Source organism: Streptomyces sp. NPDC030021 (assembly GCF_055574035.1).
On the sequence record NZ_JBVIAH010000034.1, the window covers coordinates 1 to 57,647 of the forward strand.

Below are 57,647 nucleotides of genomic sequence, written 5' to 3' on the forward strand. Positions count from 1 at the left end.
CTACCTCGACCAGCGCGAAATCCCCCGGCCAAAATCCTGGCGCACCCTGGGCACCTGACCTCGGCAACTCCAAGATCCCCGACAGAGTCAAGCTAAGGCTTGTCCCGTAACTGCTGGTCACAGGTGAGATGATCTTGGTGTGGCTGGTGTGATCACGGCGTCGGAGCCGTCTTGGATAGCCCCGTTCACGGGGCTGAGTCCGCGCTGTTTCGGGAAGCTGGTGACCGTGTTGCGGCGCGAGGGTGCCGACGCGGTCCGCAAGGGCCGGCCGTGGAGCCTTCCGCTGGAGGACCGTGCTCTGCTCGTGGCGGCGTACTCCCCCCGCCTGCTCGCCACCCTCGAAGCCGTCGTGCGGCACGGCTCCTTCAACGCCGCCGCACGCGAGCTCGGCTACAGCGCGCCCGCGGTCTCCCAGCAGATCGCCGAACTCGAACGCCGCGCGGGCCTGAGAGTGCTGGAGCGCCGGCCCGTGCGCGCCACACCGGCCGGCGAAGTCCTTCTCGACGCCGAGCAGGGCGTCCGCAACGCGTTGGCGACGGCATCGGTGGAACTCGACGCCATGCGCGCGGGTACGGCCGCACGGATCCGCCTCGGCGCCTTCGCCTCGGCCGCCACCAGCATCGTTCCGCAAGCGCTGGCCCAACTCCACGCGGCCTACCCCCACGTGCAGGTCAGCCTCAGCCAACTGGAACCCGAGGCCTGCTACAACCGGCTCAAGCGGGGGGACATGGACCTGGCCCTCAGCTACGACTACGACTTCATCCCCGTCCCGCCGCCCCGGATGCTGCGCCGGACGCTGGTCGCACGGGATCCGGTGGTGGCCGTGGTCCCGGCACACCACCGCCTGGCCGACAGGGAGGTCATCGACCTGGCCAGCCTCGCGTCCGAGACCTGGATCGCGGCTCCGGAGGCCGCACTGCGCCTGGAACTGCTTTCCCAGATGGCCAAGACGCCTGGCTTCCAGGCCCGCCTGCAATACGAGGGGGACGACTTCAACACCGTGCTCGGCTTCGTGGCCGCAGGCATGTGCGTGGCCGTCATGCCGCAACTCGCCCTGCCCCGCGCCAACACCCAGGTCGTGGCCCGCCCCCTGGCCGAGCCGCAGTTGACGCGCTTCATCTACGCCGTCCGCATCGACACCCGGCACGCCCCGCGCGCCGTCCTGGACCTGGAGCAGATGCTCGCCGCGCAAGCGCTGGCCGCGCTCGCATGAGGCTGCGGCGGGCGGCCACCGGAGGCGAACGGAGCGTGAACCCACGTGAAATGCGCCAAGTTGACGGCGGCCGCACGCGCGTAGACCGGGTGGTGACGCCAGGTCTCCCGGCTTGTCCGACTACCGGACGCGGTGGCTGAAAGTTAAACTAGTGTGTGGCGGGCGCCCTACGTTTGCGGCGGTTGACGTTCCAGCGAGAGGAAACCCCTCATGACCGCCGCCGACAGTGCGCCGCGAACGGCCCGCGTCCTCACCGGCTACCGCCCCGAGGACGGCTTCATGGCCGTGGAGCTGGACCCGCCTCCGGGCGAGTACGTATGGCACGACGAGCACGCCGAGCAGCAGGAGCAGCGCTACGGCCCGGGTGCGGGCTACCACCAGTGGCTGGCAGTGGACGCACGCGACGGCGCCGTATGGTTCGGCGACATCGACTGGCGGGCCCCGTCCGAAGACCTCGGCAGCCAGCTCCCCGGCCTCCCCCGCAGGGCACTCGGCGACGGGGCCGTCCCGGCCTCCGGAAGCATGGTGCAGCTGCTCGGCCACCTGACCCATGACGAACAGCGCGGCTGCTCCTGGCGCTTCTTCACCGCTGAGGAACTGCACGCGCTCGCCCTGCGCATACTCCCCGCCGTGCAGCGGCTCGTGGACTCCATCCACCGCATCGGACCGGACGACGAACTGGAGTGGTCGGCCGAGGCCGCCACCGCCTGGGACGACATCGAGCAGGCCGCGACACACACCTTCGACCCCTCCGGCGATCTCCGCTGGCCCAGGCTGCGCACGACACCGATCCCTGCCTGGCGTGTCGAGGTCGGCGCGTTCCTCGCCATGAACCCCGGTCTGTGCGATCCCTCCTGGGGCCTGGCCACGGACGCGGAACTCGATGCCTACGCCGACTACAGTCCCGAGAGCGGCTATGGCGGTGTACCGGGGCGGATGTGCCGCGCCGCCGACCGGCAGATCGAGGACGGTTTCACTTTCTACGGCCACCGTGCCGCCCTGTACGCCTACCGCGCGCAGGCGTGCGGCGACCGTGTTCCGACAGACGCCCGCGTCTGGCTGGAGACGACAGAGGCGGGTCGGGGCACCTGGGAGGCGGCCAAGCCCCCCGGGGCCACCCTCGCCGACGTCCCCGACTGCGTGCTGGCGGCCTTGGCCGAAGGGTTCCAGAACTCCGCGCACGAGGAGGGTCTGGTCCTGACGGGCCTGGACGCCCATCTGCGCCGGTTGCGCGCCGAGGAACGCTCCGCCGTCGACCAGCAGCTCGTCCGCGAAGCCGAGGAAGTCGAACGCCTCGAGAACATGGTCAAGGACTTCCGCGCGGCACGGAACCGCACCGTGACACGGATCCTGGCCTGGTCCGATGGGCGCAGCGACGGGGAAATCGCCCGCCTGGCGTCCATGCCCGACGACTACGTCAGCGACTGGCGGGCCCGCCTGACCGACGAACAGACGACGGCCACACCGGCAACCTGAAGCATGTGCGGCGAAGACAGGGCACCCGCTCCGCAGCCTCACCGCCCGGGCAGCCCGTCGAGCGCCACGGCCGTCCGTAGACCGAGGCGACGGCCCGAGGCCTTGAGCTGGTGCCGCCGGCCCGCTGCGAGTACCGCTGCGCGGGGTAGGCGGAGCCGGACCTGGCCGCTGTACCGGCGAGACGACCGGAGACGGTGATCGTCGACGGCCTCGGGACCAAACGCACCTGGCCTGCTGCGCCCCGAGCTCCGGACTCCGGCCGCTGCGATCCGAAGCCGCCATCCTCAGCCGGTGCCTACGACCGGACATCGTGAACCCTTGCGCAGGGTGCAGTGGGCGCACGCTCCCCGGCACCCAGCCCGGCGGTTCCAAGCCGCTCATCGAGCGCTAACAAGGGAAAGGCATCACGGCCAGGGACAGAGCGGCGAGCACGATGCCGGGGATGGACCGCTCGGCCTCTCCGGTGCCAGGGAGCGGCAGGACGGCGTCGACGGCGACGTACGTGGCGAGCGCGAAGAACGAGAAGACGATGATCCGTAGGATGGTCTTCTCCCGTGCCTCGCGGCGCGTGGTCGCGGCCGGAGAACTGCCAGGCGACCGCGGCGGCCGAGGAGACCTCGATGACCGAGTCCAGGCCGAAACCGATCAGCGCAGTGGAGGGGGCGATAGCCCCAGCGGTGATGGCGACGATCGCCTCGACAACGTTGTAGGTGATGGTGGCCGCGACCAGCAGCCGTATCCGCTTCGCGAGGGCGTGACGGCGAGCCGGTGCCGGGCCGATGGATATCTCCGCAGCCATCTCAACAGCAACCCTTCTCCTCGGCGTCCACTCACGCACGGTCGGCCTCGACGGCGACCACGGCGGTGCGCAAGTCGTCCAGGGCGTGGCCGAGGCGCTCGTCGGCGAGTTCGTAGCGGGTGCGGCGGCCGACCGGCCGTGACGACAAGACCGCAGTCGCGCAGGCCGGCCAGGTGGTTCGACAGCCGGGTCCGGGAGATGCGCGGCACGTGCCCATACGGCGTGCTGCTGACCACGCTGGCGCTGCTCGTATCGCCCCCCAAGATCCGGACCATTCGCGGGCCAGGAGGCGGGAACTTGGCCCAGCGTCCGCCATTTTGGCTGGTCAGCCGTGGTGCGGCGTCTGTACCACCAGCAGACGAAGAACTTATTAGTAAGTTACTCCCCCAAGAAGCTCGGCTTCTTCTAAGAAGTTGAGAACGGCGCCTGACCTGCACAAACGACCGGTCAGGCACCGCGCCCTCGTCTCGCAATAGCTACCGAAGCCGCGTGATTCCAGAGTTCATTTGCCTCCGGAATCCAACTTCGTAGAGAAGATCCGGGCCAGTCACGGACCAGCGCGATCGCCGGTCCACCGCGCATACCAGCAGACACTGGCCGTCTTCGGAGCCCGTAGCCACCGTCCACGCCGCCTGCGCAGTGAACGACCCACCCCAGACGTCGAGCAGAAGGCGTCAGCACCCGGAAACAGGCGGCGTTGAGCATGGCAGCCACTAGTCACCTGACCACACCGTGCCCCACATGGGACACGACCCCAAGATCAAGAACCCTTTCCGGAAACCACACCGGGGTAATGACAACCCTTCCGTCCGGCCCATCTCTCACAACATCGGCGCAGTTCAGCGCACTCTTCCCCTAAGGCTTGTCCCGTAACTGCTGGTCACAGGTGAGATGATCTTGGTGTGGCTGGTGTGATCACGGCGTCGGAGCCGTCTTGGATAGCCCCGTTCACGGGGCTGAGTCCGCGCTGTTTCGGGAAGCTGGTGACCGTGTTGCGGCGCGAGGGTGCCGACGCGGTCCGCAAGGGCCGGCCGTGGAGCCTTCCGCTGGAGGACCGTGCTCTGCTCGTGGCGGCGTACTGGCGCACGAACTTGACGATGCGCCAGCTCGCTCCGCTGTTCGGGGTCTCGAAGTCGGCCGCCGACCGCATCATCGACCACCTCGGGCCGATGCTCGCCCTGCAGCCCCGCAAGCGGTTCGCCAAGGACACCGTGCTGATCGTGGACGGCACCCTGGTGCCCACCCGCGACCACGCCGTGGCAGAGCAGTCCAAGAACTACCGCTATTCCACGAACCACCAGATCGTCATCGACGCCGACACCCGCCTGGTCGTCGTGGTCGGCCGGCCGCTTGCCGGAAACCGCAACGACTGCAAGGCCTGGGAGGAATCCGGCGCCAAAGCCGCCGTCGGCAGAACACTCACGATCGCCGACGGCGGCTATCCCGGCACCGGACTCGTCATGCCCCACCGCCGCCGCAAAGGCGAAGACCTGCCCGACTGGAAGCAGGCGCACAACAAGTCCCACAAGCAGGTCCGCGCCCGCATCGAGCACGTCTTCGCCCGCATGAAAACCTGGAAGATCCTCCGCGACTGCCGACTCAAAGGCGACGGAGTCCACCACGCCATGCTCGGCATCGCCCGCCTGCACAACCTCGCCCTCGCCGGATAGGCCAGCGGATCGCACCGCGACCGACCCTGCCCAGGGCGACTCAAAGATCATTTACGGGACAAGCCTTAGGCTTTAGGCGAGTTGGGGGCAGTTCTGGCGCAGGAATCGGAGGGCCGTCGTAGTCACCCCACCTGCCCGTGCGAGACCGCCCGATGGGAAGGGCCGACGCGCGTCAGCAGCGGAATAGCCGCGGGGGCCGACACGACCAGCACGAACGCCAGGATCGACAACGGGTAGAGCCTGATGACCAGGCCGATGAAGAGCAGGTCCAGCACCATGGCACGCACCTTCAGCTCAGTGCGACAGTTCCCGTTGCCGTATTACCCGGCTCCGTCTTATGCAACGAGGACTTCGTGTACCTGATCGCCCGCGGGCGTGGGATGGGCGAACGCGAACTGCGGCGGGCTCAGCGGAACGAGGAGGAGTTCCGCTCCTACGTACGGTCGAGCGCCGCATCCGGCAATCAGTCGGAGGAGCTTGCCCGGCTCGCCGAACTCAAGAACCGGCACGAGGTAGAGCGGGCCCAGGTCAAGCTCGGCACCGGCTACTGATGGCCCCCAACCGGCGCCCCTCCGGGAGCCGTAGTAGCGGAGGCAACCCGCCACAGGCCGACCGGAGCAATTGTCAAGACCTGTGGATGAGGCAGCTGTCTCGGTCCCGTGGGGTGGTGGGGCGGAGGGAAGATGACTTGAGTCTCCAGTAAGGGGAGACACAAGGGTGGGGGCATGGACGGCGACGGACTCTTCACGATCGGGGCTCTGGCCCGTAGGACCGGGCTGACGGTCAAGACCATACGGTTCTACTCCGACACCGGGATCGTGCCGTCGACCGGCCGAAGCCCGGCTGGCTACCGGCTCTACGACATCACCGCGCTTGCACGCCTGGATCTGGTGCGCACTCTTCGCGACCTGGGCCTGGAACTTGCCGTCATCCGGCAGGTGCTGGACCGGGAGATCTCGGTGCCCGAGGTCGCGGCGGCACACGCCGACGCACTGGAGGTGCAGATCCGCACCCTTCGACTGCGACGCGCGGTGCTGCGGGCGGTGGCCAAACGGGGCTCTACTCCCAAGGAGATGGACCTCATGCACAAGCTCGCGAAACTCTCCGACGACGAACGCCGACGCCTCGTCAACGACTTCATCGACGACACCTTCGGCGGTCTCGAAGCCAACCCCGACTTCGTGGCCCTGATGCGTTCGGCCATGCCCGAGCTGCCCGACGACCCCGAACCCGAGCAGGTCGACGCCTGGGTCGAGCTCGCCGAACTCACCCAGGACCCGGCCTTCCGCGCCTCCGTGCGACGGATGGCCGAGCACCAGGCGAACGAGCGTGCCCAGGGCGACACCACCGGCCTGCACCAGGAGCTCACCGAAGCCGTCCGCGACCGGGTCGGCGACGCCCTCGCCGCCGGCATCGCCCCGGCCTCCGCCGAGTCCGTGCCCGTCGTCCGTGACCTGACCGCGCGCTACGCCCGAGCCTTCAACCGTGCGGACGACGGCGAGCTGCGCGAGTGGTTGTTGACGCGCCTGGAGACCGCCAACGACCCGCGCGCGGAACGCTACTGGCACCTCCTTGCCGTGATCAACGCCTGGCCCCTCCCGCCGAGCCTTGCGCCCGTGTTCGCCTGGCTCATCGCGGCCCTGCGCGCCGGGACCAGCAGCAGCCCCACCACCGCGTAACCCCCTTGCCCGGCCCTCGCAGCCCCTGATCAGGCTGCGAGGGCCTCGGCACGCTCGACGAGCAGGCCGCGTTCGAAGCAGGCGCCGGCGCGGACGAGCGCGACCAGGTGGGCGCCGTTGACGGCACGCCAGCGGGCCTGGGCGGACTCGACCAGCTTGAACACCATCGCGAGTCCGGCGGCGCGGGACCCGGCGCCCTTGGTGACCTTGGTCCGAAGCCGCACGGTGGCGAAGGTCGACTCGATCGGGTTGGTCGTGCGCAGGTGGATCCAGTGCTCGGCGGGATAGTCGTAGAAGGCCAGCAGCTCGTCCTGGTCGCCAGTGACCTTGGTGACGGCCTTGGGGAACTTCGCCTGGTAGAGCTTGGTGAACACCTCGATGGCCTGCTCGGCGTGTTCGCGGTCCTCGGCGTTGTAGACGTCCTGCAGGGCCTTCTTCGCCGCGGGCTGTGCGGACTTCGGCATGGAGTCGAGGATGTTGGCGGTTTTGTGGACCCAGCACCTCTGTTCGCGAGTTTCGGGGAAGACCTCGCGCAGGGCCTTCCAGAACCCGAGAGCGCCGTCGCCGACGGCCAGGACCGGGGCGCGCATGCCCCGGCGTGCGCAGTCGCGCAGCAGGCCAGCCCACGCCTCGGCCGATTCGCGGTAGCCGTCGGCCATGGCCACCAGCTCCTTGGTGCCGTCCGCGCGCACCCCGAGCACGACCAGGACTGCGGCTTTGGCCTGGTCCAGGCGTATGCGCAGGTGGATACCGTCGACCCAGATGTAGACGTAGTCGGTCTGGGACAAATCGCGATCCTGGAAGGCGGCGTGGTCGTCCTGCCACTGGGCCGTCAGCCGGGTGACCGTGGCCGGGGACAGTCCGGCGGAACTGCCCAAGAACTGTTCCATCGCGGGCACGAAGTCGCCGGTCGACAGGCCGTGCAGGTAGAGCAGGGGCAGTACTTCGGCGATCCTCGGGGACTTGCGGCACCACGGCGGCAAGATCGCCGAGGAGAACCGGCGGCGCTCGCCCGTCGCCTCATCCACGCGCCTGTCGTTCACCCGCGGGGCCTGGACCTCCACCGATCCGGCCGAAGTGGTGACCTTCCGAGGCTGGTGGTGACCGTTACGGACGACCAGGCGGCGGCCGCGCTCATCGCGATCCCCGGTCAACTCGGCGATATAGGCGTCGACTTCCGCCTCAAGAGCCGCGGCGAGCATGCGCCGGGCTCCCTCACGGACGATGTCGTCGATCAAGGAGCCGTCTCGTGTGGAGGCGTCGTCATTCACTACGGTGAGCACGGGGCGTGCCTTCCCGACCGGCGCTCGCAACGCCGGCCTACTCGGTGACCATCACAGGATCAATCGGGAAGGTACGCCCTCCGCATGCCCTCCGAGGTTGATCCACAGGTACTGAGCATTGCTCGCCGACCGACCGACCGCAGGACGTGGACGAGTTCCTCCGCCTACTCAAGGACATCCCGTGACTGCTCCCACACCATCCCAGCGCTGCCGGGCACTGAGCCTGGTCCGCCCCAGCTAAAGGGATCACGTTGTCGATGACGCGCATTGCGCTAGAGCCATACTTCCTGCACCAGGACCAGGTTCAGTCCCTCCTCGGGGAGCAGCGGACGGAGTCCGCGCGGGCGCGTGCTGCCCGCAGGAGCGATCCCCAGGCAGCGTTGCCCTACGTGCTCGCCACAGAACTGGCCGAGGCGCTCTCCTCGCTGGGAATCGGCGAGCTGGCGAGGTGCGTCCTGGGGCAGGATCTGCGCACGGGGCAGATCGTCGGCGCTGAGCTGGAATTTGCGTTCCAGCGGGACCGGGACCACGCGGCCCCAGGCTTCGAGCCGGTCAGCTTCACGGCGGTGCTCGACGCGGGCAAGCCGGTGCACGTCACCGGCACATTCAACTCGGCAAGAACCGCCAGCTCGTCCGCGACCGGCAGCCTCGCCGGGAACAGGCGGGCCTACCTGATCGGAACGGTCACCAATCTCACCGACATCGCCGAATGGATGGACCACAAGAGCCTCGACATCACCTTCAAGATCTACCGCCACCTCATGCCAGGCTCCATCGGCAAAGCAGCCAAGATCCTCGACGTCGGCCTCGCCTCGTAAGACCGGTCAAAGTCCCCACCTGTCAGGCGCCTCTGCTGTCGCTTCCTATGACCTGTCAACAGGTTCCCTCGTCAGGCCCAGGAGGGCGTATCTGGCCGTGTCACGCGTGCTGTACGGCTCTGATCTGGATGTTCTCGGTGAGAGTGGCTGTTCGGTGGGCTCGGCAACGCTGTGGGCGGAGGATTCCTTATGGGTGAGAGCGGCAGCGGGCAGCCGCCGGGCGGCACCCCACGGCGCCCGCATGGTCACGCGTCCGGGAGCGCCGACGGCGCGTCGGACGATGACCGGACGGGGAGGGCCGCCACGCCCGGGAAGTCTGCTGCCGCCAAGGTGACGAGGCCCGGGCCGGTGGCACGGTTGCGTGCGCTCGTGAAGTCCGCAGGGTCTGCGGGGCCTCCCCCGGGGCCGGCGCGGCCGGAGTTCTGGCGCAGCCCTCTCCGCGGCTTGTGGCTGACCGCCGTGTTCGGGCTCGTCCTGCTGTTCGGGATCACGGTGCTGTTCGTGACGGGCCTGCTGTCGTACGCCGCTTACAACCCGGATCTGGCTGCGGTCAACGATCAGACTCCGGACAAGGGGTGGCTCGGCTTCTACCTGTTCTCCTGGCCGACGTCACCGTACTGGCTCTACCGGCTGACCCAGGGCGTCCACGTGACGCTCGGGGTCGTGCTGGTGCCCGTGCTGCTGGCGAAGCTGTGGTCGGTCATTCCAAAGCTGTTCGAGTGGCCCCCGATCCGCTCGGTGAGCCACGCCGTCGACCGCCTGTCCCTTCTCCTCCTGGTCGGCGGCGCCGGCTTCGAATTCGTCACCGGCATCCTCAACGTACAGCTCCACTACATCTTCCCCGGCTCCTTCTACACCCTGCACTTCTACGGAGCCTGGGTGTTCATCGGCGCCTTCGTCGTGCACGTGACGTTCCGGCTGCCCAGGGCGCTCCGCGCCGTCAGCCGCCGTCTCGGGGAGCCCGCGGCGGGTACCGAGGAGGCGGCGGGGCTGGTCGCGCCGCGGCCTGCGGCGCCGACCGTCTCGCGCCGGGGCGCCCTGGCCATGGTCGGGCTCGGGTCGGTGGCGCTGCTGGTGGTCACAGCGGGGCAGAGCATCGGCGGGTGGTGGCGGCAGACCGCGCTGCTGGCACCGCACGGCCGGGACCCCGGCTCGGGCCCGAACGGCTTCCAGATCAACAAGACCGCCGCCTCGGTCGGCATCCGGCCCAGCGACATCGGTCCCGCCTGGCGGCTGACCGTACGCGGCCCCGGACGGCAGGTCGATATCACCTACCGGCAGCTGGTGGCGATGACGCAGCACGAGGCTGCCCTGCCCATCGCCTGCGTGGAAGGCTGGTCCACCACCGACCAGCAGTGGAGCGGGGTCCGGCTCACCGAACTGGCCGCCCTCGTAGGGTTCGGCGTGCGCCCGCCCGAGGTACTGGTGGAGTCGGTACAGCGCGGCGGCTCCTTCCGTTCGGCCGTGCTGCGCGACAACCAGGTCCGCGACAGCCGCTCGCTCCTGGCCCTCCGGGTCAACGGGGCGCCGCTCTCGTCCGACCACGGCTATCCAGCGCGGATCATCGTCCCCGGGGCACCCGGAGTGCACAACACCAAATGGGTCACCCGCCTGACGTTCGGAGAGCCGGCATGAGCGCTCCGACGGCCTTCCGCCGCCGCTACGGCGCCTCCCCGCTGCACCTGCTCCTCGTCCTGGCCTCCTTCGCCCTCGCCCTCTACGCCGGACTGCGCCTGTTCGAGGGCGACACCGTCGGCGTGGCCATGTGGTTCGTCGGCGCGGCCCTCCTCCACGACCTCGTACTGCTCCCCCTGTACTCGCTCACCGATCGGGCGGCACAGGCCCTGTTCACCCGGGGCCCGGACGACGGCCGGTCCACGCCACCGGTGAGCGTCAACTACGTCCGCGTTCCCGGGTTCGTCTCCGGTGTCCTGCTGCTGGTCTGGTGGCCGCTGATCCTGGAACAGGTCGGGCACTACACCGCCGCGACCGCCCTCCCGGCGGACGGCTTCCTGGCCCGGTGGCTGCTGATCACCGCCGCGCTGTTCGCCGCCTCGGCCGTGGTCCTGATCGTACGGACATGGGGCCGGAGCCGGGCTCAGCGGCAGGCCCGCAGCGCGACGAAGTGACGGCCTCCAGTACTGGTCCACCGCTCGGCCTCGGTCCATCCCTCCGACGCTGCCTGGCGGTTCAGCGCCGCGGCGCCGACCACGGCCCATGGGAAGACGGTACTCACGGGCCATTGCCCGGCATGGATACGGACGCGGCGGCGCTCGTCCACATCAGTGGCGGCGACCTCCACCAGGAGGAGGCCTTCCCGGTGCACGAGGGCCCGGACGCGGCGGAGCAACCGTCGGGGGTCACCGCCGATGCCGATGTTCCCGTCGATCAGCAGCGCCGTCCCCCACCCGCCCTCGTCGGGGAGAGCATCGAAGACGGACCTGCTCATTGCGGACCCTCCCCGGCACACCGTCGTGATCACGGCGGAAGGACAGACGTCGATGCCGAGGACCTGGCGGCCCCGCCCCGTCAACGCCTCGACCAGCCGGCCGGCGCCACACCCGATGTCCAGCACCCGGCCGGTGCACCGGCGCAGAACCGTCCGGTCGGCCTCGTCCGCCCGGCCACACCACCGCTCCAGGTCCAGGGGGAAGTGCCAGCCCTCCGCATCGCGCAGTGACAGCGTGCGCTGCGGGGTGTGCATCGCCTGCGCGTAAGAGCTGCTGCTCCAGGCCCGGTGTTCATGAGCGGTCATCCCCCATGTCTCGCCGCACAACGCGCCCGCGGTGCGCTCCAGGCCGTTGATTCCCCCGGATGGGTCTTCAATATCGGTGCAGCCTCAACAGCCCGCCCCTGATGGGCGGATGATCGTGTGCGGTGACGACGGGCTGGCCCGTCGGCCGGCCTCCGAGCTGCGGGAGGTCTACAAGGAGCGGGTAACGCTGGTAGCGCCCGCCGCCCGCGACACTCAGCCGAGCGTCGGCCGCGCCCCTGGGGTACCGGGGCGCGGCCTGCCGGGGCGGGTCCCGCTGCCACGGGCACGGACCGCGGGCGGCGGGCCGCCGGCCGTGCGGGACTGCAGATCCTGGACGCGGCGGAGCCGGACGAGGAGGTACTGGCCGCTGTGGGGGTGGCCGGGGCCGCCGCGCTGGCACTCGTCTATGAGGACGACGACACCAACGTCCGGGCCGCCCTGGTTGCACGCCGGCTCAACCCGAGGCTGAGGCTGGTGATCCGGCTCTACAACCGCAAGCTCGGCCGGCACCTGAAGGAGCTCCTGGACCAGGCCGCGATGGTGGCGGAGCCGGGTATCGACCTGTGGGAGCTGGACTCCTCGACGACCGGGCTCTCGGACGCCGATACGGCCGCGGCCGCGCTGGCCGCCAGTGCCGTCGCGGGTACCGGCAGGGTGGTCCAGGCCGAGGGCCTCCTGCTGTGCGTGGTGGAGCGTACGCGGCGGGCATCGGCTGGGCGCACTCCCTGCTCGCCCTGACCAGCTCGGACACACCACCAACCTCGAGGCCGCCCTGTACGCCCGCACCGTCGAGCCGAATCTGCGGGCCGTGCTTCGCCTGTACGAGGACGACTTCGCGACCGCCGTCTACCGCACGCTGCGGGCCGCGCACCCGGCTGCCCTGACCCGCAGCCGCAGCGTGACGCACCTCGGCGCCCCCGCCTTCGCCGGGGCGATGATGGGCCGGCAGATCCTCGGCGTCATCCCGGTGGAGCGGCGGGTCCTGCTCTTCGCCGCCGTGGACGTGGCCGGCCACCCGCACCTGGAGGGCCGCACCATCGCGGAGTCGTTCCGCCCGGGCGCCTGGCGGGTCCTCGCCCTCGACACCGCCTCACCGGAGGACCGCCGACCCGACCTCGCCTCCGCTCCCGCCGAGGAGCCGCCGCGGCAGTCGGGCCTGGTCTGGGACCTGCACCCGGAATACGTACTCAGCCGGAGGACCGCGTGGTCCTGGCCGCCACGCGTCGCGGGCTGGCAGAACTCCTCGGACCCGGGTTCAAGGTCGCCCAGGCCATCGGCACCCAGCGGGCGAGCGGCAAGGCCACGTTCCAGGAGCTGTTCAACGCGAAGTTCTCCGAGGCGCTGAAGACCCTGGGCAGGCAGCTCGACGTCGCCGACCTCTCCCGACTTCGAGTACCGGGTCGGGCGGGTCCTGGCACGGTTCACAGGCGTGCGCGTCCGTCTCCAAGACGACGGCAGCACGCAGCAGATGCCGGATATCTCCCTTGAGTACGCAGACGGGCGAGTCGGCTTCGCTGAGGTGTGGATGGCCTTGGACACCAAGCACGCCGAAGTGGCAGGGGCCCTCAGCCGTGAACCTGATCTGTCCGCCTCCGGCCTGAGCCGTGAGTGGACCGTCCGTGTCAGCCGGGCTTCCGGCTCAAGAAGGACGGCCGGAGCCACCCGGCAATGGGATCCCGCGCTCCTGGCAGAATTCGAGGCCGCGGGCCAGGTGTACGAGTTCGTGCCGAGTCCCGACAATCTGGCGGTTCATCCCGGCCCCCCTGGCGGCTCGGACCGCTGCTCTGGGCATCCGCGGTCTGGCCTCGCGTCCCGCTCAGCAAGAAGGCGAAGGACGCGTCAGGGTCGTCTCGTGGGGGCAGGTGGTCTCGCGTTGATGATTGGGATGGCTTCCACACGTGGGTCGATACCGAGGTCAACGCGGACACCAGGCGCATGCGGGGCAATCGGGAGAAGCTCAGAAAAAGCGGATGGGGACGAGAGTCACGCCGTCATCGGCGTGACCATGACTGCTCCGTGGCTGGCCCATCGTGCGCCCGCGAGTGACAGCCGGCTTCCCTCGATGGCACCTCTGCTCCCGCAGGAGTTCACCCATATCTGGTTCATCGGGGACCGGATATCCGACCGTTGCCTGGCGTGGTACCCAGATCTGGGATGGTTCGATCCGACCAGGATCACCTGCCAATACGACGGGCACAGGCCGTCGATGGTGCGCCTCCTGGTCCTGCTGAGCGTTTCAGCCGAGCCCGGGTTCACCATCCAGTAGTGCGGCATCCGCCGTGCACCGGAAGGTACCGCTGTGGCGTGCTCGCAGAGCGGGAACCCGCTGGTTCGCCACGGCCACTGCCCGGGGGCGGGCGGCGTCTCCGGGAATCGCCGCGTCAGCAGCGAAGGAGACGTCAGGCCTCGCGGGCCGCCGCTCCGCTGCGGTGCGGCGCAAAGACGGAAAGCCTCCTCCCCGGCGTCCTCCATGGCCTGCAGAGCTGCCGGATCCGTAGTCGGCGGAAGCCGTGGAGCCAGGCGATGGTCCGCTCTACGACCCACCGGTAGACGCCGAGGCCGGAGCCGTGTGGGACTCCGCGGCGGGCGATCACGGGTTTGACTCCGGTCGCCCAGACCAGGCGGCGGTACTTGTCGTGGCCGCGGTCGGGCAGGAGGGTGTCGGGTCGTCTGCGGGGCCGGCCGACGGGGCCGGCGACCGGCGGGATCTTGTTCAGCAGCGGCATCAGCCGGGTGACGTCGTTGCGGTTCCCGCCGGTCAGCGGCACGGCCAGTGGGATGCCCTGGCCGTCGACGATGAGGGGGTATTGCTGCCTGGACGTGCTCGGTCGACCGGGCTGGGCCCGCTTTGGGGCCCCGTCGAGCGGCACTGACGTGGGAGGAGTCGATCACCGCCCGCGACCAGTCCAGCTTCTTCGCGACCCGCAGCCTCTTCAACAGCACGCCGGTATGCAGCACGAACAGGATCCCGCACAGGGCTTGGCGGTCCGGTTCGGAGGGTCGTTGGTCTGGTCGTGGGGAAACGTCAGTCACGGCCGTGGATCGTGTCGGATGAACTGTGGTCGCTCATCGAACCGTTGCTTGCGGATCCGGCGCCGAAGCAGGTGGAGGCCGCCCGCGGGTACCGAAAGTCACGTGATCAACAGCTTCTGTCAGGACCTCTGAGCCGGGGCGCCGGCCGATCCGGCCGGCGTGGGCCACGGTGCCGTTTCACCGCTGATCAGGACGGCCCGATCGTGTCGGCTGGAGCGCGTTGTCGAACACGTAGTCGGCAACGTTGGTGCCGATCTCCCTCCCGTCCTCGGCGTCCCAGCGGAAGTGCACGCCCAGCCAGAGTCGGCTGAACTCGCCCTCCTCGGCGACCTGGCTGAAGCTGTTCATCTGGCGGGACAGAACGAGTGTGTGCGGGTCCTCGGAGTGTGCGGTGAACGAGACCTCGTCACGGTCGAAGTAGTGCTGCATCGCGCCTGCCCACGCAGCGGTGAAGTTGGCGTGCCCAGAGGTCCAGGCGGGGAAGCACGGGGTCCACGGTGCCCCCGAGCGGTCCGCACTGAGGGGCTCCCAGGTTGCGTTCGCGCCGCCCGTCGCCCGGACCGCGGACACCGGGCGCCACTCGTTGATTGGGCTGTCCATCTTGCTGTCCCAGGCTGCGATCCCGGCATCCGCCAACGACAGCGCCGACAGCGCGAACAAGCGGGTGGTCTCGTACGTGTCGAGCTTGAACTTCTTGGCGACGGTCCCGGTCAGCTGGAGCAGTTGCCCCGGGGGGTGGTAGGTGCCGTTCAGGTCGTGGTCCCAGAACCAGCCGACGACGGTCTGATCGTAGGTGCGCTCGGTGGAGTCGACGGCACCGACCCGTCGCACCTCGTCGACCTGGCGCGCGTACTCCGGGCTGGCCAGCATTTCGTCGTAGGAAGTGAAGCCTCGCAGGGTGGGAGGCCGGAACTGCGAGCCGGAGCGGAGCACGAACGGTTTCACCTTGCCCCAGTTCGGGGTCACCGCGTCGCTCGGCTCCTTGCAGGCCCCTTCGTCAGCCGTCGCCTCTTCACCCGTCGGCCGCCAGGCTCCAGGGGTGGTGGTGTCGCCGTTGTAGACCTCCGGGTTGTCCGAACCGTCATCCGCCCGGGATTTGTTGATCTGCCGCACCACGCGGTCGACCACCAGGCGGTCGAGGGGCTCGTAGGCGTAGGGGGAGCGGCCGGTCCGGGCCTCGTACCGGGCGTCGATGTAGGCCTTGTCACCCGGGTACAGCTCGGAGATCATCCGGTACGCCGTACGGTCGATCAGCCGCTCCTCTTCGTCCCGACCCGGCTGCGACGATTCGCTGGCGTACTTCAGCGGCCGGTTGAGGTATGGCTGGTACTTCAAGGTTCCGTACGTGTTCTGATAGGCGCTCTCGGCGTTGTAGATCGCCGCGAAGACCATCGCACCGGACCTGGAGAGGTTGCCGGGCGAGGCGTCCGAGCCCCGCGCATTGCGGAAGGTCTGAAGCAGGACCTTGTTCCAGTACTGCGTCGGATCGCCCTTGTGCCCTGTCACAACGGCGGCCGGCGGCGCAGCGGCCGCCGCCGGACTCAGCCCGGCGAGCAGGGCTCCGGCCACGGCGACGGCCCGTAGCCGTCCCAGGTGTCGGCCGGCGCGGTACTTCAAGCGTGGGAGCACAGACTGCGTGGCGGACGTGCGGTCATCGTTGGGCCTGAGAGGCACGGGCATCCCTTTCGACGTTGCTGATCAACAGCGGCAGCGTAATGTCGGATATGTCGAGATCAAGGTCAACCACGCCGACCTATCGATGTTCTTGCATTTGTCGTGATTTGCATGTAAATGATCACCTGATCGCGATCGTCAAAGCCGAGCTGTGATGGTTCAGGCGTGAAGAGGTCTCACTGAACCTTTTTCATCCTGTGTTTTCGCAGATGAGGAGGGTATGGACCGCAACAACGATGCGGCTGGTGCGGTTGGCTGGGCAGCGGGTCCGGCGGAGGACGCGCCAGGTTTTCAGCAGTGCGAAGGCGCGTTCGCCCGGTGCTCGGAGTCGGACGTGGTCTCGGTTGTACTGCTGGTACTGCGGGGGCTGGATGCTGTGGCGGTAGTAGGGAGTGCGGACGGTGGCGCCGGCGCCTTGGTCGGTCCGGTCGGCCAGGATGAGGATCTGCCGGGTAAGGCAGACCTGGACGATGCCGCGGGCGCGGGCCGCGGTCAGGTCGTGGGTGCGTCCGGACAGTGCACGGGAGAACCACAGGGGTGTGCCGTCCGGCGTGCAATGACCTGCACGTTCATCCCGCGCTTCCTGTGCTTCATCGAGCAGTAGGGCTCATCCGCGGCGACCCGGTCGGCGGGGATCAGGGTCCCCTCAACGATGACGAAGTCGTCTTCACCCATGGCCACCAGCGCCTCGTGCGGACCGGGCGTCCATGCGGCCAGGACCTTGAGCGTTTCGTCGACGTACCGCCAGGCGGTAGCCGTGAAGACGCCGGAACCAGCCGGGCCTGCTTGCAACAACCCAGACGCCGCCACGGCGAGTTCAGCTCCTGCCGACGGGCATGGATCAGCCAGGAGACGTGTTCGACGAGCTCGTGCGGGACATCGAGCGTGGAAGAATACGGAACCAACAGGGTCCCTCGTCGCCGGCGTGATGAGCGGTATCACCACGCCAGCGACGAGGGGACCCTGCTGTGTCACCTCCACCCCGTCTGACCAGCCCCTTCACCCCTCCAGACCCACCGAACGGTGGATGTCTGACGCTGACTCCGCGGAGAGCATGCCCGACCGCTTGATCACCTCGATCGCCAAGCTGCTGGGAGTCTCTGCGGGTATGACCGCAGCAGCCAAAGACGCCGGAGCGCACCACAAGACCACCAGAACGAGCGGGCGACAGCGAGGACGGCGAACTTGCACTCCTCCTGACTGCTGGCTGGACACGAGACTCTAGATTGCCGGCCGCGTCGTGAACCGGGCCGGCAAACGGATACTGCCGCGAGGGCAAGACCGACGCCCGTGACGCCTTCGTGATCGCCGACGAGGTCGGCATGCGCAGGGACCGCAGGCTCATGCGGTCGGCCGATGAGGCCCTTTGGGCTGGAGATCCTCAACCATCCGCCGCACCGACCTCGTCCGCTACCGCCCCCGGACCCGGGCCATCGATCGCCTGCGCTCCGCACTGGCAGGAAAGTCTTGCGGCAATGGCGCCTGCCTGACTGAACCAACCATTTCAATGAGGTTTATAGGCGTCCCGCAACAGCGTGGCTACTCCATCAGGGCGGGTAGGTCGTGGCTGAGCCCCCTCGCCGGTCGGGAGGGGGCTCAGGCCTGTTCGTTCAGCAGGACGCGGGCGGGATGCTCTGCTCGTACTTGAAGACGTTGTGGGGGTCGTACTCCGCCTTGATCGTGCGCAGTCGGTCGAAGTTCGATCCCCAGTAGGCGGTCTCCCAGTCCTGCATGCCGATGTTCGCCACGTTGACGTAGGCACCGTCTACGTAGGGGCGCAGTGCCTGGCTGAATTCGGCGATCCAAGCCTGGGCCTGCGGGGTGAGCGGGTCGCAGACGCCCGGCTGGTCGGAGCGGGTCCCCCAGCCGGCGCCGGGCTCGGAGTAGAAGAGCGCGTCGCGGTGCGGGAACGCCGTGCCGCCGCGGGGGCTCTTCCTGACCGCCCCGCCGAACGCCTGCACAAAGAAGTTGCTGTCGTCTGTGGGCGCGTCCCGCATGAACGAGGAGATCACATCGATCGCCTTCCTCGGGAACGGCTTTCTGGCGAACTGCGAGAAGAACTTCCAGTTCGCGGGTTCGTCCGCGATCGGGATCTGGAAGCCCGCGTACACGTCGCCCCAGTTCCCTACCTGCACCGACACCTGGGGGCTGTCGACCGACAGGATCGGGGCCAGCAGCTTCTTCGCCTCCGCGGGTGTTCCTTCCGCGAGGACCCCAAACAGCAGGATCTGGTTCCGGTGAATTTCGAGCTGGGTGCCGAGGCGGTCGTCCGTGTACGGCGCAGTACGCTGATAGGCCTCGAAGATCCTGGACAGGTCGCCGATTCCGTCCCAAGTGGCCTGCAAATACGTGACGCTCCTCAGTGGGGCCACTTTGTAGGTGAGTGAGGTGACGATCCCGAAGTTGCCGTTCCCGGCTCCGCGCAGCGCCCAGAGCAGGTCCGGGTTGTTGTGCAGATCGGCCTTGACCACCTTGGCGCACTCAGCGCCTTCCGCAACGACGACCTCGGCACCGATCAGGCTGTCGCAGGCCATGCCGATCCAGCGGGTGAGGAAGCCGAGACCGCCGCCGAGTGTCGCCCCGGACAGGCCCACGCTGCCTTCGGTCCCGGTCGTCACCGCGAAGTTCTGCTCCGCGAGCGTGGTCACCGCTTCCAGCTGGTTGAGTCCGGCGCCGACCGTCGCGACACGGGCGGCGCTGTCGATGTCGACCGACTTCAGCTCGCTGATGTCGATCACGAGGCCGTTGTCGATGTTCGACCAGCCCTCAGTGTTGTGGCGGCCGCTGCGGACCCGTAGCGCGACGTCGTTCTGCCGTGCCCATGTAAGGGCATTGACCACGTCCTGCGTGTTCTGGGCGAAGACGATGACCAGCGGATAGCGAGAGATGAGCTGGTCCCAGCCGAGGCGGGCGTCCGTGTACCCGGCGTCGTCGGGGCGGACGATGCGGCCGGTCAGCTTCGCCGGCGGGCACTCCGCGTTCGGGGACGCCTCCTTCACGGCGCTCGCACCGTGGGCCTCGGTGGCCGCGAAGCCCTGCGCGACGACCGCACCGGCACCGGCGACCGCCGTCGCCTTGAGCACTTTACGACGGGAAAAGTCGTTCATGGTCCGTTTCCTCTCGGCCACCTGCGGGCGCGAATTATTCACTTGCGGGCGATTTGGGCGAAGTGGACAGTAGCAAGGATGACCGCGGTGGACTGCATCGACGCACTCGCAACCACGGCCGAAACGGCCCAACGGCCGTAGCCCAGGCACGAACCCGGTGTGCTTGGTTGGTGATACGACCACCCTGGCCGGCCAACCCACTTGCGTCTCGGCTGCCAGCCCCTTCAGGCAGCCGTGGGCGTTCGACCGAGACCCGGCGGCCCAGCAGGCTGGCCTCTCCAAGTGCCGGCCCGAAGCGGCCTGAGTCCGACGGTGCGGTGGATCGCCCCCGACAGCGGTGTCACCCACCGCGTCCGGCGCGGCCGTCCGAGCGCGAAAGCGGATGGTCAGTTGAGCGGGACGGTGGTGGCGGCACGGGCTCCGGGGGCGGTCGGGGTGGGGACCTCCTGGAGGCCCTTGTCGGCGGAGGAGGCGGGGGAGCCTGCGCCGACTGTCCTGGCCCTCACCGCCGACGGCACCGTGAAGGCATGGGGCAAGAACGCCGAGGGCCAGCTCGGCAACGACAGCACGGAGGACAGCGACAAGCCGGTCGACGTCGCCCACCTCGACGGCGTGGCGAAGGTGTTCGCCACCTCGGCTTCGGGCTTCGCCGTCCTCGGCGACGGCAGCGTGGCTGGCTGGGGCAAGAACGCCACCGGCCAGCTGGGCGACGGCACCGAGGCCAACCGCACCACCCCGGTACCCCTCGACCACCTCAGGGGCGTCCAGGACGTCGCCGGCGGCGCGGACTTCACCCTCGCCGCGCTCGACGACGGCTCGGTGATCGGCTGGGGCGCCAACGCCGCCGGCCAGCTCGGCGACGGCAGCACCACCGCTCCCACGCGGCCGACGACCGCCCTGCCGCCCGGCCGCCCGGCCGCCCGGCCGCAGCATCACCCACGTGACGGCGACCATCACGGGCAAGTCCGGCTTCGCGTACTGACGACGAACGCCACCCCGTAACGCCGGCCCGTGCGTGCCTCCGCACCCTGCGGTCACGCACGGGCCGCCTCTGACCTGCCCTGCGACGACCAGGGCAACCGCAAGGCCGCCTGACCACGGCCCCGCCCACAGCGGCCGCCCTCTCGCAGCCGCCCGGCTGCACGTGACCGGTGCCTCCGGTGCGCCTGACGTGTCCGCCCCGACGAGCCCGCAGGCTCCCTGCCACGAGCGGCGCCGAGCCATCCGCACACACACGCCAGGCCCGGTCCACATCCGGCCGCCGCACCTGTGGCGGCCGGTGGTGTGTCATTCGCAGGCGATACCGTCGTCGTCACGGTCGAGATGCGATCCGAAGCCGGGGTCACCCCGCCGGATCGGCGCTGCCCCGGCCTCTCGGACAGCGGTGCAGTTCCGGTACGAAACACCACCGCCACCTCCCCCGGAGCCGGAGCTGCCGGAACCAGCGCTGCTGGAACCGGATGAGGACCCGGCACCCGTCGGGGCACCAAGGCGATTGTCCTCGCCGTCGTCAGCCATCGGCGGACGCGGCGCCCGCGGCCGGTCAGCAGGCAGCGGCGGCCGCGCGGCGCCGGAAACCGACCCCGTCGCAGCCGGCGTGGGAGAGGCGACCGGCACCGGTGCGGACGGCGAAGCAGCCGCGGCGGCCGACGGAGCAGCAGCCGCCGGGGCCACCGGGGGCGCAGCGGTGACGGTGACCGTGACAACCGGCTGAGGCCGTGACTTCGCGTCGTCGTGAGCAGGCTTCGGGCCGGAACCTGCCGAGGCGACCAGGACCGCGAACCAGATCGAGGCCAGGACAACAGTCACCGCTCTGCCTGCCTTGTCCCAGCGAGCCATGAACGCCAGGGCGGCCCCGAGCGGGGGCACGACCAGTGTGGCCGCGACCACGGCGGGAACGGCCAGTGCCGGATGCCATCGGCGAACCACAGCCGGCTGAGGCCGACTGACATCAGGGGGTGGATACACGCGTCTCCAGAGGGGAACGAGAGGGCAGAGTCTGCGACTCGGAGGTGCGACAGACCCCCGACCGTCCGCTCGCGCCCGTCGAAGGTCCACGTGCAGGACGGTCAAGACGGCCCTGCACCGCATATCTGCGGCGCCGCGCACGGACACACCCCATCAACGCCCCTGCCCGCCCCCTGGTACCGGGCAGCCCCGACGCAGTACATCGCCCGTGAGAGCCATCACCGCGCACGCCGGGGCACGCACAGGAGACCGCGGTAGGGGGAGAGGGCGCGGCAGGGTCGGCGAAGCCGGGAAAGGGATCTCCACATCAGCCGACGACGGCCTCTGAGGGAGGAAGGGGTTCGCGGCGACGGCCGTCGCGGTGCCGGCACCTCCAGCGCGCCCAAGGCTGCAGCAGCCAGGCCGGCCCGGCGGCCGTGGCCAGTGACCGGCTCGACGCCGGACAGCTGGCCACGCTCGCCGAACTCGGCGTCGCCCAGGCCACCAGGTGATCTTCAAAGTGCGTGTCCTGCGTGTGGTGCGCAGGCCGGATGGGCACGATGGGAGACGGCCGCGCACCGCGGCCCGCGTGGCGTACCGATAGGGACACCGATGGCAACAGGCATTGTGAAGTGGTTCAACTCGGAGAAGGGGTTCGGGTTCATCCAGCAGGACGACGGCGGCCCGGACGTGTTCGTCCACTTCTCCGCCATCCAGACCACCGGCTTCAAGGAACTCGCCGAAGGCGCCAAGGTCGAGTACGACGTCACCCAGGGCCCCAAGGGACCGCAGGCCGAGCAAGTGGTACCGATCGGCTGACGGGCCCCGCACGCGCCCACCCATCACGGGAGCCTTCTGCCCGAGGTCCGGCAGGGGGCTCCCACGTGCTCGCACATCGCGCGGATCACCGAGGCGAGAGCCACTACGCCCCTCCCTGGTGAGCGGCTGACAGGGCGTCGCCTGCGGTGCGGTGTGCTCAGTCTGTGAGGAAGGCACTTCACGGCAAGCGCGGCAGACGAAAGAGACCTGATCGAATCAAGCCGGCATGGCTGGATAGCCGCAGAACTTGCAATGATTTCACCCGGGACTTCCGTCAGGACACGGGAGAAGGAACCCGACGCATAGGTCAGTTCTCGGGTGGCGCGGCGGTGAGGAGTTCGCGCTTCACGTGCTCGTAGTCGGCCAGGGCCTGCGAGTCGCCGTGGGCGTAGTCGGTCCAGAATCCGGGGCGCTGCCAGCGGGCATCCGCGAGGCGGGTGCGGCCGCCGTAGATGACCAGGGTCCAGCCGGGTGGTATCCGGGTGTCCACTGTCTCGAAGTCGGCAGGGTCCCAGAGCAGTCCGGGGTCGGGGGTGCCGCGGCCGAGCACACGGATCTGGCAATCGATGTCGTAGGTGACCATCTCCAGAACCGGGTAGATGCCGCCCACCCGGATCCCGTCGAACTCCATGACTGGCACGTCGGCCGCGGGGTGGATGATCCGCAGGCATCTGACTCTCATGGGAGAAGTCTCGCCCCATCCGATCCCCTGGTCGCTGTCAGGGTCGCCTCGAAGGAGCCCGCGTCCCCGAGCCCCTACTTGCCGGGCATCCGTGCCGAACGCGGCCCGGCGGCCGCCGCGAAGGTCGGAGCCGGCCAAGCGGCGCAAGGCAGCCGGAGCGGCTTCAAGCCCGCCACGCGCAGCCCGCCACCACCCCGGCGGCCAGGAGCGACCGGCCCCGGCTCGCGCTTGCAGGCCGGTGGCGTTCGCCGCCCAGATCGTCCTACGGGGTGGCGTTACGAGCGGCGGGGCTTGTTTCCCACCACGTGCGGTGAAGATTCACTCATGACGGACGATCAGGAGCGATTCACCCTGTGGACGCCTGCCCAGCCGATCCAACTCCCCGGTGCGGGCGGGATCGACTACTGCGTGGCCAACGACGGATCGCAGCGGCCCAAGGGCACCCGCCGACGCAGCCAGCGCGACAGCCGGTACGTGACCACATGCCAGGAGGGAGCCCTCGGGCAGGTGGACTGGATCGAGTCCCGGTCACCCGCGGTCACCACCACCGTTCGATCCCCGAAGAGCGGAACGCTGGACTCGCAGGGCGACAACGGCAACATCTCCAGCGTCGGCGCCGTCCTGACCGTGGAAGTGTCCTGGGGACAGGAATTCCAGGAAGCCACCGTCCGCTACGACGCCGAGTGCTGGTTCTGGGACGCCATCATGTGGCACCGCGAGGGACCAGACCTGGCCGAAGAGTTCAAACCGGTCATCGACGGGACGATCACCCTCACCCAGGGCCAGGACGTCCTGCAGAGTCACGTCTTCCACGCCGGCGTGGGATCCGTCTTCTACCTGTGCACCGTCACACGCACCTACACCAACCTGCAGCCCGGCACCTACCAGGTCGAAATCACCGGAACCAAGACCAAAGGCAGACGCACAACCGACGGCAAGAACCGCACCGGCAAGGACCGAGTCGTGCTTCAGAAGCACACCGCCACCTTCACCATCGGCTGACCCGGCCAAGCCCCACCCGAGATAGGGCGGCCCGCCCGCCCAGATGCCCGTGGGTAAGGCAGGCACTCCAGCACCCGAGCAGCTGACATCCAACCCCGGAAACCGGGCCTTCTCCGCTTCACCAGTGGACCCGCGCCCAGGACCGGGTTGACCCTGATGGCCACGATCGCCCGGTCCACGCGGTGCGTCTCGCTCGCCGTGAGCTGGGTGAGCGTGGGCTCCACCATGACGACGCGCGAGCGCCGCGCGGAGGGATCAGGCGACACGGGGCTACTCATCCGCGAGGAAGGGCGGATGCTGTGGTGCATGCCGTTACCTGTCCCGGGCGGTCAGGAGCAGGACCAAGGCCTGGGAGCGGGTGGTCCCGAGCGCGGTGGCCACCGCTTCGGCGGACATACCGTCGTCGCGCAGCGCGTCGGCGGCTTCCCGGCCCACCTGGGCGGCCATCCGCTCCAGCACACCGGCGGCGCGCAGCGCGGCCAACGGCGCGGCCGCGGCCGTGTCGGTCAGCTGCTCGGCCATCTCGACCAGGAGCGCGGCCAGCGGCTGGGGCAGCGGCACAGCAGCATCGCGGACAACGGACAGGTGCGCGGTCCAGTCCGCGAGCGGTCCCGAAAGATCGACATCCGCTGTGTACAGGGGCTGGTCGCCGATCGTCGCCCAGTCCAGGCGGTACTGGGCCGGGCTGCGCCATCCGCACGCGCACACCGCCCGGAGGGCCTCGGCGCGCGGGCGGCGGGCCCGGCCGTCGTAGGCCGACCAGTGCGTGGTCGACGGCACGTCCGAACCGCTCCCGACATCGAAGTACACCGGCCCCGGCTCGCTGCCGCCGACCAGAACACCCGCCGCGCCCGCGTGCGCGTCCCCGAAATCCACCATCACACCGCCCCTCTTCCACATCCCCTGCCGACAGGGCGGCCGGATCCCGTCCGCGACCCTGCCCCGTCCACGCACGCGCCCACACCCGGAAGGGCCCAACAACCCGTGCGGCTGGGTACCGGGCCCCGCCGCACGGCACTGCTGGAAGGCGAGCCACAGTTGCCATCTCCGGCGGAACGGGCGCGGCTGCGTGAGGCACGCAGGCCCGGCTCGCGGCCGCGTTGAAGACGCAGCAGACGGTGAAGAACCGGGAGAACGGCCGCCAGGCAATCCCGGGGACTCCCTCAGTATGAAAACCCCGACCAGCCAGCGGGGGCCGGACGGGGGGCATGCGGGGCGGAACAGCCAGGGCAGCCACTTCACAGCGGATCCCCCGACTCCAGCCGGACGATCCTCGCAGGCGGACACCCACCAGGCCTGCCGGACAAGCATTCCGGCGGATACCACGCGAGCGGACCTCTCCCGGGGTCGGTAATGAACGGGCTGCCTGGAGGGCTCGGTCGCAGAGGAGTCTTGATGACCGCTCTCACGGACACGAACCTGTCGCGCAGTTGGAAGCGCTCCACCCCGAGGCGCCAAGATCCGGACCATTCACGGACCAGCCACCGACCGGCAGACCCACTCATCACTGTTTCGGCTGGTCAGAGGCAGTGCGGCCCCTGTACCACCAGGAGACGAAGAACATGCTGGTGTCGTACTCGTCGAAGCGTCTCGGCTTCTCCTAGAGGCACGAGAAATGGCACCTGACCTGGGCTTTTGCCCATCAGGCGCCGTCAGCTCTACTCGCTCGAAGCGGGAATCGATTTGCTCCGTAACGAGATCCCGGCAGGCCGGAGGTCGTACGGACGCTTGGCCAGCCCCGTGGCGAGTTCCGTCCGGGCCAGGACGTACTTCCTTGCCCTCGACCAAGTGGTGCCGTACGCCCCAGCCTCCACGTAGTTGCCCGCCTGATTCCGGAACAGCCGCCCATCCGGGGCGACGCCGAAACGGTCGATGTACGCGCGAACCATGCTCACGAACTGGGGGGATGGGCACGGGGCGGGTCGCCGTGGCGGCACGGCGCTTGAGCGAGTGCACTTCGTGCACCTCGCCGTCGTCCGTCCATTCCTTCGCGCCGCAACTGCGGGCCGTTCCCGAAGACTTGTCGGAAGATCACAAGTTCCGCGATGGCCGGTCGGCTCCGGGCTACGCTCCCCGCTGCGGGTACCGCGCCACCTGCACCATACGGGCAACCACGCTGAACGCCCGGGCCTGCCATGAGATCGCCGTCCGCCTGCGGTTGCTCTCAGGGCAAACCAACCACCATGTCCAAGACCTCGCACAGATCGGCCGGCATTTGGAGGAAGCCGTCGCGGTCCTGCCGCCTATCACACCCCCGCACCGCACCCCGCTCACCGGCTGTTGGCACCACGCCCGTGGCCGCAGCACCTTCGGCCGCAACCGCGTCCACGCAACGACGATAGCCCCTGCCCCCGCCCCGCACTCCCTCTGATGGAAAGCCCTGCCCTGTTGACCCTGGCCGAACACCCGACCACCGCCCCGCCGCTCGCCACATACGGCGCCGTACTGGGCAGCCGACACGTTGTCCGCCTGCTCGGCGGCACTTTGATCGGGCGCCTGCCCAACTCCATGGTTCCGGTGGGGCTCGTCCTGTGGATCACCGGCGGCGGAGGGTCGCTGGCCTTCGCCGGAATGCTCGCCGCCCTCTACGGACTGGCGTCCGGGCTGTCCCAGCCGGTCAAAGGCAGGCTGATGGACCGCTACGGTCAAACCCGTGTGTCGACACCGGCGGTGCTGCTCAACGCCAGCTGCCTGGCAGCGCTCCCCTTGACCCGGGCGGGCGGGCACCCCGCGGCGGTGACCGCGGTGGTCGGGCTCGCGGGTCTGGTCACACCGCCGCTGGAGGCAGGGCTTCGGGCGCTTTGGCCGACAGTCCTGCCTGACTTCGGGCGGCGCCGAGTCGTCCAAGCCCTCGACACCGGCTCGCAGGGACTCCTTTACATCGCTGGCCCCCTGCTCGCCTCGTGGCTGGCGACCACGCACGGGCCCGACGCCGCCTTGGCCGCGACCGCCGCCCTCGGGCTGGCGGGCACGACGGTCGTCCTGACCGCCGCACCGTCGCAGACCTGGCGTCCTGCCGCCGGGGTGACGGAAAGAGGACGGCTGATGAGCGCCGGCCTGGTCCTGCTGCTCACCGCACTGGCGGGAACGGGGTTCGCGGTCGGAGCGATGAACGTGTGGGCCGCAGGCATGGCGGCCACCCATGGGCGGGCAATGCTCTGCGGACTGCTGCCTGCCGTGTTCTCCACCGGCAGCTTCCTGGGCAGCCTGATCTACGCCCGCCGGGCGTGGCCCGGCACGACCAATTCCCAGCTCATTACCACCAGCGCCCTGTTCCTCCTCGGCTGGGCGCCCCTGCTGACCCAGCCCGATCCCGGCACAGCCTTCGCCCTCACGGCGATCCCGGGGCTGTTCTTCACCTTGATCATCACCAACGGCTTCCACACCGTGGACGCTCTCGCCTCCGCCTCCCGCACCACCGAGGGGTACTCCTGGCTGATCCTTTCGGTCGGCACCGGGCAGGCGGCCGGAACCGCGCTCGCCGCAACCCTCGCCGCCCACCCCGATGTTCTCGCCGCGCTCCCCACCGGCGGCGCCGCCACCGCGCTGACCATCCTCATCCTCGCCCGCCGCAAGCTCGGCCCGGGCCGTCGCCTCGGCCGCCACCGGCGTCCCCGGCAACAAGGACATCCTCGCCGAATGCAGCCACCGACTCGATGGAGGGCGGCGGGCACGCGCTCGTTGCTCTTGGTGTCGACCGGCTGTGAAAGGGCGCTGCGCGCCTTGGCTGGTCACGCTCGGGGGAATCGGCATCGCCGCGGGCGAGCGCCGCTTGACCATCCGGCGGCCCGGTTACGGTACCGAGTCAATAGCGTTCGCCGGCCTCAGACGCCGCCTCCGGCCTCCAGGCCGTCGTGGAGATCGGCGACGGTGTCGGCGACCGCCCGGACCGTCTCGATGGTGACCAGCTCGTCGATTCCGCCTCGGCCCGATCCGCGATCCGTTGACGGGCATACCACGCGTGTCGAGCGCTTCCACGAGACGCCGCACGACGTGGTCGGGCATGTGGCGGTTCACGTCGTCGGCGAGTTCCACGAACCGGGAAGGGACTCCGAGCTCCTGCTGGACCTTCCACGAGACGAACAACGGGTCGACGGGCAGGCAGTGCCCACCGAATCCCGGCCCCGGTGTCCAGGACCGCGCGGAGCCGCGAGGAGGTCCTCGGCCGTAGGGCCGTCGCCCGGGGAGCGGCGGCTCTGCCGACGGCGAGCCGAGCACCGAGGCTGTTCATCAGGGCCAGGTATCGCGCTCGGCCACAGCACGCTGCGCGCAGCGCCGCGGAGTCGGTGCCGGGCCCCGCGGCGCTGCGGGCGGGGGTGGCGTACGAGCAGAAGTCATGGACGGGGTTTGTTGCTGTCCGCTGTTCAGGCAGCCGTGTTCGCCTCGGGAGGTGTTCCGGGTCCGTTGGCGATGACCATGCGGCGCGTGTGACGGGCCGGTCCTCCTGCCGCAGCGCGGTTCGGTATCCGCATCTACGCGTCGAGCTCCGGGAGACGCTCTTCAGGGGCGGCCGGGCGGCCTTCGGCCAGCCAGAACACGTAGTCGCGAAGGTACTCATCGAGGCCGTGGTCCAAGTGGGCGAGGTACGTCCGTGCTCCTTCGGCGGCGTCCCGGAACTCCTCATGCTCGGACGTGGCCCACTCGCCCCACCCTACGCACGCGGCCCACTCGCGGGCCCTGCCGCGCTCGCGCCACCAGTCCCGGACCAGCTCCGGGGTCCAGTGGCGGTCGCCGTCCCCGCCATACCCCCCGAAGGGGTCGCACTCCGCAGCGCAAGTCAACTCGTGTACCCCGGAAGCCCGGACGGGCTGACGGTAGACGAACTCGGTGCAGTACTCGTCTTCGTACGCGACGTGCCGGGGCGCGCACTGCCGCCCGGTGAGGCAGTTGTCGGTGCTGGCCGTGTAGAACGGGCCCGGGACGTTTCGCCAGTCCCGCTTCTGCCACCCGTCGGGTGCAGGCCCGGACCAGTCATGCCTCACAAGGTCGCCCCGCCACAGCGGATGGGGCTCGCCCGCCAAGGCGCGGACGGTCGGTATCGGATCCCAGTAGGTCATGATCCGCAGGATGCCAGAGGGCCTGGTGGCGACCGCCGCAAGCTCGTGGTCCCCGCGCACCTCGGCTACGGGGACCGTGGTGCTGGAACGGCGATCCGTCCCGGTAACCCTCGTCTTCGTCGTGGACCTCTTCGCGGTGAAGTAGCCCGGGGCGGGTGTGGGGGTACGTTCGGCCGTACGGGGTGCGTCCCTGGCCATCAGGGCCGCGACGGGGGCCGCACCCCGACACGGTCCTGTTGGGTTCACTCCTCGGGGCTGGTGAGCTTCTCGGCCTTGCGCGCTGCCGTCTCCGCCCGCGCCCGTGCCTTCGAAGCGGCCCGCCCGGCCTCCCGATGGCGGGCGGCGGCTTCCGCCATCGCCACACGGGCCTTGCTCCGCCGTTCCTTCGCCGCCGCCACTTCTTCCTCCGCCGCTGCCACGGCCGCGGCCGTGGAGTCCACCAGCTCCTGCCCGTCGGCGTACCCGGCTTCGAGCCGGTCGGCTTCGGCTCGTGCCTCGGCCGACTCCGCCCTGGCCGCCTCCACCCGCTCCCGGCGTACCCGCATCGCAGTCGCACCCGCATCCGTCTTCCGGGCAGGGGGCGGGGTCTGTTCCGTCGCGTCGCCGGTGGGCGCGGCTGGCGGCTTGCTGCTCGGCAGAGCCGCACCCGGCCGCGGTTCCAGGCCGGCGAACCCCAGGACCGCATCCGGCGCCTTCACCAAACGCCCCGCCGCCCAACGCGCCGCGACGTCCCCGTCGGCGAGGACCGCGTGGAGAATCTGCTCGACCTCGTGCAGCGCCGGCCCGCTCACCGTCTGCCCGGCCTCGGCCGCGAGAGTGCGAGCGGTGCGCGCGAGCCGGCCGATCACCACATGCTGATCATGCGAGAGCTTCCTCAGCTGCTCGGCATCCAGCGTCCGGTGCGCCGTACGAAGTGCCTGGCCCAGCTGGAGGAGCCCCTGTGTCTCATCAGGGCGGTGCCGTGCCAGCAGCCCCGCCGCCCACACCGCGACCGTCGGCCTCTTCAGCGCCGCGACCGCGGCGGCGAGTTCCGTGTCACCGGTCTTCCGCGCCCGCGCCACGTAGCCATTCCGGGCCGCCGTGAATTCCGCGGGCTGCAGTCCGTAAAGCTCCACCGTCACCGACTCCACGTCCATGCCGGGCAGTCTCCCGTGTCGTGCGCACGGTGGATGTCAGTGAATGTGCAGGGTTATGACAGTGGGATCGCAGTGTTGCTGTCTTGGATAGCGGTCTATTCCTCGTCCTCGGCTACCTGCGGCTGCGGGGATGCGGAATCGGGCAGCGGGACCGCAGCAGGTGGCAGGGCCGGGCCGGGCGGCATGCGATCCAAGACTTGCGCCAACCGTTCGAGCATTTCTTCCGGTTCGGCAAGATGGGTGGCCTCGACACTGACAGTAGCGCCGTCGGACCGAGTGATCTCTAGCTTCACATCGGACTTTCGTTGCCGAAGCCAGACGAGAAGGACACGGGCCAGAGGTGTCACCGCTGCGGTCGCTGTGGCAGCAAATACGGCTGCTTCGGTGAACACGATGCGCCGCGTCGGGACCTTGTGGGCGCGGTCCAGCGCCGAGATTGTCTCGGTTGCCTGGTGTTCCACGCCTGAGATGGTGAACTCGTTCATGCATTGCCGGAGGATGGATCTGATCTCTTTGACCACCTCAGCAGGCACCTTGCCGCGTGTCTGCTGAGCTACGTCTTGAGCGGCATCGGCATCCCCATTGTTGGGGACCAGTGGGGACAGAAGGGCCAAACCGCGGGGCGCTTCAGGAGACCCTGACCTGACCGCGAGATCGAGCAGTGACACCGCCTCCCGCAGGACACCTAGGTCAATATCGACGGGCGCACCGTCTGCGATCCACACCTCATGGCTCAGCTGGTCAAACAGCCTGCGCATCTTCCGGTCGGCCTCGTCCTCCGGATCCAACGAGTCCGCTGTCGATTCCAGCGAAGCCAGGACCTGCCGGACAAGGCTGACTTCGACCTGTACGGGCACTTGCTTCAGAGCATCCACGAGGTCGGGGCTGTCGCCGTACTGCTCCAAATCCTGCGCGACCGCATCCAACTCGTAGAGCAGCATTTCAAGCAGGGCGTCTGCCTGGTCGCCTGGTTGCTGCTTCATATGGCCTGCTATCGCGTACAAGTCGCTGAGCAGCATCTTGATGGCCAAAGTTCCCCCCTGGTACTCGGCCTGATGGTCTCCCGCGTGCGCCGTGATTATGCCCAGGCGAGGCAAGTTCGAACACGCATACCGGCCCTGCGCACGATCCCCGCGCCGAGGTCCGGGCCCTCCCCCGCACCAGTCGACGCCCTCACCGGACGGAAGGAGCCCACGCGTCCATACGCGGCCCGATCCAGCCCCGAGGCCCAGGTCCTCCTGCGCGTCTGGGGCGACGGTGGAATCGACCCCGGCCGCTTCCACGACGACGTGCTCTACAGCCTCCTGGCACTCTCCGTGTCGCCGCCGCCTACTGACAGGGACTCTGCGTCCCCACTGTCATAACCCTGCGCATCCCACTGACATCAACCCTGCGCACGACATCCCGCCCCAGCCATGGCCAGGCCCGCACCCCGAACAGGACCGCGCGTCGGCGTTCGACGCGGCATCTCGTTCCCGGAGGCGCCGTACCTCTGCTTCGCCTTCTGCCGGGCTGACTCCACGCCGGTCAAGCAGGGGATACACAGGGGGGCCCGCCGACCCCGTAGCGTCGAGGGTACTGCGGACGTTCACCAGAGGACGACGAGCCGCAGACGGTGCTCGACCTGACGGCAGTACGGGCCGGGCACCCCATGTGCAGCACTCCGTGCCCGGCCCGGGGCCCTGGAATAAGGTCCCCCGCTCTGGTCCAGGCCGATGGTCTCTCCGTCGGCAGACGCCTCCGTGCGTGCGCCGGTGCTCAGAGGGACTGGAGCCAGAACGACAGCCAGGTGACGAGGGCGGCGCCCGCAGCCCCGGCGGCTCCCAAAAGCGCTTGGTGCAGCAGCCGGCGCAGCAGTCGGCGCAGCCGCCTCGATCGATGTGGGCGAGGTCGGCGGCACGGCAGCGGGGGGTGGGCCTTGCGCTGCTCGATGACGTCCTGCGGTCTCATGTGCCTGTTTCTCCCATGGTCGAGGGTGGCGGGCGCCGCCCCCCTCATGGTGCGCGCACAGTGCCGCCAAACAGGGTCGTGTGGTGTTGCCATCGCGGATGGCAGCGCATGCCGAACTGCCGCCGGTGTTGCCGTTCGGGACGGCAACACCCGTTGCAGCGCTACCAGGCTCGGCAGCCCGGATACTGGACGTTCGGTCGTCCCCTTGGCATCTGCGGCGAGGTTGTTTCTCATGGAGCGCACGGCACAGGCGGCTCGCCTGTCACCCCTGAAAGAAGGCCTTTCGCCGCAGAAACGGGCCTTTGCCGAGGACCTCCGTGGCGTCTTCCTCGCCCTGGGCATCAGCGTCCGTCGCTACGCTGTCCGCCGGCACCTGGATCCGAGCACGGTGACCCGCTACCTCGCAGCGGAGCGCGTCCCCCCGTGGGACTTCGTTGCCACCGTCCTTGCGGACCTGCGTGAGGACGGGTCACCGATCACCTTCGAAGCCGAGAGCGGCCTGCGTGCTCTGCACCGCGAGGCGCTGAGCTCACACCGGGGCGACACCGAGAAGCAGGCCATCCAGGACCGGCTGGCCGAGGCGGACGAGGAGACCCGCCGTATCAAGACGCTCCAGCGGGCCTTGGAAGAAGCCCTGTCAGACCGCAACCGACAGCTCGCCGAGACGCACCGGCGGTGTCGTCAGTTGCATGTCGAACTGGAAGGGCAGCGGCTCGCCCATCGGGCCGACCTCGACATGTGGCAGGGCGAGATCCACGAACTCGAAACCGAGTGCGAGCGGCTCGAACAGGAAGTGCTGTACCTCCGGGAGGCGCTGGCCGTTGCCCGCGCGGAACTCATCGCGGCCGAGGATCAGTGCCACCACCTGGAGGCGCAACTGGAAGACGTCCAGGACCTTGGCAGCGAGCCGGCCGGCCGCATCGGCCCGGTCTCGCTGATGGCCGCGCTTGAGGAGACCGACCGCAGCGCTTCGGTGCCGGAACTGATCGCCGTCATCGGTGATCTGGAGTCCCGCACTCAGCGGGCAATGGCGAGCGAGTTGGTGGCCTCGGTCAGCCGTTCCCGGGAGGTCCAAGAGGTCACGGCGCTCCTGGCTGCGCTCAAGGAGGCCGGACTCCACGCGCACGCGGAGGCGGCCCTGCCGGCTCTGGTGATGACGCGCTCGGTCGAGGACACCTGTGCGCTGATGGTGCACCTGCACCGAGCGGGGCTGGAGGACCATCTCGTACAGCTGCTGCGCGCCTCGGTTCAGTTGCACACCCCGCGCGATGTCGCGGTACTCGTCCGCAGCCTGCACGGATGCGGCCTGCGGGAACAGGCCGAGACCTTACTCGGTGCCGTCGGCGCGACGCGACCGGTGCCGGACGTGATCGTGCTGCTCACCTGGCTGATCGGAACGGGTCTGGACACCGCAGTCGTGTCGGCGGTCGAGGCGGTGGCTGCCGAGCGAACCGTCGCCGACATCGTCGCCCTCAGCCGGGCTCTCACGGAGGCGGGCATGCACGCCGTCAAGGGCACGCTGCATGCGGGGGCGGCGAACTGTAGGTCGGCCTCCGACGTTGCCGAGCTGACCGAGGAGCTATCCCGCAGCGGCCTGCACGTGGATGCCGAGACGGTCTTCCGCGCCACCCAAAATCGGAAGGTCGAGCATCTTCTCGCCCTTATCTCGGCCTTGCAGGCCATGCACAAGCACGAGGCCGCGGCCGCCGTCGTCAACTACGCCATCGCTTCCCGCCCGACGGCTGACGCCTGTGTACTGATTACCGACTTGCATGCGACCGGCCGCCACCGGCAGGCCTCGGAGGCATTGGTCACCGCCCTCCGGACGATCCCACGGCGCGAACTGCCGAACCTGCTGGATGCGCTGGACCGGACGTATCCGGGAACGGAAGCTCTACTGGCGGGCATGGCCCGCTCCGTCGGACCCGAGGCGGCTGCCGCCGTGGTAATCGAGCTGGAGAAGAACGGACGGGCCGACAACGCGTGGACCGTCTACACCTGCTCCCTGGAGGACCGACCCACCGGTCACGTCGGGCAGTTCCTCCTCCAACTGCGCCACGCCGGATCGATGTTCACCGACAGCACCATGCTGGCGCGACAAGCCGAGGGCGGAGCGCCCGCGGCGACGGCTCCGCTGCTGCTCGCTCTTGCCGCAGCGGACCTGCAGCAGGAACTCGAACGGGCACTGGAGGTCCTGGTACTGCGGGACGCGGAGGAGATCGTGCTCCTTCTCCAGCAGCTGGCTCGGCTCGACAACGCAGCTCAACCCGCCCGCGCGGCGATAGGCAACCGGGTCGTCTGGGCGACCGCCAGGAGACGGTCCGCGACTCACCAGTCCAACCTGGTGGTGGCCTTGGAAGCCTCCGGACTGCAGACCAACGCCACCGAACTGGTCTCGGCGGCCACCGCATGCCAAGGGCGAAGATTCACCGAGGCTCTGAAAAAGGAGCGCACCAAGCACGAACAGAAGGTGTTCTCGCGGGCCTTCTGGCAGCCTCTGCAGCCGCCCCATGGCTAATCACAGCGTGTCCACTGGAGGGCGGGCACCGGTCGCACGGGGGAGCGTGCCGCTCCCGGCCACCGGGACGTGGGGTGCGCCGGGCAAGGGCGGCGCCCAGGCCGGCATCGTGCTCACCGCGCCGCAGTACGGGATCCCGCTGTTGTTCATCGAGGTCGACAACTGCCACGAGACCGCCGAGGAGATCGCGGCGAAGCTCGCGAAGTACCGCTCCGGCCGGCGCCTCAAGGACTGGATCACCGCCACCCGCACCGCGGACCTGCCCTGCTCCGCGAACGTGTACTCCTCACCGCGGCACAAGGCGGCCACCGCCACCAGGCGGCGATACCCTTGATAGAACTGCTTCATGAGTTCGAACGACGACCAGATCGCGCAGGTCGAGCACCACTTCGGAGTCCGCTTTCCCGAGGACTACCGGGACTTCCTGGGAACCACAGGGAGTCTGAGTCAGTTCATTCCTCCCACTGACGACTTCCTGGTGATTGACGCGCCGGCCGAGCTCATCGGCATCAATGAGGCTGGAGAGTTCCAGAAGCGCTTCCCCGGCGCCGTCGTCATCGGCGGGGACGGAAGCCGCGAACTGCTTGCCTATGACTTTCGTCAGGACACCCCGCCTCTGGTGACGCTCGATGTATCCGCGGAGAACTGGTCATCCGCCATCTACCAGGCACCGTCCCTCACCGCCCTGCTCAAGGAGTTCCCCCGAACCGGATGGAAGTGGGACGACACCGATTCCGCGCACTCCTGACCACCGCCCTTACGGAATGTGTGCCAGAACCGAGTCCTGAGAACGTCTGTTGGTCAGCGCTGGGATCGCCCGTTTCCACGTGAGCGCGATGTCGCCGAGTAGGGGAAACACCTCGGTGCTTGATTCGGGACCCTGGTCGTGCTCTGCAACGGCAGGCCCAGCGGACCGGCCAACCGGCCTCGGGCCGAGCGGCAGCCGACGCATCGTTCGCTCGGCGGCGTCGGTGGTACGAGACGGTGAGGATCGCCAGGAGCGGGCCCCAGGCGAGGCCCGCCGGATGCGGCCCGGCCGCCGCGCCCGGGGGGCAGTGCGCGACTCCCTGGCCGTCGGGGTGGCTGAAGCCGGTGGTCGGCGGTTGCTGGCAGACTTCTGCCTGCGGAGAGGCGCTCGCCGTCATCGCGCCGGTATGCGGGAGAACAGGGCGACATCGTGGAATCGGGACAACTTCCTCCTGGCCAGAAGCTGGCCAAGGGCTGGCCTGTGTCGCACTACGGGCCGGTGCCGAAGTTCCGGCCCGAGCGGTGGACCCTTCAGGTCTTCGGCGCCACCGCCTCCGGAGAGAAGTACAGCTGGACGTTCGACGAGGTGTCCGCCCTCCCCCGTATCACGGTCGTCACCGACATGCACTGCGCGTCCGGGCCCTCGACGGCCGATCACGAGTTCTACGGAGTGCCGGCCAAGACCTTGCTGGAGCTGGCGCCACCGGCGCCGCAGGTCACGCACGTCATGGCGTGGGCCGAGTACGGCTACAGCGCCAACCTGCGCCTGTCCGACTTCGCCTCGGACCGGACCCTGATGGCCATGCACCACAACGGGGAACCCCTGACCGTCGAGCACGGCTTTCCACTCCGCCTGGTCGTGCCGCACCTGTACGGCTACAAGGGACCGAAGTGGCTGCGCGGGATCGAGTACATGACCGCGGACCGGCGTGGGTTCTGGGAAGAGCGCGGCTACCACAACATCGCCGACCCTTGGAAAGAGCAGCGGCACTCCTACCAGGAAGACTCGCCCTAGAAGCACGAATCAGCGCGCGACGAAGGGGTCGTGGCCACCCGGGGGCTGCACAAGTCCTCCCCCGAGCCGGGACGTAGGGGTGGATCCCCGAGGCAGCAAGATCGCATACTCCGTCGACGGGAACTGTGGCGGCGTTGCCGGCAGTACCAAGCACCCGCTCCCGTGGGGAACACGTCTGCACTGCCGTAGCCGGCTGACAGGCCCGGGCCGGTGGCCCGCGGGCACGGGTGCCGGTCCTCAGCCCCGGCCGGCTGTCTGCCTACGCGTGTACCTGGACCATCCTTGCTGCTCACAGCTGGCGAGGGAGCGGTGTGCGGGCCGGTTTACACATCGCGACCGCAGGGCGTGATCGCCCGGTAATGCGGTCTTCCTACGGTCTTGGATGTGGGGATCTTCCCACTCCTGCCCACGCTCACCCGGCTTACGCGGGGCGAGGACTGTGGCCCTGGGGAAGGAGTCCCGGTGACGACGCCGGATGCGAAGGCGGAGAGCGTACGGACGGTCTGCTCGTACTGCGGCGTCGGTTGCGGCATGGTGTTCGACATCGGCCGGGACCCTGCCACCGGTCGGCGAACCGCCGAGAAGATCTCCGGGGACAAGCTCCACCCGACGAACTTCGGGCGGCTCTGCACGAAGGGCTCGACCAGCGCCGACATGATGGCCGCCACCGGGCGGGCCGCCACGGCGCTGGTCCGCACGGAACGCGGCGCCGAGCCCGAGGAAGCGCGCGTGGACGCGACGATCACGGCAGTCGCCGGACGACTGCGCGCCATCCTCGACGAACACGGCCCCGACGCGCTGTCCTTCTACGTCTCCGGACAGATGTCACTCGAAGCCCAGTACTTGGCCAACAAGCTCGCGAAGGGCTTCGTACGCACCAATCAGATCGAGTCCAACTCCCGTCTGTGCATGGCCAGTGCGGGCTCCGGATACAAGCTCTCGTTGGGTGCGGACGGGCCCCCCGGCTCCTATCAGGACTTCGACCGGGCCGATGCGTTCTTCGTCATCGGCGCGAACATGGCCGACTGCCACCCGATCCTGTTCCTGCGGATGATGGACCGGATCAAGGCGGCCGGGGCGAAACTGATCGTCGTCGACCCCCGGCGCAATTCCACCGCCGACAAGGCCGACCTGTTCCTGCAGATCAAGCCGGGCACGGACCTGGCCCTGCTGAACGGGCTCCTGCAGCTGCTGGTGGAGAACGGGCACACCGACGAGGCGTTCATCGCGGAGTTCACCGACGGCTGGGAGGACATGCCCGCCTTCCTGGCGGACTACCCGCCGGCGAAGGTCGCCGAGATCACCGGGATACCGGAAGCGGACATCCGGCAGGCCGCGCAGTGGATCGGCGAGGCCGGCGAGTGGATGAGCTGCTGGACGATGGGACTCAACCAGTCCACCCACGGCACCTGGAACACCAACGCCCTGGTCAACCTCCACCTCGCCACCGGGGCGATCTGCCGGCCCGGCTCCGGCCCGTTCTCGCTGACCGGCCAGCCCAACGCGATGGGCGGACGCGAAATGGGCTACATGGGCCCGGGTCTGCCCGGCCAGCGCTCCGTCCTCGTAGCCGAGGAGCGCGCGTTCATCGAGGACCTATGGGGCGTTGAAGCGGGCACGCTGCGCACCGAGGTGGGACGCGGGACCGTGGAGATGTTCGAGCAGATGGCCGCCGGGGACATCAAGGCCTGCTGGATCATCTGCACTAACCCGGTCGCCTCGGTCTCCAACCGCAAGACGGTCATCGCCGGCCTGGAGGCCGCGGAGCTCGTCATCACGCAGGACGTTTTCGCCGAGACCGAGACGACCGCCTACGCCGACGTCGTACTGCCCGCCACGCTGTGGGCGGAGTCCGACGGAATCATGATCAACTCTGAGCGGAACCTCACCCTCGTCCCAGGCGTCGTGGATCCGCCCGGGCAGGCGCTGCCCGACTGGCAGCTGATCGCCCGTGTCGCCTGCGAGATGGGTTTCGCCGAGGCCTTCACGTACGCCGGCGCCGAGGACGTCTTCGAGGAGCTGAAGCAGGCCTGGAACCCGAAGACGGGCTGGGACCTGCGCGGCGTCAGCTACCAGCGCCTGCGCCAGACCCCTGTCCAGTGGCCGACCCCGTCCCCGGAGGGCAGCGACCGCAACCCGATCCGCTACCTCAACGACGGCGTCAGCCAGACCCTGTTGGAACGCGAGGACGGCACCCGGCCCCGGTTGGCGTTCCCCACCGCCACCGGCCGCGCCCAGTTCTTCGGCCGCCCTCATCTGCCGGCTTCCGAGCTCCCCGACGACGACTATCCGTTCGTCCTGAACACCGGGCGTCTGCAACACCAGTGGCACACCCTGACCAAGACCGGCAAGGTTGCGAAGCTCAACAAGCTCAACCCCGGCCCGTTCGTCGAACTGCACCCCGACGACGCCGCCGCCATGAACGCCGGGGACGGGGACCACATCGAGGTCGCCTCCCGGCGCGGCCGCGCCGTCCTGCCCGCTGTCGTCACCGACCGCGTGCGCCCCGGGAACTGTTTCGCACCGTTCCACTGGAACGACCTGTTCGGGGAGTACCTCAGCGTCAACGCCGTCACCAACGACGCCGTCGACCCGATCTCGTTCCAGCCCGGGTTCAAGGCCTGCGCCGTGGCCTTGCGCGTGGTCGCCGCCCCGGAACCCGAGGAAAGCGCTGCCGTGTCCGCAGCCACTGCCACGGCCCCGTCCGTCCCGACGCAGCAACCACCTGGCCCGGCCTCCACGCCGCAGACCCGAGGCATGGACACGGCCGTGACCGCCCTCACCACCCTTTTCGGCCTGACCGACCTGGCCGGACCGGTGTTGGAGGAGCCGGAGCGCAGGTACCTCTCCGGATACCTGTCCGGCATCGCCGTGGCACCGCCCGGCGGCGTACCGGTACTGCCCGCCTCCGCCCCCTTCGCCCCGGCGACGGCGCTGTGGGTGGACGGCGTGCTGGCCGGCATGTTCTCCCGTACGGCCGCCCCCGCCGCTCCCGCCCTCGCACCGTCCGCCCCCGCCTCCCCCGGCCATGCCGTCGGCGCCGCCCCCGACGCAGTCAGGACCCGGCCGCTGATCGTGCTGTGGGCCTCACAGACCGGAAACGCCGAGGAGTTCGCCGCAACCGCAGCCACCCGCCTCACCGGGACCGGCCACACCCCGGCCCTGCTCGCCATGGCCGACGCCACCCCAGCGCAGCTCACCTCCGACACCGACCTGCTGATCGTCACCAGCACCTTCGGCGACGGCGACAGCCCCGACAACGGCGCCGGCTTCTGGCAAGCCCTCACCGCCCCCGACGCCGCCCGGCTGGACGGCCTGCGCTACTCCGTCCTGGCGTTCGGCGACTCCAGCTACGACGACTTCTGCGGCCACGGCCGCCGCCTGGACGAGCGCCTGACCGAACTCGGCGGCACCCGCCTGCACGCACGCACCGACTGTGAACCCGACTACGACGAGACCGCCGGACAGTGGCTCGACCAGATCTCCACCGCCCTCGCCACAGCAGCCGACCCGCAGCCCACCACCACCCCGGCACCCGCCGCGGTCGCCGCCGCAGGTGCAGCGGCACGCTCCGCAGCAGAGCCCGTCACCGTACCCGCCGCCACCCCGCCCACCGCATCCGGCGGCTACTCCAAGACCTCACCGTTCGCGACGCTCCTGATCGGGAACCGGCTGCTCAGCCTGCCCGGATCACAGAAGGAGGTGCGGCAGTTCGCCTTCGACACCCGTGGCGGGGAGCTCGCCTACGAGGCCGGAGACGCCCTCGGCGTATGGCCGGCCAACGGCTCCGCACTCGTCGCCGAATGGCTCGCCCTCACCGGCCTGGACCCCGACGAGGTCGTCGCCCTCCCCGACAGCGGCGACACCATCCCCCTCGGTGAAGCCCTGCGGACCCGCTTCGACATCGCCCGCATCACCCCGGACCTCCTCAGATTCGTCGCCTCACGCACGGGAGACCGGGACCTCCAACGACTGCTGCGCCCGGACAACAAGGGCGAGCTGGCGAAGTGGAGTTGGGGCCGGCAGGCCGCCGACGTCATCGGCGCCTTCCCCGTCCGGGCCTCGGCCGACGAGTGGACGGGAGTCCTCAAGCGGCTGCAGCCACGCCTGTACTCCATTTCCTCCAGTCCGCTCGCGCACCCGGGCGAGGTCCGACTGACCGTGTCCGTCGTCCGCTACACCAACGACCTGGGCCGGGACCGCAAGGGCGTCTGCTCCACCTACCTCGCGGACTGCGCCGACGACGGACCCGTCCAGGTGTTCGTCCAGCGCTCGCCCCACTTCCGCCCGCCGACCGGCTCCGCCACACCCATGATCATGGTCGGCCCGGGTACGGGAGTCGCACCGTTCATCGGGTTTCTGGAGGAGCGTCGGGCCAAGGGACACACCGCCCCCAACTGGCTGTTCTTCGGGGAACAGCGCGAAGCCACCGACTTCTGCCACCGCGAGGAACTGGAAGCATTCCTCGCCTCCGGCCACCTGGACCGCCTCGATGTCGCCTTCTCGCGCGATCAGCGCAACAAGATCTACGTTCAGGACCGCATGCGCGAGCACGGTCCCCGGCTGTGGCGGTGGCTGCAGGACGGCGCCCACTTCTACGTCTGCGGCGACGCCGGCCGCATGGCCAAGGACGTGGACCGGGCCCTGCATGAGATCGTCGCCGCGCACGGCGGTATGGACGCGGAATCGGCCGCCGCGTACGTACGGCAGATGGCCGGCGAAAGGCGCTACGTCCGCGACATCTACTGATCGGTCCGCAGCCGTGCAGCCGTGCAGCCGACGGACAGGCCACCGCCTGCGGCCGGACCGCGTTCGATGGATCGGACCGTATCTCCCTCGTCGGCAGGGCAGGTACTTCAGCTCTCACGGGGTCGCGCGCACGATGACGAGCGACCCTTCGTACGTCTCCTGCGTGCGCAGGTGGCCGAAGCGCTCGTCCCAGGCACCGGACTCCAGATCGCGGCGGAGCCTCTCGTAGAAACGCTCACGAGCGCCATCGTCGATGAAGCTCCATGTCGAACACGCCTGCCGGGCCGCGGGGACACGCCGGCATTCCCGGGAAAGGGGCAGCCTGCCCGTCAGGCAGCCGCTCGCGGAGACTGCCGCCCGGACGGGGCGGAGGCGGATGAGAGGCGGCCCGCGGAGCAAGCAGGGCGCTGGATCACCAGGTCCGATGCCCGCCGCATGGGGTGAAGGAGGTCCGGTCGTGGTCACCTCCGAGACACTGCGGGCCGCGCCCAGCCCGGTGAAAGTGGTTCCCTCCGAACCAGGCGGTCTGCTGGACGTTCTGAGCGTGGCCGCGGTGGCCCTGGACACCGACGGGCGGATCACGTTGTGGAGCCCCCAGGCACAGGACCTGTTCGGCTGGTCGGCCGAGGAGGCGCTCGGCAGCTACGCGGCGAAACTTCTGATCGCCGAAGAGTACGTCGACCTGATCCTCGAACTGTTCGCCAAGGTCATGGCCGGTGGCGGCGCCTGGGCGGGCGTCTTCCCCGTGCGGCGCAAGGACGGCTCCACACGGCTGGTGGAGTTCCGCAGCATGCGGCTGCAGGACGAGCACGGCGGCGTGTACGCCCTGGGGATCGCCTGCGACGAGGCCGTTCTACGGGGCGTGGAGCGGGACCTGGCGCAATCGGTGCCGCTGGTGGCGCAGTCCCCGCTCGGGCTGGCCGTTCTGGACACCGACCTGCGCTACGTCCTGGTCAACCCGACGCTGGAACGGATCAACGGCCTGCCCGCCGAGAGGCACCTGGGCCGTACGCCCGGTGAGGCGCTGCCGTTCCTGGACACGGACGCGATCGAAGCCGCCATGCGCCGGGTCCTGGACACGGGCGCACCCCTGCTGGACCAGTACGGCACCGGGCGCACTCCCGCCGATCCGGACCGGGAGCACGCCTGGTCGGGCTCGTACTACCGGCTGGAGGACCCGCGCGGGCGGGTGATCGGTGTCGCCCTCATGGTGGTGGACGTCACCGACAGCTACCGCGCGGCCCAGGAGGCCACCGGAGCCCGTAGGCGCCTGGACCTCATCGCCCGGGCGTCGGTGACCGTCGGGACGACCCTGGACCTGGGGCGGACGGCCTGCGAGCTCGCCGACCTCGTCGTGGCCGACCTGGCCGACATCGCCTCGGTCGACGTCCTCGACTCCGTCCTGGAAGGCAGCGTCGCCACGGCGCCCGGACCCCGGACGGGGCAGGCTCTCTTCATGGCCCTGGCGGTGGCGGCGGCCTACGAGACGGCCTCCGTCCGCGCCGCCGACCCGGTCGGCGAACGCACCACGTATCCGGCCGACCGCCTGGTCACCCGCTGCGTGAACACCGGTCGTCCCGTCCTGGTGTCGCACGTCACCGGCGCGGACCTGGTGCACATCGCGCGCGACGAAGCCGCCGCGGATCTCCTCGCCCAAGAGGGCACGCACTCCTACCTGGCCGTACCGCTGACTGCCCGCGGCCAGGTCCTCGGCGCCCTCGGCTTCCTGCGCACCCGCAATCCGCCGCCCTTCGACCACGACGACGTCACCCTGGCCGGTGAGCTGGCCACCCGCGCCGCCGTCGCCATCGACAACGCCCGCTGGTACCAGCACGCCACCGACACCGCCCTGACGCTTCAGCGCCACCTGCTCCCCCAGCCCCCGCCCCGGTACGCCGGCCTCCAGATCGCCTACCGCTACCAGCCCGCGGCGGCGGCCAGCGGGATCGGCGGCGACTGGTTCGACGCGATCCCCCAGCCCAAGGACAAGACCGCTCTCGTGGTCGGCGACGTCATGGGGCACGGTGTCCACGCCGCCGCCACCATGGGACAGCTGCGCACGGCCACCCGCACCCTGGCCGACCTCGGTCTCGACCCGGCCCGGGTTCTGCGCCACCTCGACCACATCACCGCCGAACTGGACGGGACCATCGCGACCTGCGTCTACGCCACCTGGGACCCGCACCGCTCCCGCTGCCGGGTCGCCCTCGCCGGCCACCCGCCACCCGTCGTGATCCGGTCGGAGCAGCCCCCGGAACTGCTCGACCTTCCCGCCGGCGTGCCGCTCGGCACGGGCAGCCTGGGCGGCGCCGACTTCGAGAACACCGTCCTCGGCCTGATCCCCGGCGACCGGCTGGTCCTCTACACCGACGGCCTCGTAGAAACCCGCGACGAGGCCCTGGACGACCGCCTCGACCTGCTCCTGCACCTCCTCGCCGATCCCGGCCTCCCCCCGGAGGCGACCTGCGACCGACTTCTTGCTGCGCTACGACACCCCGACGCGGCCGACGACGTCGCCCTCGTCATCGCCCATGTACGACCCCACCCGCCCGCCGACGGGGCCGACGGACCGGACTGACCGGCCCGCCTGCATGGGATCCGCAACACCACCGATCGCCAGCAGGGACATTCGTCTTCCCGGCATGCACGCGGGCCCCCGATCGCGGTCGGGGGGCCGCGTGGCCCTTACCGCTTCCCGCTGTTCACGCCCGGCGCAGTGCGGAGCGGCCCGCGTAGCGCGCCGAGTCGCCCAACTCCTCTTCGATCCGGATCAGCTGGTTGTACTTCGCCGTACGGTCGGAGCGGGAGAGCGAGCCGGTCTTGATCTGGCCGCAGCCGGTCGCCACCGCCAGATCCGCGATGGTGGTGTCCTCCGTCTCGCCCGAGCGGTGCGACATGACGGCCGTCCAGCCCGCCTGGTGGGCCGTGGCCACCGTGGCCAGGGCCTCGGTCAGGGTGCCGATCTGGTTGACCTTGATCAGGACCGAATTGCCGGCGCCGGTGAGGATGCCCTCGCGCAGCAGCGTCTCGTCGGTGCAGAACAGGTCGTCGCCGGTGAGCTGGCAGCAGTCGCCGACGCGGGCGGTCAGCTCGCGCCAGCCGTCCCAGTCGTTCTCCGCCATCGGGTCCTCGATGGAGAGGATCGGGTAGGCGTCGATGAGCTTGGCGAGGTAGTCGGCGTTCTCTGAGGGGGTGCGGCGCACCCCCTCGCCCTGGTAGTCGTACACGCCGTCGTGGAAGAACTCCGAGGACGCCGGGTCCATGATCAGGCCGATGTCCGTACCGGGGCGGTAGCCGGTGCGTTCGATGGCGGCCATCACGAAGTCGAGCGCCTCCTCGGCGGTACGCAGAGCGGGTGCGAAGCCGCCCTCGTCGCCGACGCCCGTGGAGTGCCCGGCGGCCAGCAGGTCGCGCCGCAGGGTGTGGAAGACCTCGCTGCCCATGCGGACGGCTTCGGCGAAGGTGTCCGCGCCCACCGGCGCGATCATGAACTCCTGGAAGTCCAGCGGATTGTCGGCGTGGGCGCCGCCGTTGACGATGTTCATCATCGGCAGCGGCAGGAGGTGGGCGTCGGCGCCGCCGAGGTAGCGGTAGAGGGGCTGGCGGTGCGCCGCCGCGGCGGCCTTGGCGGCGGCGAGGGAGACGCCGAGGATCGCGTTGGCGCCGAGCCGGGACTTCGTGGCGGTGCCGTCGAGGGCGACCAGTGCGGCGTCGAGACCTGCCTGGTCGGCCGCGTCCCGGCCGCGGACGGCGGCCGCGATCTCCCCGTTGGCGTGGGCCACCGCGCGGTCGACGCCCTTGCCGTGCCAGCGCGCGGCGTCTCCGTCGCGCAGTTCCACGGCCTCACGGGCGCCGGTGGAGGCGCCGGAGGGGACGGCCGCGCGTCCCAGGGACCCGTCCGTCAGGACGACGTCGACCTCGACCGTGGGGTTGCCCCGGCTGTCGATGATCCGGCGGGCGGTGACGGTCTCGATGGCGGCGTCGATGGTCCCGACTGCCTGTGCGGACATGGTGGTTCCTCCCCGTTGTCGTGTGCCGCGGCCCCGGCTGCGACGACGCTGGCGCTGAGCCCGACCCGCAAACCCTACAGCAATGCTGTTCAGTTCTGCTGTACAGCAAAACTGTGCAGGTCAGGTGCACAGCAACGCTGACCAGCGGGGTAAAGTGCCCTATGCCCACCTCGGAAGCCGCCGCCATCGCCGCCGACCTGCGCACCGCCATGGGCAAGCTCCTCCGACGCGTGAAGCACGAGGACCGCATCCCGCTGGGCCAGGCCGCCGTGCTCGGTGCGCTCGACCGGAACGGGGCCATGACCACCAGCGACCTCGCCGCCGATCAGCGCGTACGCCCCCAGTCGATGGCCCGGTCGGTGGGGCTGCTCATGGAACAGAACCTGATAACGCGCCGGGCGCACCCCACCGACGGCCGCAAGTCGCTGGTCGAGCTGTCGGACGCGGGCCGGGCCGCGCTCGAAGCCGAACGGGGCCGCAGGGCCGGCTGGCTCGCGCAGGCCATCGAAGCCGAACTCACGAATGAAGAGCGGGAGTTGCTGGCGCGGAGCGCCGCCCTGCTGGAACGGCTCGCCACACGCTGACCGACCTGCGCCCCGCCTTCGACGCCGTCTACACCGGACTGCACCGTGAGGCGCGGCGGGGTCGAGGGTGCGGGTGCGCGGGCCGATATCGACGGACACCGGGACCGCTCCGGCGGCGGCCACCGCGAACACGGTCGACACGAACGTCAGGACCTCGTCCCCCGCTCCGATCCCCAGGTCCCGTACCGCGCACTCCGGCGCCATCGTTCCCGAGCTCACAGCGAGTCCCGCCGCGCGGGCCCGAAGACGGGTGGCCTCTGGTCGTCCCCGGGAGGGCCGACGTCGCCGTGCTTCCACTCCGGGTCGTAGGCGCAGGGCATGCTGACGCCGCCGGTGAAGTACTCCCGGTCCGGGTACCAGGTGAAGGACATCCGCTCGGCGCCGTCGTCCCGCTGGACGAACAACTCCCAGTCCCTGCCCTGCTCACCCTCGCCGTGGGACGTGACCTTCCAGCCATTGTCCTTGAAGAACTGGTGCAGTCGGCGGAAGCCGGGGACCGCCTGGCTCGCCGGCACGTGGTCCAGTGCCCAGCTGTGTCTCATCGAGTAGGCGCCGTCGACGGTCGTGTCGTTCAGCCCCAGCAGGCCCCCGTCGTAACAGAAGCTGGAGCCGAACGTGTTCTGCGTACTGACTCCGATGTCCTCGACTCCGGGTTCTATGGTGCGCTTGAACCCCATGACCTCGTAGGCCTTCTGCGAACGCTGGAGGGCGCGGTCCGCCATCTCCTCGGGTGCGACACGTTGGAAGTCCGTCGACCCCCATGAGCCCCATGCGAGCGCGACGACCAGAACGAGTACGCCGAGGAGCGCCGCGCCACCGCATCCGACGGCGCCGAGGAGGATAGAGGAGGCCTTGGACTGGATCGAGTCAGGGGTGGCGGCGCTTGGCACGGTCTCGTGGGGCATACGAGGACGCTATGCGAGCGGGATGTGCGGCGGATGGGTGCGGCTACCGGTCTCGGAGTGAGTACGCGTACTCACATGACCTGTACTCGTACGTTCGAGGGGAGATGGCAGCACCGCAGACAGGCCCTGGGCTCCAGGCCGGGGTCGGCCGGCGGCAGCAGGCGCCGCAGCACCGGCTCTGCCGCCGCGCCCCGCCCCCGGTCAGGTCGAACCGTGCCCCCTTCGTCGCGGCGAGCACCGGGCCGGTCACCAGGGCGTCACGTGGGTGTGTGGGCGGTTTTGTGCGTCGTGGTGCCGTCTTCGTCCTGGGCCTCCGATGCCGCAGACAGTTGCGGAGCGGGCGGGGTGCGGATCAGCAACGCGACCAGCACGGCCAGGGCGCCGAGCACGGCGCCGACGCCGAATCCCCACCGGATGCCGGCGGCGAGGGCGCCGGTGGTGTCGGCGCCCTCGGCTGCTGCCGTGGCGGCGTGTCCCGACATGACACTGATGACCAGGGCGGTGCCGGCGGCGGCCGCGACCTGCTGGAGCGACCCGAGGATGGCGGATCCGTGCGGGTAGAGGTGCGGCGGCAGTACGGACAGACCGGAGGTGAAGACGGGGGTGAAGACGAACGCCATGCCCGCACTCAGGGCCACGTGAAGGGCGAGCACCAGCCACGGCGAGGTCTGTTCGCCCGTGAGGGCGAACAGCGCGAGGCACAGCGCTGTGAGTACGGCTCCGGGTACGACCAGGCGTGGTGCGCCGAGTCGGTCGTAGAGCTTGCCGACCTGTGGTCCGAGCAGGCCCATGGTCAGGCCGCCGGGGATGAGGAGCAGCCCGGTCTGCAGTGAGGTCAGACCGCACACCTCCTGCAGGTAGATCGGCAGCAGGATGAACGCACCCATGAGGGCCATGAAGGACAGGCACATCAGGCCCAGTGCCACGGAGAAGTGACGAAACGTCAGTGCGCGCAGGTCCAGTAGCGGGGTGGAGGAGCGCTGCAGTGCCAGTTGTCGCCATACGAACAGTCCTACGAGCACGGCGCCGGCCAGGGTGATGGCCTCCGGGGGCACGGGAGCCTGGGCCGCGTTCTCGGCACCGAGCCCGCTCAGGCCGTAGACCAGGGCGCCGAAGCCCGCTGCCGCCAGGGGGACGGACAACCAGTCGATCGGACCGGCTTGCGGCTCGCCGATGTTGACCAGGTTGCGCCGACCGAATACGGCCATGGCTCCGGCGATGGGAAGCACGGCCAGGAACAGCAGGCGCCATGACCCCAGCTGCAGCAGCACACCGGAGACGGCGGGGCCGAGGGCGGGTGCGACGGAGATGACGAGGGTGATGTTGCCCATGACACGGCCGCGGTCGTGCGGGGGCACGAGGGTCATCAGCGTCGTCATGAGCAGAGGCATCATGACGGCGGTGCCGCTGGCCTGGATGACGCGGGCGGCCAGCAGTACGGGGAAGGCGGGCGCGGCCGCGGCCAGAGCAGTGCCGGCGAGGAACAGTGCCATGGCGAGGCCGAACGCGGTTCGGGTCGTCACGCGCTGGAGGAACCACCCCGTCACCGGGATGACGACGGCCATGGTGAGCATGAAGGCCGTGGACAGCCACCCTGCGGCGGCTGCGGTGACCTCGAAATCGCGCATGAGCCGCGGGATCGCGTTGACCATGATCGTCTCGTTGAGGAGGACGACGAACGTGGACAGCACGAGAATCCGCAGCACGGCGGTGACGCGGGCGGGCGAGGGGGTGAGCGTTGGTGCGGGCATGGCGCCTTCCGTCATCTGGGTGTCCTCCGCATGTGGGCAGGTCACACTGACAGACCGCGGCGCCGGGAAGAACTCATCGGTGTTCCCCGATCCTGTCGGTACCGCCGCCCGAGCTCAAACCATTTTGCCGACCCGGAGCGGCCAAGACATGGCTTCTGGAGCAGCCCGGCGCCGAGCTCCAGGACGACGGCAGCAAGCGCACCTTTCCTTCCGGGCGCCTGGACCGGGATCTTCCGCCGCGCTGCCCCCCCATGCGGCCCCCCGACCTCGCGAGTGGTGTCGTTCATCGTGGGGCGACACCCTGCGGTCCGCGGCCGGGCGAGCCGGTGATCACCGGAAGTGCCGACGGCGCGCCGCCGAGACCCCATTCTTCTGCCCTGCGCCGATTTCGTCGGGACCGAGTCGCACGGGTGTAGGCGGTGCAGCCGGTGGCGTGCGCCGTCGTCGACGCACAGCGACGAGAACTTCGGCACCCCGGTTCCCCGCCGGGCGGGGAACCAGGCTCATCCTTCGTTCAGTCGCAGCAGTCGCAGCAGCACTTGCACGGATTGCAGCAGCCACCGCCACCGCAGCCATCACCCGAGCCACCTCCGGAACCACCGGAGCCACTGGACCCATGGCCACCGCCCGAACCGCCGGAGGAGCCACCCGGGTTGCCGCCGCCCTGACCGCCGAACCAGCCGTCACCCCCGGAACCGTCCCTGCCGGAACCATCCCGGCTCGAACCGCCGTTGCGGTTCCCGTCGCCGAACTGCAAGGGTTCTCCGTCATCCTGGCCGGCGTCTTCGTGGCAGCGGCAGCATCTGGAGCACAACCTGCAGTCGCCGCACAACCGGCCCCACTCGCGACACCGCCGGCACTGCCCCTCCGACCGCTGGCCCGACGCCGTCACCCCACCGTCCGGGACCGCGCCCGCAAGCTCACCTACCCCGCAGGCCGTGCCCGTGCCGGTCCCCGACGGCGTTTCCGTCTCCGCACCCCGGCGTCCCAGCCAGGGCAGCACGCGCAGGCCCCGCACCTGGGGGCGGTGCTGATGGTGACGATGCCGAGGGTCGAAGACTCGATCGACGGCACGCTCCAACTCGCCGCCCAGAAGCGCCTGCACCAGCCGCCCGTCGACGAACACGGCGTCGGACAGGGCGAGTCGGATTCCACGGACGGCGTCGTCGCAGAGCCGGCGCACCTCGGCGCGGTCCGCACCGGTCACGGCGATCGGGTTCCACGCGCCGGACGCCTCGTCCGCGTCCAGGTCCTCCACCGCGTCCAGCAGATGCGCCAGCCGACCGAACAGACGGCCGGCTTCCGCCAGCGGTTCGGCGTTGCCCGGGCGGTCCGTGAGCACTGCGGTGTACGCGAAGGCGGCTGCGGTCGCCGTCTCCGCGGGCTCCGTGACCGTCAGCAGCGAGCCACCGGGACCCGTCGACCGCTCGACGTCCGGCTGGCGCTCGACCGCCGCGAGCAGCAGCGCCGTGTCGAAGCCGAGTCGTTCGCCGCCCGCGACGCCCGCGCGGTCCCACTTGTGGGCGATCCGGCGTGCCGCCAGCGCCACCGGGCGGCGCCCCACCAGGCCGTCACCATCGGCCACATGGTCACGCATCTTCGCTGCGGCCAGCACCAGCGACACCGTCGCCGCCAGCCGCGCACCCTCACCCTGCGCCACGTCCGCCGACCGCATCCCGCGCAGCGGGCACGGACCGGCACCCCGCCGCCAGTCCCCGGTACGCTCCGACTGCGCTTCGGTCAGCACCGAGACGATCAGGCCGTCGTAGTTGGTGGCCACCCGCGCGAACTGCCCGTACTCGCTGCGCAAAGCCAGGCACAGCCCGCACAGATGGGCCATCCACTCGGTACGCAAGCCCTCGCCCAGGCGATGACGGCATGGTCTGATGATTCCGAACACCGAAGTTCTCCCCCGTAGGAACAGCTACCCGGACGCATCCGGTCGGACGGCTCACGGACGCAAGACTGCACATGAGGCACGCCCCCGCGTGACGTCAACCGCATATGACATCAACGCGCGGCCGACATCCTAGATGGTCCCTTCCGAGGGGTGTTTCTGCGGAGTCGACTACGACAGCGTCCGAGGCCGTTGCGTGACGGACAACCAGGAACTCCCTCGCAGCAGCCTTCCAGACGCGATCGACGACCTACTGAAGAGGCGGCCGGACCTGGCACCGCGGCGACCGGCCGCGGGGATCGCGCCCAATCGGTCGCCGACCGCACTCGTGGCGTTCTCCGTCCGGTGCGGGGGCAGCGCGAAAGGAGCAGCGGCGTCCCTGTCGCAGCCCCGTCGTGCCCAAGATCCGGACCGTTCCCGGACCGCGGCATCGGGCGGGCCGTCGCGAGGCGCGCCGCGCCGTGTTCCGTGGGGTTTGATGTACTTCGGTCGATCAGCGTTCTCGGTAGCGTGATCATCCATTCCGGCGGAGAGTAATGAGACTGCGATGAGTGAACTGACGAAGCCCCAGATCGAACTCCCGGGGGGTGATGCTCCCCAGGAGCTGACCATCCGGGACCTCGTCGTCGGGGACGGTCCTGAGGCGAAGCCGGGCAGGGTGGTCCGGGTGCACTACGTCGGGGTCACCTTCGAGTCCGGATTGGAGTTCGACGCCTCCTGGGACCGGGGCCAGCCGTTCAAGTTCGCCGTGGGTGGTGGCAGAGTCATCAAGGGCTGGGACCGGGGGATCAGGGGGATGAAGGTCGGCGGTCGGCGCGAGATCATCGTTCCCCCGCACCTCGGCTACCGCAACCAGTCCCCCTCGCCGTTGATCCCGGCGGGTTCCACGCTCGTCTTCGTGGTGGACCTGCTCTCCGTGGTCTGAGGAAGGCCTGCCTTCTTCCCCCGGCCTCTCCACCGCACCCGTGCCGGTGCTCGGTGATCCGTTCCAGGGTCGCCTCGGAGAGGGCCGGAGCCCGTTGTGCCGGTGCCATGTCTCCCGGGCCGGTCATGGACCGCGCCCGCGTCCATGGACTGCATCCTGCGGGCGCACGCGTGGACTCGGTTCATGAAGGCGGTGTCAGGTCCCCAGCAGGTGTCCTTCCAGGTGGTGCGGGAGCCTTGAAAGGGCACCGGTGGTCCTGTAGGGGTCGGCGAAGAGCGTGGAGACGGGCTGGGAGGCGTACCTTCCGCACTCCGGGTCACTCGGCTGCGCTTCCCCGAAATCGCTGAACACTGAACGTTTCAAAAGGGTTGGCGGTCACACGGCGGCCTGCGGCGTCCAGGGTGTCGGTGGCAGAATGCCGAGGTGGAGTCGATCTTGCGCGCCGCCGGCGAACTGTTGGATCTCGAGTTGTCCGGCCCGGTCGACCTGGGTGGCAGCTCGCGCAGCACCGTGTTGCGGTGTGAAACGGCCGGTGGCGGCAGTGTGATCGTCAAGGCGTTCGGCAACGAGCCGGAGTCTCTGCGCTGCTTCACAGCTGAGGCCGCCGGGCTGTCTCTTGGGATCGCTGGTCCCGAGGTTTTGGGTGTGGACCCCAAGGTGCCCTTGCTGGTCATGGCGGACCTTGGGAACGCGCCTACCCTGGCGGACGTTCTACTCGGGAGCGATCCGACGGCCGCGGAAAGCGGGTTGCTGGCCTGGGCCCGTGGGCTCGGGCGGCTGGCCGCCGAATCGGTGCACCGCCGCGCCGATCTCGCGCGGCTGTGGTCCCGCTACGACAAGGGCATGCTGTCCTGGGGGGACGAGCCGTGGATCGCGCAGAGGGCCGCTGATCTGCTCGTGCTGCTTGATGGCGCCGGGGTGGCAGCTCCGCCGGGCCTTGCGGAGGAGCTGGCCCGGATCGGGACAGCGGGTGGGGAGGAGTATCCGGCCTTTACTCCGGGTGATACCTGTCCCGACAACAACCTGCTCACCGCAGAGGGACTGCGGCTGATCGACTTCGAGGCGGCCTGCTACCAATCGGTGTTCCTGACGGCCGCGTACTGCCGGATGCCGTTCTCCAGCTGCTGGTGCGTCTTCACCCTGCCGGCCGAAATGGCTGCGGAGATCGAGCAGGCGTATCGCGCGGAGGTCGTCGATGTGTACCCGGCACTGGCCGAGGACGAGGTGTGGCAGGCCGGCATGCGGCAGGCCGTAGCGGTCTGGACGGTGGACGCTACGGTGAGGCTGCTGCCTCGCTCCATGGAGGATGGGCCGCTGCACCGGACTCGGCGTCCGGTCCCGACGAGGCGCCAGGTGCTGAGGCATCGCTGGGAGATGGCGAGCACGCTGGAGGAGTTCCCGGCGTTCGCGGAGACGATGCGGTTGTTGTTGAGTGAGGTCGCCCGGAGTTGGGAGGTGGCCCGGCTGCCGCGGTATCCGGCTTTCGCAAGCCGAGACCCTGCACGATGAAGTCCAGCCCCCGGGTTCCGGGTTGGACGTGCGGCGTACGCTGGACTTCCGCGCCGGTGCCGGGAAGGCAGAACAACGGAAGGCTGATCGTGCGAACCCCCCTCTCATGGCTTGCCGGCAGGTACTCACTCGGTGCGAGGAGCGTCAGGCTCGCCGCACTCGGTTCGGTCATGGCAAGTATCGCGATCATCGTGACCGGTGGCATCGTCCGCGTCACAGGCTCCGGTCTCGGCTGCACCGACTGGCCCATGTGTACGGGAGAGACGCTGGCCCCCACTGCGGAAATGGGGGTGCACGGTGCCATCGAATTCGGGAACCGGCTCCTGACCGGGCTGCTGTGCGCGGTGGTGGGCTGGGTCATCATCACCGCGCGCCTCCAGGAGAAGCCGATGCCTGCGGTGCTGCGCGGGGGCTGGGCGCAGTTCTGGATCGTCGTACTGAACGCGGTCGTCGGCGGAGTGACCGTATGGATGCGGCTGAGCCCGTACATCGTCGCCGCGCACTTCCTCGCCGCCACGCTGCTGCTCACCGCTGCTGTGTACACCTGGCACGCGGCGTACGCCGATGTCGGCGCCGGAGGCGGGGGTGGCCGGACCGGCGCACCGGTCCCCCGCGCGGCGGGGTCCGTCGCGCGGATCCGGGCGCTGTCGGCGGTCCTGGTCGCGGTGACGGCCCTGCTGGTCGTCGTGGGCACGCTCGCCACCGGTTCCGGACCGCACGCGGGTGACTCCTCCGAGGTGCCGCGGATGCCCTTCGACTGGACGGCCGTGACCGTCGTCCACGGCGTACTGGCCGGGGTGGTCCTGGTCCTGGCGGGAGCCCTGCTGTCGGCGCTGCCCAGGGACGGCTCCGGCGACGCGCGCCGTAAGACGGTCACCTTCCTGGCCGTACTCCTGGGCCAGGGCCTCGTGGGGCTGGTGCAGTCGGTGACTGCCCTGCCCTCGCTCCTCGTGATGCTCCACCTGCTGGGCTCGGCGCTCGTCTGGACCGGAGTGCTTCGGGTGCACTTCACCGTCAGGCGGGCCCGTTTCAGCCGTTCGGGTCCGCTCGGCGGTGCACCGCTGCCCCGTCCGGCCCCGATGGCACCCACGCCCTCACGCCACGCCTGAGGCACGCCCGCCCGGGGCACCCCGTCACCACGACCCGGACCGTTCCCGGAGCAGGCACCTCCTACGAGGCGCAGCGGGCGTCGTCGGCGGTGGATGCCCCCGGCGGTTCGGGCTCGTTCGCGGTCGGCGGCAGCCCGCTGAGGAAGGTGCGGATCTCGTCGGCCTCGGGGACCGCGAGGGCGGTGTAGAGGTCGAGGGCCTGTCGGGCGTGGTCGTGGGCGAGGTCGATGCGGCCCAGGTCGCGGTGGACGTGCGCCAGGCCGTCGTGGGCGCGGGCCTGCTCGGGGCGGTAGCTGAACTCGCGCGCGAGGGTCAGCGCGTTGTCGTGTTCGGCCGCAGCCCGGACGAGGTCGCCCATGGACCGGGCGGCCTCCGCAAGGGCGTTGAGCGACTCGGCCTCGTCTCCCGGGAAGTCGAACCTCCGGCTCAGCTCCAGGGCCTGGTGGTGATGGCGCCGGGCCTCGTCGTGGCGGCCTTGTCGCTGGTACAGCAGCCCGATGTTGTTCAGCACGACGGTCTCGCCGATGCGCGACCCTGTCTCCCGGTAGGCGTGCAGCGCTTGCCGGTGGTGCTCGTGGGCGTCCTCGTACCGTCCTTGGCGTTCGTGGACGATGCCGAGGTCGGTCAGGCATCTGGCTTCGCCACCGCGGTCGCCGAGCTCCCGGAAGAGCGCGAGCGACTGCGCGCAGTGGTCGTGGGCCCGGTCGTACTCCCGCCGCCGCCTGGAGACGGTGCCGAGGGCCTGCAGCGCGGCGGCCGCGATGCCCTGGTCGCCGGTCTCGCGCGCGAGGTCCAGGGCGTGCCGGTAGTGGCCGGCCGCTTGCTCGTAGGCGCCGTGCCACCAGAAGTGCACCTGGCCGAGATCGATGAGCGTGCGCGCTTCGGCGGCCGTGTCGCCGCTCCGGCGGGCGGCTCGCAGTGCCAGGCCGCAGAGGGCCAGCGCGTCGGCCTGGTGGGCGTGGCCCAGCAGGTAGCGGTGCAAGGTGGCGGCCAGTTGGCTGGTGTGCGGGAGCTGGTCGTGCTCGGCCGCGTACTGGGCGGACGCCATGAGGTTCGCGCGTTCGCTGTCCAGCCAGGTGATCGCCTCGGCCTCGTCCTGTGGGGGCGAGGCCGGGGTGTCCGGCGCGGGGATGCGTGGCCTGCGGTTCTTGCCCTCGGGGTAGAGGTGGTCGATGGCCGCGCACGCGGTGTGGAGATAGTGGTGGAACAGCCGGCCGAGGGCCTCGCACTGGGCGCCCAGGGGTTCCTGGGCGGCCGCGGTGGCGAGGGCGTGTTCGCGCAGCAGGTCGTGGAAGGTGTAGCGGCCGAGCTGGTACTGGGTCAGGACGTGGGCGTCCAGGAGGTCTTCCAGGAGGGTCTCGGCCTGCTCCGGCGGGAGGTCGGCCAGCGCGGATGCCGCCTCGGGGCTGATGTCACGGCCCGGCTGGAGACCCAGGAGCCGGAACATGCGCTGCTGATCCGGAGTCAGCTGCTCGTAGGACAGCGTGAACGCCGCTGCCACTCCTCGCTCCGAGGTGGCCAGCTCGGAGAGTCTGCGGCGCTGGTCGCGGAGCCGGTCGGCCAGGTGGGCGACGGTCCAGCGGGGGCGATGGTGCAGGCGGGCGGCGGCGATGCGGACGGCCAGCGGCAGGAATCCGCACAACTGCAGGACATCGAGGACGGCCAGGGGTTCGGCGTCCGCGCGTTCGCCGACGATCGCCGTGAACAGCTCCACGGCGTCCGCGGCAGGCAGTACGTCCAGGGACAGGGCGTGCGCCCCGTCCAGGTCGGTCAGCCGTCGGCGGCTGGTGATCAGGATGAGGGTGCGGGAGGATCCGGGCAGCAACTGGCGTACCTGGTCGGCGCCGAGGGCGTTGTCCAGCACGGCCAGCACGCGACGGCCGGAGAGTTCGGACCGCCACAGCGCGGCGCGATCGGCGACCGTGGCGGGTATCTGCTGGGTGGGCACGCCGAGTTGTCCCAGGAGGATCTCGAGCGCGGCACCGGCGTCGAGCGGCGCCTGACCGGCGGTGTGCGCCTGCAGGTCGATGAAGAGCTGCCCGTCCGGAAAGTGGTCAGCGAGGCGGTGCCCCGCATGGACCGCGAACGTCGTCTTGCCGACGCCGGCCATCCCGTCGATCGCCGAAATCGTCACGACGCCGCCGTTGTTGCCCGACCACATGCGGATCAGGCCGTCCAGCTCGCCTTCGCGTCCGGTGAAGTCCGGGACGTCGTAGGGCAGGAAGCTGATCCCCTGCGGCTTCGCCGGCGCGGTGACCGGCGGCCTCAGATCGGGGGCGTCCCGCAGGATGTCCTGTTCGAGTGTGCTGAACGCGTGGCCGGGGTCCAGTCCCTGCTGTTCGGCCAGGGTTGCCCGGAAGGTTCTCGCCACGTGCAACGCGTCGGTCTGGCGTCCGGCGCGGTGCAGGGCGAGCATCAGCTGGCAGCAGAGCCGTTCCCGCAGGGGGTTGGCCGCCGCGTGGACGGACAGTTCGTCGATGAGGTCGTCGTGGCGCCCCCGGGCCAGTTCCAGCTCGGCCAGGCGCTCGACGGCGGTCAGGAGCTGCCCGTTCAGACGTGTTCTGGCGCTCTGGACGTAATGGGCGGTGATGTCGGCCAGCGGCTCTCCCCGCCACAGCGCCAGCGCGGCACGTATCTGGTCCGCGGTGTCCCCCGGGTCGTCGGAGACGGCCGGCGCCTTGGCGATCAGGCTGGTGAACCCGTCCAGATCGAGTTGCCCCGGCTCGGGGGTGATCACGTATCCGGCCGGCCGCGTGGCCAGCATCCGGTCGGCTCCTGAAGCGCGCAGCATCCGTCGGATCGCGGCGATCGTGGTCTGGATCTGCGCGCGGGCGGAATCCGGCGGCAGCGGCCCCCACATCGCGTCGATGAGGCGATCCGTGCTGACCGCGACACCGGCATGCAGCAGCAGGTAGGCGAGCACGGCACGATGACGGGGTGCCAGGCCGGGTGCATCCGAACCGGGAGCCACGGCCTCCACCGGGCCGAGGATCGTGAACCGCATTCCGTTACTCCCGGGGTCACCAGTGCGTGCATCGAAGAAGCATCGCGAATGTATCAAGATCAACCTGCAGGGTTACCCACATGCCACTCCACACCGTTGAACCGGAGATCGCGACCGGTGAAGCCGCAGCCCTGTTCACCGCCACGCACCGCGCCCTGGGGGTCGTCCCCAACCTGGCCAGGGTGATGGCCAACAACCCGGCCGTACTGAAGGGGTACTTGGGCGTCGTCACCACCCTGAACGCGGAGGGAACCCTGTCGGCGGACGTGCGCGAGCGCATCGCGTTGCTGGTGGCGCAGGAGAACGGGTCCGATTACTGCCTGTCCGTGCATGCGTTCCGCGGGACCAGGACGGCCGGGCTGAGTGCGGCCGAGGCCACCCGCGCGCGCCGGGGCAAGGCCGACGACCCCTGGGCCGCCGCCGTCCTGGATCTGGCCGCCGTGTTGGTCCGTGACCGCGGAACCGTTGCCGACGGGCAGCTGGCCGCGGCCCGGCGCGCCGGTCTGTCCGACGGGCAGATCGTCGAGGTCGTCGCCCATGTGGCTCTGAACGTGTTCACCAACTACCTCGCCACGGCTGCCCGCGTCGACATCGACTGGCCGCTCGTACGCCACACCGACTGAAGAATCGCGAACCGACTCGACCACGAAGGCCATCACCGTGCCCACAGCAGTAAACGTCCATCCGCTCCAGCGCGTTTCGGCCGCCGAGGCCGCCGCCTGGTATCAGGTCGTCGCGGCCTCAACGGCCCACGATCTGCCCGGAGTACCGGCCCCCGACCCCGGACAGGTCCACGCCCAGCTCACCCGGCCCGCTCTGGGCAG

At 69.8% G+C, this 57,647-nt stretch carries 42 protein-coding genes and 8 pseudogenes; 28 read left to right on the top strand and 22 right to left on the bottom strand.

Going from position 1 to position 57,647, the window contains the following annotated elements; all coding sequences use genetic code 11:
- Window positions 1-139 precede the first annotated feature (139 nt).
- From ACZ4YL_RS38845 to ACZ4YL_RS38855, 3 genes and pseudogenes are all read left to right on the top strand, one after another.
- Window positions 140-481: pseudogene (locus ACZ4YL_RS38845) on the top strand (helix-turn-helix domain-containing protein); the annotation flags it as partial.
- A 78-nt stretch (window positions 482-559) separates the two neighbouring features.
- Window positions 560-1,213, top strand: a complete 654-nt coding sequence (locus ACZ4YL_RS38850; RefSeq protein WP_468123068.1) for a LysR substrate-binding domain-containing protein — start codon at window positions 560-562, stop codon at window positions 1,211-1,213.
- A 210-nt stretch (window positions 1,214-1,423) separates the two neighbouring features.
- Window positions 1,424-2,689: a hypothetical protein gene (locus ACZ4YL_RS38855; protein WP_468123012.1), complete on the top strand. Its 1,266-nt coding sequence runs from the start codon at window positions 1,424-1,426 to the stop codon at window positions 2,687-2,689.
- A 396-nt stretch (window positions 2,690-3,085) separates the two neighbouring features.
- On the opposite strand, the pseudogene ACZ4YL_RS38860 reads toward ACZ4YL_RS38855, so the two are convergent.
- Both ACZ4YL_RS38860 and ACZ4YL_RS38865 read right to left on the bottom strand, forming a co-directional pair.
- Window positions 3,086-3,488, bottom strand: a pseudogene (locus ACZ4YL_RS38860) (cation transporter); the annotation flags it as partial.
- 31 nt (window positions 3,489-3,519) lie between these two features.
- A pseudogene (locus tag ACZ4YL_RS38865) lies at window positions 3,520-3,688 on the bottom strand (helix-turn-helix domain-containing protein); the annotation flags it as partial.
- Window positions 3,689-4,390: 702 nt separating this feature from the next.
- Between ACZ4YL_RS38865 and ACZ4YL_RS38870 the strand changes: the two are divergent.
- Window positions 4,391-5,158 (top strand): transposase, encoded by a 768-nt coding sequence (locus ACZ4YL_RS38870; RefSeq protein ID WP_468123013.1) that lies wholly within the window; start codon window positions 4,391-4,393, stop codon window positions 5,156-5,158.
- 122 nt (window positions 5,159-5,280) lie between these two features.
- On the opposite strand, the gene ACZ4YL_RS38875 is transcribed toward ACZ4YL_RS38870, so the two are convergent.
- Window positions 5,281-5,436, bottom strand: a complete 156-nt coding sequence (locus ACZ4YL_RS38875; RefSeq protein ID WP_468123014.1) for a hypothetical protein — start codon at window positions 5,434-5,436, stop codon at window positions 5,281-5,283.
- A gap of 75 nt (window positions 5,437-5,511) precedes the next feature.
- On the opposite strand from ACZ4YL_RS38875, the gene ACZ4YL_RS38880 reads away from it, so the two are divergent.
- Together ACZ4YL_RS38880 and ACZ4YL_RS38885 are read left to right on the top strand one after the other, a co-directional pair.
- Window positions 5,512-5,709, top strand: a complete 198-nt coding sequence (locus tag ACZ4YL_RS38880; protein WP_468123016.1) for a hypothetical protein — start codon at window positions 5,512-5,514, stop codon at window positions 5,707-5,709.
- A gap of 174 nt (window positions 5,710-5,883) precedes the next feature.
- Window positions 5,884-6,837 (top strand): MerR family transcriptional regulator, encoded by a 954-nt coding sequence (locus ACZ4YL_RS38885; protein ID WP_468123018.1) that lies wholly within the window; start codon window positions 5,884-5,886, stop codon window positions 6,835-6,837.
- A 29-nt stretch (window positions 6,838-6,866) separates the two neighbouring features.
- On the opposite strand, the gene ACZ4YL_RS38890 is transcribed toward ACZ4YL_RS38885, so the two are convergent.
- A complete protein-coding gene (locus tag ACZ4YL_RS38890; RefSeq protein ID WP_468123019.1) occupies window positions 6,867-8,120 on the bottom strand; it encodes an IS256 family transposase in 1,254 nt (417 codons plus the stop codon).
- Between the two features lie 692 nt (window positions 8,121-8,812).
- Between ACZ4YL_RS38890 and ACZ4YL_RS38895 the strand changes: the two are divergent.
- From ACZ4YL_RS38895 to ACZ4YL_RS38905, 3 genes and pseudogenes are all read left to right on the top strand, one after another.
- Window positions 8,813-8,938, top strand: a pseudogene (locus ACZ4YL_RS38895) (tyrosine-type recombinase/integrase); the annotation flags it as partial.
- A 369-nt stretch (window positions 8,939-9,307) separates the two neighbouring features.
- On the top strand, window positions 9,308-10,573 hold the full coding sequence (locus ACZ4YL_RS38900) for a molybdopterin-dependent oxidoreductase (protein WP_468123020.1): 1,266 nt from the start codon (window positions 9,308-9,310) through the stop codon (window positions 10,571-10,573).
- The gene (locus tag ACZ4YL_RS38905; RefSeq protein WP_468123021.1) at window positions 10,570-11,067 is read left to right on the top strand and encodes a hypothetical protein; all 498 of its coding nucleotides are present in this window, start codon (window positions 10,570-10,572) and stop codon (window positions 11,065-11,067) included. The genes ACZ4YL_RS38900 and ACZ4YL_RS38905 overlap by 4 nt, the downstream gene beginning before the upstream one ends.
- Here ACZ4YL_RS38905 and ACZ4YL_RS38910 read toward each other — a convergent pair.
- Window positions 11,037-11,693, bottom strand: coding sequence for a class I SAM-dependent methyltransferase (locus ACZ4YL_RS38910; RefSeq protein WP_468123023.1), 657 nt, complete (start codon window positions 11,691-11,693; stop codon window positions 11,037-11,039). The two genes, ACZ4YL_RS38905 and ACZ4YL_RS38910, sit on opposite strands and share 31 nt — an antisense overlap.
- Before the next feature lie 375 nt (window positions 11,694-12,068).
- Here ACZ4YL_RS38910 and ACZ4YL_RS38915 point away from each other — a divergent pair, with 375 nt between their 5' ends.
- The 3 genes and pseudogenes from ACZ4YL_RS38915 (at window position 12,069) to ACZ4YL_RS38925 (ending at window position 13,959) form a co-directional block, all read left to right on the top strand.
- On the top strand, window positions 12,069-12,431 hold the full coding sequence (locus ACZ4YL_RS38915; protein ID WP_468123070.1) for a hypothetical protein: 363 nt from the start codon (window positions 12,069-12,071) through the stop codon (window positions 12,429-12,431).
- Window positions 12,386-12,938 (top strand): annotated as a pseudogene (locus ACZ4YL_RS38920) (NAD-binding protein); the annotation flags it as partial. The gene ACZ4YL_RS38915 and the pseudogene ACZ4YL_RS38920, both read left to right, overlap by 46 nt.
- An 817-nt stretch (window positions 12,939-13,755) precedes the next feature.
- Window positions 13,756-13,959, top strand: coding sequence for a hypothetical protein (locus ACZ4YL_RS38925; RefSeq protein ID WP_468123025.1), 204 nt, complete (start codon window positions 13,756-13,758; stop codon window positions 13,957-13,959).
- A 220-nt stretch (window positions 13,960-14,179) separates the two neighbouring features.
- On the opposite strand, the pseudogene ACZ4YL_RS38930 reads toward ACZ4YL_RS38925, so the two are convergent.
- From ACZ4YL_RS38930 to ACZ4YL_RS38945, 4 genes and pseudogenes are all read right to left on the bottom strand, one after another.
- Window positions 14,180-14,705, bottom strand: a pseudogene (locus ACZ4YL_RS38930) (transposase); the annotation flags it as partial.
- 198 nt (window positions 14,706-14,903) lie between these two features.
- The gene (locus tag ACZ4YL_RS38935; RefSeq protein WP_468123027.1) at window positions 14,904-16,343 is read right to left on the bottom strand and encodes a vanadium-dependent haloperoxidase; all 1,440 of its coding nucleotides are present in this window, start codon (window positions 16,341-16,343) and stop codon (window positions 14,904-14,906) included.
- A gap of 247 nt (window positions 16,344-16,590) precedes the next feature.
- Window positions 16,591-17,345 (bottom strand): annotated as a pseudogene (locus tag ACZ4YL_RS38940) (transposase family protein).
- Between the two features lie 665 nt (window positions 17,346-18,010).
- Window positions 18,011-19,507 (bottom strand): FAD-binding oxidoreductase, encoded by a 1,497-nt coding sequence (locus tag ACZ4YL_RS38945; RefSeq protein ID WP_468123029.1) that lies wholly within the window; start codon window positions 19,505-19,507, stop codon window positions 18,011-18,013.
- A gap of 456 nt (window positions 19,508-19,963) precedes the next feature.
- Here ACZ4YL_RS38945 and ACZ4YL_RS38950 point away from each other — a divergent pair, with 456 nt between their 5' ends.
- The gene (locus tag ACZ4YL_RS38950; RefSeq protein WP_468123030.1) at window positions 19,964-20,509 is read left to right on the top strand and encodes an RCC1 domain-containing protein; all 546 of its coding nucleotides are present in this window, start codon (window positions 19,964-19,966) and stop codon (window positions 20,507-20,509) included.
- A gap of 285 nt (window positions 20,510-20,794) precedes the next feature.
- Here ACZ4YL_RS38950 and ACZ4YL_RS38955 read toward each other — a convergent pair whose 3' ends face one another.
- Window positions 20,795-21,598 (bottom strand): excalibur calcium-binding domain-containing protein, encoded by an 804-nt coding sequence (locus ACZ4YL_RS38955; protein WP_468123072.1) that lies wholly within the window; start codon window positions 21,596-21,598, stop codon window positions 20,795-20,797.
- A 468-nt stretch (window positions 21,599-22,066) separates the two neighbouring features.
- Here ACZ4YL_RS38955 and ACZ4YL_RS38960 point away from each other — a divergent pair, with 468 nt between their 5' ends.
- Window positions 22,067-22,273 (top strand): cold-shock protein, encoded by a 207-nt coding sequence (locus ACZ4YL_RS38960; RefSeq protein ID WP_081524690.1) that lies wholly within the window; start codon window positions 22,067-22,069, stop codon window positions 22,271-22,273.
- Window positions 22,274-22,580: 307 nt separating this feature from the next.
- Here the strand turns inward: ACZ4YL_RS38960 and ACZ4YL_RS38965 are convergent, their stop codons facing one another.
- Entirely contained in the window at window positions 22,581-22,955 is a 375-nt protein-coding gene (locus ACZ4YL_RS38965; RefSeq protein ID WP_468123031.1) for a hypothetical protein, read from the bottom strand.
- 324 nt (window positions 22,956-23,279) lie between these two features.
- Here ACZ4YL_RS38965 and ACZ4YL_RS38970 point away from each other — a divergent pair, with 324 nt between their 5' ends.
- Window positions 23,280-23,957 (top strand): hypothetical protein, encoded by a 678-nt coding sequence (locus tag ACZ4YL_RS38970; RefSeq protein ID WP_468123033.1) that lies wholly within the window; start codon window positions 23,280-23,282, stop codon window positions 23,955-23,957.
- Window positions 23,958-24,269: 312 nt separating this feature from the next.
- Here ACZ4YL_RS38970 and ACZ4YL_RS38975 read toward each other — a convergent pair whose 3' ends face one another.
- Window positions 24,270-24,836: a hypothetical protein gene (locus ACZ4YL_RS38975; RefSeq protein WP_468123034.1), complete on the bottom strand. Its 567-nt coding sequence runs from the start codon at window positions 24,834-24,836 to the stop codon at window positions 24,270-24,272.
- Between the two features lie 1,491 nt (window positions 24,837-26,327).
- Here ACZ4YL_RS38975 and ACZ4YL_RS38980 point away from each other — a divergent pair.
- Window positions 26,328-28,388, top strand: a complete 2,061-nt coding sequence (locus ACZ4YL_RS38980) for an MFS transporter (RefSeq protein ID WP_468123035.1) — start codon at window positions 26,328-26,330, stop codon at window positions 28,386-28,388.
- Between the two features lie 41 nt (window positions 28,389-28,429).
- Here ACZ4YL_RS38980 and ACZ4YL_RS38985 read toward each other — a convergent pair whose 3' ends face one another.
- A complete protein-coding gene (locus ACZ4YL_RS38985) occupies window positions 28,430-29,014 on the bottom strand; it encodes a ferredoxin (RefSeq protein ID WP_468123037.1) in 585 nt (194 codons plus the stop codon).
- Between the two features lie 10 nt (window positions 29,015-29,024).
- On the opposite strand from ACZ4YL_RS38985, the gene ACZ4YL_RS38990 reads away from it, so the two are divergent.
- Window positions 29,025-29,159, top strand: coding sequence for a hypothetical protein (locus ACZ4YL_RS38990; protein ID WP_468123038.1), 135 nt, complete (start codon window positions 29,025-29,027; stop codon window positions 29,157-29,159).
- 97 nt (window positions 29,160-29,256) lie between these two features.
- Here ACZ4YL_RS38990 and ACZ4YL_RS38995 read toward each other — a convergent pair whose 3' ends face one another.
- The 3 genes from ACZ4YL_RS38995 to ACZ4YL_RS39005 all read right to left on the bottom strand — a co-directional run bounded on the left by ACZ4YL_RS38995 (window position 29,257) and on the right by ACZ4YL_RS39005 (window position 32,100).
- A complete protein-coding gene (locus tag ACZ4YL_RS38995; protein ID WP_468123040.1) occupies window positions 29,257-30,150 on the bottom strand; it encodes a hypothetical protein in 894 nt (297 codons plus the stop codon).
- Window positions 30,151-30,245: 95 nt separating this feature from the next.
- Window positions 30,246-31,181, bottom strand: coding sequence for an effector-associated constant component EACC1 (locus tag ACZ4YL_RS39000; RefSeq protein ID WP_468123041.1), 936 nt, complete (start codon window positions 31,179-31,181; stop codon window positions 30,246-30,248).
- Between the two features lie 727 nt (window positions 31,182-31,908).
- Window positions 31,909-32,100 (bottom strand): hypothetical protein, encoded by a 192-nt coding sequence (locus tag ACZ4YL_RS39005; protein WP_468123042.1) that lies wholly within the window; start codon window positions 32,098-32,100, stop codon window positions 31,909-31,911.
- Window positions 32,101-32,332: 232 nt separating this feature from the next.
- Between ACZ4YL_RS39005 and ACZ4YL_RS39010 the strand changes: the two genes are divergently transcribed.
- The 6 genes from ACZ4YL_RS39010 to ACZ4YL_RS39035 all read left to right on the top strand — a co-directional run bounded on the left by ACZ4YL_RS39010 (window position 32,333) and on the right by ACZ4YL_RS39035 (window position 43,707).
- Window positions 32,333-34,618, top strand: coding sequence for a coiled-coil domain-containing protein (locus ACZ4YL_RS39010; protein ID WP_468123044.1), 2,286 nt, complete (start codon window positions 32,333-32,335; stop codon window positions 34,616-34,618).
- 7 nt (window positions 34,619-34,625) lie between these two features.
- On the top strand, window positions 34,626-34,952 hold the full coding sequence (locus ACZ4YL_RS39015; protein WP_468123046.1) for a hypothetical protein: 327 nt from the start codon (window positions 34,626-34,628) through the stop codon (window positions 34,950-34,952).
- Between the two features lie 12 nt (window positions 34,953-34,964).
- On the top strand, window positions 34,965-35,366 hold the full coding sequence (locus ACZ4YL_RS39020; protein WP_468123048.1) for an SMI1/KNR4 family protein: 402 nt from the start codon (window positions 34,965-34,967) through the stop codon (window positions 35,364-35,366).
- Between the two features lie 429 nt (window positions 35,367-35,795).
- A complete protein-coding gene (locus ACZ4YL_RS39025) occupies window positions 35,796-36,380 on the top strand; it encodes a sulfite oxidase-like oxidoreductase (RefSeq protein WP_468123049.1) in 585 nt (194 codons plus the stop codon).
- Between the two features lie 462 nt (window positions 36,381-36,842).
- A complete protein-coding gene (locus ACZ4YL_RS39030; protein ID WP_468123050.1) occupies window positions 36,843-41,129 on the top strand; it encodes a molybdopterin-dependent oxidoreductase in 4,287 nt (1,428 codons plus the stop codon).
- Window positions 41,130-41,553: 424 nt separating this feature from the next.
- Window positions 41,554-43,707: a SpoIIE family protein phosphatase gene (locus ACZ4YL_RS39035; RefSeq protein ID WP_468123052.1), complete on the top strand. Its 2,154-nt coding sequence runs from the start codon at window positions 41,554-41,556 to the stop codon at window positions 43,705-43,707.
- A 124-nt stretch (window positions 43,708-43,831) separates the two neighbouring features.
- Here ACZ4YL_RS39035 and eno read toward each other — a convergent pair whose 3' ends face one another.
- Window positions 43,832-45,139: a phosphopyruvate hydratase gene (gene eno / locus ACZ4YL_RS39040; RefSeq protein WP_468123054.1), complete on the bottom strand. Its 1,308-nt coding sequence runs from the start codon at window positions 45,137-45,139 to the stop codon at window positions 43,832-43,834.
- Between the two features lie 161 nt (window positions 45,140-45,300).
- Between eno and ACZ4YL_RS39045 the strand changes: the two genes are divergently transcribed.
- Entirely contained in the window at window positions 45,301-45,723 is a 423-nt protein-coding gene (locus ACZ4YL_RS39045; RefSeq protein ID WP_468123055.1) for a MarR family winged helix-turn-helix transcriptional regulator, read from the top strand.
- Between the two features lie 90 nt (window positions 45,724-45,813).
- Here the strand turns inward: ACZ4YL_RS39045 and ACZ4YL_RS39050 are convergent.
- From ACZ4YL_RS39050 to ACZ4YL_RS39065, 4 genes and pseudogenes are all read right to left on the bottom strand, one after another.
- Window positions 45,814-45,927, bottom strand: a pseudogene (locus ACZ4YL_RS39050) (hypothetical protein); the annotation flags it as partial.
- 11 nt (window positions 45,928-45,938) lie between these two features.
- Entirely contained in the window at window positions 45,939-46,628 is a 690-nt protein-coding gene (locus ACZ4YL_RS39055) for a hypothetical protein (protein WP_468123056.1), read from the bottom strand.
- A 257-nt stretch (window positions 46,629-46,885) separates the two neighbouring features.
- Window positions 46,886-48,379, bottom strand: coding sequence for a DHA2 family efflux MFS transporter permease subunit (locus tag ACZ4YL_RS39060; RefSeq protein WP_468123058.1), 1,494 nt, complete (start codon window positions 48,377-48,379; stop codon window positions 46,886-46,888).
- Window positions 48,380-48,893: 514 nt separating this feature from the next.
- Window positions 48,894-50,279: a DUF5685 family protein gene (locus ACZ4YL_RS39065; protein WP_468123060.1), complete on the bottom strand. Its 1,386-nt coding sequence runs from the start codon at window positions 50,277-50,279 to the stop codon at window positions 48,894-48,896.
- A gap of 544 nt (window positions 50,280-50,823) precedes the next feature.
- Here ACZ4YL_RS39065 and ACZ4YL_RS39070 point away from each other — a divergent pair.
- From ACZ4YL_RS39070 to ACZ4YL_RS39080, 3 genes are all read left to right on the top strand, one after another.
- The gene (locus tag ACZ4YL_RS39070; RefSeq protein WP_468123061.1) at window positions 50,824-51,201 is read left to right on the top strand and encodes an FKBP-type peptidyl-prolyl cis-trans isomerase; all 378 of its coding nucleotides are present in this window, start codon (window positions 50,824-50,826) and stop codon (window positions 51,199-51,201) included.
- A 423-nt stretch (window positions 51,202-51,624) separates the two neighbouring features.
- Entirely contained in the window at window positions 51,625-52,710 is a 1,086-nt protein-coding gene (locus tag ACZ4YL_RS39075) for a hypothetical protein (RefSeq protein WP_468123063.1), read from the top strand.
- 89 nt (window positions 52,711-52,799) lie between these two features.
- Window positions 52,800-53,819, top strand: coding sequence for a COX15/CtaA family protein (locus ACZ4YL_RS39080; protein ID WP_468123064.1), 1,020 nt, complete (start codon window positions 52,800-52,802; stop codon window positions 53,817-53,819).
- Between the two features lie 61 nt (window positions 53,820-53,880).
- On the opposite strand, the gene ACZ4YL_RS39085 is transcribed toward ACZ4YL_RS39080, so the two are convergent.
- On the bottom strand, window positions 53,881-56,823 hold the full coding sequence (locus ACZ4YL_RS39085; RefSeq protein WP_468123066.1) for an AfsR/SARP family transcriptional regulator: 2,943 nt from the start codon (window positions 56,821-56,823) through the stop codon (window positions 53,881-53,883).
- An 80-nt stretch (window positions 56,824-56,903) separates the two neighbouring features.
- On the opposite strand from ACZ4YL_RS39085, the gene ACZ4YL_RS39090 reads away from it, so the two are divergent.
- Entirely contained in the window at window positions 56,904-57,446 is a 543-nt protein-coding gene (locus ACZ4YL_RS39090) for a carboxymuconolactone decarboxylase family protein (RefSeq protein WP_468123067.1), read from the top strand.
- Window positions 57,447-57,647: the final 201 nt, after the last annotated feature.

What these genes read in the sequence shown, in the direction of transcription:
- ACZ4YL_RS38885 (WP_468123018.1), top strand. Translation starts at nt 5,884, where the DNA reads ATGGACGGCGACGGACTCTTCACGATCGGGGCTCTGGCCCGTAGGACC.
- ACZ4YL_RS38945 (WP_468123029.1), bottom strand. Translation starts at nt 19,507, where the DNA reads ATGAACGACTTTTCCCGTCGTAAAGTGCTCAAGGCGACGGCGGTCGCC.
- ACZ4YL_RS39085 (WP_468123066.1), bottom strand. Translation starts at nt 56,823, where the DNA reads ATGCGGTTCACGATCCTCGGCCCGGTGGAGGCCGTGGCTCCCGGTTCG.
- ACZ4YL_RS38905 (WP_468123021.1), top strand. Translation starts at nt 10,570, where the DNA reads ATGAGCGCTCCGACGGCCTTCCGCCGCCGCTACGGCGCCTCCCCGCTG.
- ACZ4YL_RS39035 (WP_468123052.1), top strand. Translation starts at nt 41,554, where the DNA reads ATGCCCGCCGCATGGGGTGAAGGAGGTCCGGTCGTGGTCACCTCCGAG.
- ACZ4YL_RS38990 (WP_468123038.1), top strand. Translation starts at nt 29,025, where the DNA reads ATGCCAGAGGGCCTGGTGGCGACCGCCGCAAGCTCGTGGTCCCCGCGC.
- eno (WP_468123054.1), bottom strand. Translation starts at nt 45,139, where the DNA reads ATGTCCGCACAGGCAGTCGGGACCATCGACGCCGCCATCGAGACCGTC.
- ACZ4YL_RS38980 (WP_468123035.1), top strand. Translation starts at nt 26,328, where the DNA reads ATGGAAAGCCCTGCCCTGTTGACCCTGGCCGAACACCCGACCACCGCC.
- ACZ4YL_RS39055 (WP_468123056.1), bottom strand. Translation starts at nt 46,628, where the DNA reads ATGCCCCACGAGACCGTGCCAAGCGCCGCCACCCCTGACTCGATCCAG.
- ACZ4YL_RS38910 (WP_468123023.1), bottom strand. Translation starts at nt 11,693, where the DNA reads ATGACCGCTCATGAACACCGGGCCTGGAGCAGCAGCTCTTACGCGCAG.
- ACZ4YL_RS39010 (WP_468123044.1), top strand. Translation starts at nt 32,333, where the DNA reads ATGGAGCGCACGGCACAGGCGGCTCGCCTGTCACCCCTGAAAGAAGGC.
- ACZ4YL_RS39045 (WP_468123055.1), top strand. Translation starts at nt 45,301, where the DNA reads ATGCCCACCTCGGAAGCCGCCGCCATCGCCGCCGACCTGCGCACCGCC.
- ACZ4YL_RS38875 (WP_468123014.1), bottom strand. Translation starts at nt 5,436, where the DNA reads ATGGTGCTGGACCTGCTCTTCATCGGCCTGGTCATCAGGCTCTACCCG.
- ACZ4YL_RS38965 (WP_468123031.1), bottom strand. Translation starts at nt 22,955, where the DNA reads ATGAGAGTCAGATGCCTGCGGATCATCCACCCCGCGGCCGACGTGCCA.
- ACZ4YL_RS38960 (WP_081524690.1), top strand. Translation starts at nt 22,067, where the DNA reads ATGGCAACAGGCATTGTGAAGTGGTTCAACTCGGAGAAGGGGTTCGGG.
- ACZ4YL_RS38925 (WP_468123025.1), top strand. Translation starts at nt 13,756, where the DNA reads ATGGCACCTCTGCTCCCGCAGGAGTTCACCCATATCTGGTTCATCGGG.
- ACZ4YL_RS38855 (WP_468123012.1), top strand. Translation starts at nt 1,424, where the DNA reads ATGACCGCCGCCGACAGTGCGCCGCGAACGGCCCGCGTCCTCACCGGC.
- ACZ4YL_RS39005 (WP_468123042.1), bottom strand. Translation starts at nt 32,100, where the DNA reads ATGAGACCGCAGGACGTCATCGAGCAGCGCAAGGCCCACCCCCCGCTG.
- ACZ4YL_RS39060 (WP_468123058.1), bottom strand. Translation starts at nt 48,379, where the DNA reads ATGCCCGCACCAACGCTCACCCCCTCGCCCGCCCGCGTCACCGCCGTG.
- ACZ4YL_RS39020 (WP_468123048.1), top strand. Translation starts at nt 34,965, where the DNA reads ATGAGTTCGAACGACGACCAGATCGCGCAGGTCGAGCACCACTTCGGA.
- ACZ4YL_RS38975 (WP_468123034.1), bottom strand. Translation starts at nt 24,836, where the DNA reads ATGGTGGATTTCGGGGACGCGCACGCGGGCGCGGCGGGTGTTCTGGTC.
- ACZ4YL_RS38955 (WP_468123072.1), bottom strand. Translation starts at nt 21,598, where the DNA reads ATGCGGTGCAGGGCCGTCTTGACCGTCCTGCACGTGGACCTTCGACGG.
- ACZ4YL_RS38970 (WP_468123033.1), top strand. Translation starts at nt 23,280, where the DNA reads ATGACGGACGATCAGGAGCGATTCACCCTGTGGACGCCTGCCCAGCCG.
- ACZ4YL_RS38995 (WP_468123040.1), bottom strand. Translation starts at nt 30,150, where the DNA reads ATGGACGTGGAGTCGGTGACGGTGGAGCTTTACGGACTGCAGCCCGCG.
- ACZ4YL_RS39070 (WP_468123061.1), top strand. Translation starts at nt 50,824, where the DNA reads ATGAGTGAACTGACGAAGCCCCAGATCGAACTCCCGGGGGGTGATGCT.
- ACZ4YL_RS38985 (WP_468123037.1), bottom strand. Translation starts at nt 29,014, where the DNA reads ATGACCTACTGGGATCCGATACCGACCGTCCGCGCCTTGGCGGGCGAG.
- ACZ4YL_RS39090 (WP_468123067.1), top strand. Translation starts at nt 56,904, where the DNA reads ATGCCACTCCACACCGTTGAACCGGAGATCGCGACCGGTGAAGCCGCA.
- ACZ4YL_RS38850 (WP_468123068.1), top strand. Translation starts at nt 560, where the DNA reads ATGCGCGCGGGTACGGCCGCACGGATCCGCCTCGGCGCCTTCGCCTCG.